Annotated in this window: 54 protein-coding genes, 3 tRNA genes, 1 rRNA gene and 1 pseudogene (1 of these 59 running past the window's edge); 13 read left to right on the forward strand and 46 right to left on the reverse strand. The window is 54.4% G+C overall.

All coding sequences use genetic code 11. The features are described 5' to 3' along the window. A 16S ribosomal RNA gene (locus CJ260_RS08355) occupies window positions 1-96 on the reverse strand; the annotation flags it as partial. A gap of 501 nt (window positions 97-597) precedes the next feature. Between CJ260_RS08355 and CJ260_RS08360 the strand changes: the two genes are divergently transcribed. Genes CJ260_RS08360 through CJ260_RS08370 form a run of 3 tightly spaced genes read left to right on the forward strand, consistent with a single transcriptional unit; the run spans window position 598 to window position 2,829 of the window. After that, the gene (locus CJ260_RS08360) at window positions 598-1,383 is read left to right on the forward strand and encodes a basic amino acid ABC transporter substrate-binding protein (protein ID WP_095629874.1); all 786 of its coding nucleotides are present in this window, start codon (window positions 598-600) and stop codon (window positions 1,381-1,383) included. A 5-nt stretch (window positions 1,384-1,388) separates the two neighbouring features. Next, complete coding sequence (locus CJ260_RS08365) at window positions 1,389-2,024, forward strand: HAD family hydrolase (protein WP_087478247.1); 636 nt, start codon at window positions 1,389-1,391, stop codon at window positions 2,022-2,024. Between the two features lie 25 nt (window positions 2,025-2,049). Beyond that, window positions 2,050-2,829, forward strand: coding sequence for a basic amino acid ABC transporter substrate-binding protein (locus tag CJ260_RS08370; protein WP_087478246.1), 780 nt, complete (start codon window positions 2,050-2,052; stop codon window positions 2,827-2,829). A gap of 67 nt (window positions 2,830-2,896) precedes the next feature. On the opposite strand, the gene CJ260_RS08375 is transcribed toward CJ260_RS08370, so the two are convergent. From CJ260_RS08375 to CJ260_RS08505, 29 genes are all read right to left on the reverse strand, one after another. Next, window positions 2,897-4,030, reverse strand: coding sequence for a hypothetical protein (locus tag CJ260_RS08375; protein ID WP_095629875.1), 1,134 nt, complete (start codon window positions 4,028-4,030; stop codon window positions 2,897-2,899). A gap of 8 nt (window positions 4,031-4,038) precedes the next feature. Continuing rightward, window positions 4,039-4,956, reverse strand: coding sequence for a DNA-binding protein WhiA (gene whiA / locus CJ260_RS08380; RefSeq protein ID WP_087478244.1), 918 nt, complete (start codon window positions 4,954-4,956; stop codon window positions 4,039-4,041). A 14-nt stretch (window positions 4,957-4,970) separates the two neighbouring features. Further along, window positions 4,971-6,329, reverse strand: coding sequence for a YvcK family protein (gene yvcK, locus CJ260_RS08385; RefSeq protein WP_095629876.1), 1,359 nt, complete (start codon window positions 6,327-6,329; stop codon window positions 4,971-4,973). Window positions 6,330-6,344: 15 nt separating this feature from the next. Further along, window positions 6,345-7,247, reverse strand: coding sequence for an RNase adapter RapZ (gene rapZ / locus CJ260_RS08390; RefSeq protein ID WP_087478242.1), 903 nt, complete (start codon window positions 7,245-7,247; stop codon window positions 6,345-6,347). A 14-nt stretch (window positions 7,248-7,261) separates the two neighbouring features. Continuing rightward, window positions 7,262-8,074 (reverse strand): Cof-type HAD-IIB family hydrolase, encoded by an 813-nt coding sequence (locus CJ260_RS08395; protein ID WP_095629877.1) that lies wholly within the window; start codon window positions 8,072-8,074, stop codon window positions 7,262-7,264. Then, window positions 8,071-8,463, reverse strand: a complete 393-nt coding sequence (locus CJ260_RS08400) for a hypothetical protein (protein ID WP_095629878.1) — start codon at window positions 8,461-8,463, stop codon at window positions 8,071-8,073. Before CJ260_RS08400 ends, CJ260_RS08395 begins: the two co-directional genes overlap by 4 nt. Window positions 8,464-8,547: 84 nt before the next feature. Further along, window positions 8,548-9,066, reverse strand: a complete 519-nt coding sequence (locus CJ260_RS08405) for a DivIVA domain-containing protein (RefSeq protein WP_198947432.1) — start codon at window positions 9,064-9,066, stop codon at window positions 8,548-8,550. A gap of 45 nt (window positions 9,067-9,111) precedes the next feature. Next, window positions 9,112-9,897, reverse strand: a complete 786-nt coding sequence (locus CJ260_RS08410) for an RNA-binding protein (protein WP_087478238.1) — start codon at window positions 9,895-9,897, stop codon at window positions 9,112-9,114. A 19-nt stretch (window positions 9,898-9,916) separates the two neighbouring features. Next, window positions 9,917-10,402, reverse strand: a complete 486-nt coding sequence (locus CJ260_RS08415) for a cell division protein SepF (protein ID WP_095629879.1) — start codon at window positions 10,400-10,402, stop codon at window positions 9,917-9,919. Between the two features lie 12 nt (window positions 10,403-10,414). Beyond that, window positions 10,415-11,098: a YggS family pyridoxal phosphate-dependent enzyme gene (locus CJ260_RS08420; RefSeq protein ID WP_087478236.1), complete on the reverse strand. Its 684-nt coding sequence runs from the start codon at window positions 11,096-11,098 to the stop codon at window positions 10,415-10,417. Window positions 11,099-11,261: 163 nt separating this feature from the next. Further along, on the reverse strand, window positions 11,262-12,065 hold the full coding sequence (locus CJ260_RS08425) for a polyphenol oxidase family protein (RefSeq protein WP_095629880.1): 804 nt from the start codon (window positions 12,063-12,065) through the stop codon (window positions 11,262-11,264). Beyond that, the gene (locus CJ260_RS08430) at window positions 12,046-13,794 is read right to left on the reverse strand and encodes a radical SAM protein (RefSeq protein WP_095629881.1); all 1,749 of its coding nucleotides are present in this window, start codon (window positions 13,792-13,794) and stop codon (window positions 12,046-12,048) included. Before CJ260_RS08430 ends, CJ260_RS08425 begins: the two co-directional genes overlap by 20 nt. A 25-nt stretch (window positions 13,795-13,819) precedes the next feature. Then, window positions 13,820-15,430, reverse strand: coding sequence for an FAD-binding protein (locus CJ260_RS08435; protein WP_095629882.1), 1,611 nt, complete (start codon window positions 15,428-15,430; stop codon window positions 13,820-13,822). 8 nt (window positions 15,431-15,438) lie between these two features. Beyond that, window positions 15,439-16,122, reverse strand: a complete 684-nt coding sequence (locus CJ260_RS08440) for a 2Fe-2S iron-sulfur cluster-binding protein (RefSeq protein WP_233127932.1) — start codon at window positions 16,120-16,122, stop codon at window positions 15,439-15,441. After that, window positions 16,119-16,247 (reverse strand): hypothetical protein, encoded by a 129-nt coding sequence (locus CJ260_RS13330; RefSeq protein WP_255378483.1) that lies wholly within the window; start codon window positions 16,245-16,247, stop codon window positions 16,119-16,121. The genes CJ260_RS08440 and CJ260_RS13330 overlap by 4 nt, the downstream gene beginning before the upstream one ends. Before the next feature lie 96 nt (window positions 16,248-16,343). Continuing rightward, window positions 16,344-19,778 (reverse strand): pyruvate carboxylase, encoded by a 3,435-nt coding sequence (locus CJ260_RS08445; RefSeq protein ID WP_095629883.1) that lies wholly within the window; start codon window positions 19,776-19,778, stop codon window positions 16,344-16,346. 237 nt (window positions 19,779-20,015) lie between these two features. Beyond that, entirely contained in the window at window positions 20,016-20,798 is a 783-nt protein-coding gene (phnX, locus tag CJ260_RS08450) for a phosphonoacetaldehyde hydrolase (RefSeq protein ID WP_095629884.1), read from the reverse strand. A gap of 4 nt (window positions 20,799-20,802) precedes the next feature. Further along, complete coding sequence (phnW, locus tag CJ260_RS08455) at window positions 20,803-21,903, reverse strand: 2-aminoethylphosphonate--pyruvate transaminase (protein WP_095629885.1); 1,101 nt, start codon at window positions 21,901-21,903, stop codon at window positions 20,803-20,805. A gap of 25 nt (window positions 21,904-21,928) precedes the next feature. Next, window positions 21,929-22,924 carry an extracellular solute-binding protein gene (locus CJ260_RS12985; RefSeq protein ID WP_087478229.1) on the reverse strand — a complete coding sequence of 332 codons (996 nt, stop codon included), beginning with the start codon at window positions 22,922-22,924 and terminating at the stop codon, window positions 21,929-21,931. Window positions 22,925-22,966: 42 nt separating this feature from the next. Continuing rightward, the gene (locus CJ260_RS12990) at window positions 22,967-24,679 is read right to left on the reverse strand and encodes an ABC transporter permease subunit (protein WP_198947433.1); all 1,713 of its coding nucleotides are present in this window, start codon (window positions 24,677-24,679) and stop codon (window positions 22,967-22,969) included. A gap of 11 nt (window positions 24,680-24,690) precedes the next feature. Further along, entirely contained in the window at window positions 24,691-25,464 is a 774-nt protein-coding gene (locus tag CJ260_RS08465; RefSeq protein WP_095629886.1) for an ABC transporter ATP-binding protein, read from the reverse strand. A 243-nt stretch (window positions 25,465-25,707) separates the two neighbouring features. After that, entirely contained in the window at window positions 25,708-26,499 is a 792-nt protein-coding gene (gene tatC, locus CJ260_RS08470; RefSeq protein WP_095629887.1) for a twin-arginine translocase subunit TatC, read from the reverse strand. Next, window positions 26,480-26,725, reverse strand: coding sequence for a twin-arginine translocase TatA/TatE family subunit (gene tatA, locus CJ260_RS08475; protein ID WP_095629888.1), 246 nt, complete (start codon window positions 26,723-26,725; stop codon window positions 26,480-26,482). The genes tatC and tatA overlap by 20 nt, the downstream gene beginning before the upstream one ends. A 74-nt stretch (window positions 26,726-26,799) precedes the next feature. Continuing rightward, window positions 26,800-27,303 (reverse strand): nitroreductase family protein, encoded by a 504-nt coding sequence (locus CJ260_RS08480; protein WP_087478224.1) that lies wholly within the window; start codon window positions 27,301-27,303, stop codon window positions 26,800-26,802. A gap of 513 nt (window positions 27,304-27,816) precedes the next feature. Then, window positions 27,817-28,713, reverse strand: a complete 897-nt coding sequence (locus CJ260_RS08485; RefSeq protein WP_233127933.1) for a DNA/RNA non-specific endonuclease — start codon at window positions 28,711-28,713, stop codon at window positions 27,817-27,819. 14 nt (window positions 28,714-28,727) lie between these two features. Continuing rightward, a complete protein-coding gene (locus tag CJ260_RS08490; RefSeq protein WP_095629890.1) occupies window positions 28,728-29,138 on the reverse strand; it encodes a ribonuclease Z in 411 nt (136 codons plus the stop codon). An 89-nt stretch (window positions 29,139-29,227) separates the two neighbouring features. After that, a tRNA-Leu gene (locus tag CJ260_RS08495) sits at window positions 29,228-29,313 on the reverse strand. 12 nt (window positions 29,314-29,325) lie between these two features. Further along, window positions 29,326-29,401, reverse strand: a tRNA-Phe gene (locus CJ260_RS08500). Between the two features lie 8 nt (window positions 29,402-29,409). Continuing rightward, window positions 29,410-29,486, reverse strand: a tRNA-Asp gene (locus CJ260_RS08505). 353 nt (window positions 29,487-29,839) lie between these two features. Here CJ260_RS08505 and CJ260_RS08510 point away from each other — a divergent pair. Beyond that, a complete protein-coding gene (locus CJ260_RS08510; RefSeq protein WP_095629891.1) occupies window positions 29,840-31,699 on the forward strand; it encodes a phosphoethanolamine transferase in 1,860 nt (619 codons plus the stop codon). A 73-nt stretch (window positions 31,700-31,772) separates the two neighbouring features. Here CJ260_RS08510 and CJ260_RS08515 read toward each other — a convergent pair whose 3' ends face one another. The 5 genes from CJ260_RS08515 to CJ260_RS08535 form a co-directional block, all read right to left on the reverse strand. After that, entirely contained in the window at window positions 31,773-32,471 is a 699-nt protein-coding gene (locus tag CJ260_RS08515) for a response regulator transcription factor (RefSeq protein ID WP_095629892.1), read from the reverse strand. 36 nt (window positions 32,472-32,507) lie between these two features. Further along, on the reverse strand, window positions 32,508-33,356 hold the full coding sequence (locus tag CJ260_RS08520; protein ID WP_233127934.1) for a D-alanyl-D-alanine carboxypeptidase family protein: 849 nt from the start codon (window positions 33,354-33,356) through the stop codon (window positions 32,508-32,510). A gap of 177 nt (window positions 33,357-33,533) precedes the next feature. Further along, entirely contained in the window at window positions 33,534-34,346 is an 813-nt protein-coding gene (locus CJ260_RS08525) for a CpXC domain-containing protein (protein WP_095629893.1), read from the reverse strand. Window positions 34,347-34,384: 38 nt separating this feature from the next. Then, on the reverse strand, window positions 34,385-35,173 hold the full coding sequence (locus tag CJ260_RS08530; protein ID WP_095629894.1) for a macro domain-containing protein: 789 nt from the start codon (window positions 35,171-35,173) through the stop codon (window positions 34,385-34,387). An 82-nt stretch (window positions 35,174-35,255) separates the two neighbouring features. After that, window positions 35,256-36,170, reverse strand: coding sequence for a metal-sensing transcriptional repressor (locus CJ260_RS08535; RefSeq protein WP_095629895.1), 915 nt, complete (start codon window positions 36,168-36,170; stop codon window positions 35,256-35,258). Window positions 36,171-36,336: 166 nt separating this feature from the next. Here CJ260_RS08535 and CJ260_RS08540 point away from each other — a divergent pair, with 166 nt between their 5' ends. The 3 genes from CJ260_RS08540 to CJ260_RS08550 all read left to right on the forward strand — a co-directional run bounded on the left by CJ260_RS08540 (window position 36,337) and on the right by CJ260_RS08550 (window position 39,637). Beyond that, entirely contained in the window at window positions 36,337-37,674 is a 1,338-nt protein-coding gene (locus CJ260_RS08540; protein WP_095629896.1) for an MFS transporter, read from the forward strand. Window positions 37,675-37,749: 75 nt separating this feature from the next. Next, on the forward strand, window positions 37,750-38,178 hold the full coding sequence (locus CJ260_RS08545; protein ID WP_095629897.1) for a hypothetical protein: 429 nt from the start codon (window positions 37,750-37,752) through the stop codon (window positions 38,176-38,178). Window positions 38,179-38,236: 58 nt separating this feature from the next. Continuing rightward, window positions 38,237-39,637 (forward strand): FAD-binding oxidoreductase, encoded by a 1,401-nt coding sequence (locus tag CJ260_RS08550; protein WP_095629898.1) that lies wholly within the window; start codon window positions 38,237-38,239, stop codon window positions 39,635-39,637. Window positions 39,638-39,754: 117 nt separating this feature from the next. Here the strand turns inward: CJ260_RS08550 and CJ260_RS08555 are convergent, their stop codons facing one another. After that, complete coding sequence (locus CJ260_RS08555; RefSeq protein ID WP_095629899.1) at window positions 39,755-40,708, reverse strand: L-lactate dehydrogenase; 954 nt, start codon at window positions 40,706-40,708, stop codon at window positions 39,755-39,757. Between the two features lie 124 nt (window positions 40,709-40,832). Further along, window positions 40,833-41,432, reverse strand: a complete 600-nt coding sequence (locus CJ260_RS08560) for a 5-formyltetrahydrofolate cyclo-ligase (RefSeq protein WP_095629900.1) — start codon at window positions 41,430-41,432, stop codon at window positions 40,833-40,835. Window positions 41,433-41,638: 206 nt separating this feature from the next. Between CJ260_RS08560 and CJ260_RS08565 the strand changes: the two genes are divergently transcribed. Then, window positions 41,639-41,965 (forward strand): cupin domain-containing protein, encoded by a 327-nt coding sequence (locus CJ260_RS08565; protein WP_087478211.1) that lies wholly within the window; start codon window positions 41,639-41,641, stop codon window positions 41,963-41,965. A gap of 284 nt (window positions 41,966-42,249) precedes the next feature. Here CJ260_RS08565 and trpA read toward each other — a convergent pair whose 3' ends face one another. The 8 genes and pseudogenes from trpA to CJ260_RS08605 form a co-directional block, all read right to left on the reverse strand. Beyond that, window positions 42,250-43,029 (reverse strand): tryptophan synthase subunit alpha, encoded by a 780-nt coding sequence (trpA, locus tag CJ260_RS08570; protein ID WP_095629901.1) that lies wholly within the window; start codon window positions 43,027-43,029, stop codon window positions 42,250-42,252. Further along, a pseudogene (trpB, locus tag CJ260_RS08575) lies at window positions 43,022-44,205 on the reverse strand (tryptophan synthase subunit beta). Before trpB ends, trpA begins: the two are co-directional and overlap by 8 nt. Window positions 44,206-44,215: 10 nt before the next feature. Further along, on the reverse strand, window positions 44,216-44,815 hold the full coding sequence (locus CJ260_RS08580; RefSeq protein WP_095629902.1) for a phosphoribosylanthranilate isomerase: 600 nt from the start codon (window positions 44,813-44,815) through the stop codon (window positions 44,216-44,218). Next, the gene (trpC, locus tag CJ260_RS08585) at window positions 44,808-45,596 is read right to left on the reverse strand and encodes an indole-3-glycerol phosphate synthase TrpC (protein ID WP_095629903.1); all 789 of its coding nucleotides are present in this window, start codon (window positions 45,594-45,596) and stop codon (window positions 44,808-44,810) included. The genes CJ260_RS08580 and trpC overlap by 8 nt, the downstream gene beginning before the upstream one ends. 9 nt (window positions 45,597-45,605) lie before the next feature. Next, entirely contained in the window at window positions 45,606-46,616 is a 1,011-nt protein-coding gene (gene trpD, locus CJ260_RS08590; protein WP_095629904.1) for an anthranilate phosphoribosyltransferase, read from the reverse strand. Window positions 46,617-46,643: 27 nt separating this feature from the next. After that, window positions 46,644-47,216: an aminodeoxychorismate/anthranilate synthase component II gene (locus CJ260_RS08595; RefSeq protein ID WP_095629905.1), complete on the reverse strand. Its 573-nt coding sequence runs from the start codon at window positions 47,214-47,216 to the stop codon at window positions 46,644-46,646. Next, entirely contained in the window at window positions 47,200-48,675 is a 1,476-nt protein-coding gene (trpE, locus tag CJ260_RS08600) for an anthranilate synthase component I (RefSeq protein ID WP_095629906.1), read from the reverse strand. The genes CJ260_RS08595 and trpE overlap by 17 nt, the downstream gene beginning before the upstream one ends. 488 nt (window positions 48,676-49,163) lie before the next feature. Further along, a complete protein-coding gene (locus CJ260_RS08605) occupies window positions 49,164-50,459 on the reverse strand; it encodes an amino acid permease (protein ID WP_233127935.1) in 1,296 nt (431 codons plus the stop codon). Between the two features lie 733 nt (window positions 50,460-51,192). On the opposite strand from CJ260_RS08605, the gene CJ260_RS08610 reads away from it, so the two are divergent. Then, window positions 51,193-52,116: a LysR family transcriptional regulator gene (locus CJ260_RS08610; protein ID WP_087478203.1), complete on the forward strand. Its 924-nt coding sequence runs from the start codon at window positions 51,193-51,195 to the stop codon at window positions 52,114-52,116. Window positions 52,117-52,194: 78 nt separating this feature from the next. Here CJ260_RS08610 and CJ260_RS08615 read toward each other — a convergent pair whose 3' ends face one another. Continuing rightward, window positions 52,195-53,592: a DUF389 domain-containing protein gene (locus CJ260_RS08615; RefSeq protein WP_233127936.1), complete on the reverse strand. Its 1,398-nt coding sequence runs from the start codon at window positions 53,590-53,592 to the stop codon at window positions 52,195-52,197. A 205-nt stretch (window positions 53,593-53,797) separates the two neighbouring features. Between CJ260_RS08615 and CJ260_RS08620 the strand changes: the two genes are divergently transcribed. From CJ260_RS08620 to CJ260_RS08635, 4 genes are all read left to right on the forward strand, one after another. Then, a complete protein-coding gene (locus CJ260_RS08620; RefSeq protein WP_095629908.1) occupies window positions 53,798-55,384 on the forward strand; it encodes a BCCT family transporter in 1,587 nt (528 codons plus the stop codon). A gap of 139 nt (window positions 55,385-55,523) precedes the next feature. Then, window positions 55,524-56,105: a TetR/AcrR family transcriptional regulator gene (locus CJ260_RS08625; protein WP_095629909.1), complete on the forward strand. Its 582-nt coding sequence runs from the start codon at window positions 55,524-55,526 to the stop codon at window positions 56,103-56,105. An 11-nt stretch (window positions 56,106-56,116) separates the two neighbouring features. After that, on the forward strand, window positions 56,117-57,085 hold the full coding sequence (locus CJ260_RS08630) for an epoxyqueuosine reductase (protein WP_095629910.1): 969 nt from the start codon (window positions 56,117-56,119) through the stop codon (window positions 57,083-57,085). Further along, a protein-coding gene (locus CJ260_RS08635; RefSeq protein WP_095629911.1) for a flavodoxin family protein crosses the window boundary here: on the forward strand, window positions 57,082-57,671 show its 5' portion. The gene runs 118 nt beyond the window's last position; the window shows 590 of its 708 coding nt (coding positions 1-590); its start codon is at window positions 57,082-57,084; its stop codon lies off the right edge, out of view. Before CJ260_RS08630 ends, CJ260_RS08635 begins: the two co-directional genes overlap by 4 nt.

Genomic DNA, 57,671 nt, shown 5'->3' on the forward strand with positions numbered 1-57,671 from the left:
CATAGGAAGCAAGCTTCCCATGTCCTCCCGTTCGACTTGCATGTGTTAAGCACGCCGCCAGCGTTCGTCCTGAGCCAGGATCAAACTCTCCATGATATGTGAAAAGCTGATTGCTCGTTCTTACTTATTATTGGTATTACCTGTTTTGAAATCTTATTGCTAAGACCTCGCACTCTGGCGTATTGTTTCGTATCACACTGTTCAGTTTTCAAAGGCCATGCCGTCTCGCGACGACTTGTATATCTTACCAGACTCGCCCGGGCTTGTCAAGTACTTTTTTTTTGAAGTTCTTTTGACAATTCCCAAACAATTACGTTTTGTAATTTCTGGCTTGCCTCAACGGCTTTTATATTATAAGCTTTATCTCTTTACTTTGTCAAGAGAAATTTACAAAGAGATATGCATCACCCGTACCGTCCCCCGTTTCGTTCCGCAGCCATTGCATTAACTTTCGGATATATAAAGGGTATTATGCAGCGCGCAACTTAATTTCACAACTTTTCTTCTTCATTCTGGTAAATTCATGCATTATATAGTATAATTTATAAAAGCAATATATGATATAGACATACAGTCGCATCAATAGGAGATGGTAACATGATGAAGAAACAGCTTATGTTGGCTGCCGCGGCATTGACGGCTACGGCATGTATCGCCGGCTGCGGTTCGTCGGACAACGCCGGCGCCGCGAAGGAAAACGCCACGTTTATCGTCGGCATGGAACCGACCTTCCCGCCTTTTGAATTTACGGAAAACGACAAATACGTCGGCTTCGATCTGGATTTAGCTCAGGCCCTCTGCGATAAGATGGGCGTAAAGATGGAAGTCAAGAGCATGGGCTTCGACGCCTTGATCCCGGCCCTGAAGAGCGGCCAAATCGACATGATCGCTTCCGGCATGGACGCGACACCCGAACGGGCCAAACAGGTCGCCTTCACTACGCCCTATTTCTTTGACGGCTATTCCGTCGTCGTCCGCAAAGACAACACGACGATCAACGGCTTCGACGACTTGAAAGGCAAGGTCGTCGGTGCTCAGGTCGGCACGAAGCCCGTCGATATTGCCCAGGAACACGGCGCGGCAACGGTTAAGCAGTACGACGCCAACAGCCAGGGCTGGATGGAATTGAACAGCGGCACCTGCGACGCCGTCGTCATCAATACCTCCGTCGCGTTGTTCTACCTAAAACAAGGCGGCGACAAGGACTTGAAAGTCGTCGGCGAATCGGAAGTTCTCAACGACGGCCTGGCGATGGCCATCAGCAAAGAAAAGCCGGAACAGCTTGAAAAGGTCAACAAGGCCCTTGCCGATATCAAGGCCGACGGCACCTATGCTCAAATTTATAAAAAATGGTTTGGCGTAGAACCGCCTGCAGATAAATAATTTCTATGTACACGACGTATATTTTTGATTTTGATTATACGCTGGCAAATTCGGAGCAGGGCATCGTCATGTGCTTTGAAATGCTGTTTGCCGACGAGGGGTACGGCCCCGTTCCGCGCGAAGACATTTGCCGGACTATCGGCATGACGATGTACGACGCCATGGCCCGGCTGACGGGCGAAACGAATCCGGAGCGAATCGAAGAGCTCATCTACCTGTATAAAGTCCGCTATTCCGACTATTACATGGTAGATAATACGCATTTGTACCCGCAGACAGTGCCTATGCTGCGCCGCTTGAAGGCCAAGGGGGCGCGCTGCTGCATCGTGTCGTCCAAGACCCGGTCGCGCATCAATCAGACCATTGAAAAGGAACATCTGGAATCGCTCGTCGACTGCGTCATCGGCATGGAAGATGTCAGCGAGGCCAAGCCGTCTCCCGAAGGGATTCAGCAGATTCAGCGGCGCTTCAATCTCGCGCCGTCCGACATCTTATACGTCGGTGACAGCCTTATCGACGCCGAAACGGCCCTTCGCGCCGGCGTCGATTTCGCCGCCGTGACGACGGGCACGACCGGCGCTTCCGCCTTTGCCAGTCTGCCTCACGTTCAAATCATGCAGGATTTAAGCGAACTTGCGTAATTTTACTTTGTAAGGGGTGTTCAACATGAACAAAAAATATCTTTCCATACTCGCCGCCTCTGTCGCCGCGGTGTCTCTCTTCACCGGCTGCGGCAGCGATTCGGCGGACAATAAAGGCGCCGCCAGCCAAGAAAAAGTGCTCATCGTCGGCACGGAACCGACCTTCCCGCCTTTTGAATTTACCGAAGACGGCAAGGACGTAGGCTTCGACATCGACCTCCTCCAGGCTATCAGCGATAAAATCGGCTACAAGATGGAAGTCAAAAATCTCGGCTTCGACGCCTTGATCCCGGCCTTGAAGAGCGGCCAGATCGACCTCATCGCCGCCGGCATGGACGCAACGGAGGAACGGAAGAAGCAAGTTGATTTTACCGACGTATACTTCAGCGGCGGCTATACCGTCGTCGTCCGCAAGGACAACACGGATATTACGGGCTACGAAAGCTTGGCCGGCAAGACCGTCGGCGCCCAGGTCGGCTCTCGGGCGGCCTTCTACGCCAAGGAACACGGCGCAACGGTCAAAGAATTCGACACGAACAGCCAGGGCTGGATGGAACTGGAAGCCGGCACGTGCGACGCCGTATCGATCGACAGCGCTGTCGCCATGTATTACTTAAAACAGGGCGGCGACAAGAGCCTGAAGCTCGTCGGCGATTTGATCAAGGACCGCAACGTCGCCATGGCCGTCAGCAAAGAAAAACCCGAATTGCGTGAAAAGGTAAACAACGCATTGAAGGAATTGAAAGCCGACGGCACGTACGCCAAATTATACAAAAAATGGTTCGGCACAGAACCTGCGCTTTAATAGAAACGGCCGCAAGGCAACAAAAAACTCCCTTTCGGGAGTTTTTTTTGTTATCTGCACCGCATTGCTATGCATCTGTTTTTGCTTCTCCGGCAATAGACCGCAAATCCTCATCAGGAACTATGATGAAGCGCACCGGCAAGTTTGCCGCCCCCGGCGGCATAAACCGAATGTTCATATCCGTTCCGGCCTTAAAGGTATCGACGTACTGCATGCTGTACACGTCCTCCTTGCCAATGCTGAGGGCATGGGGAGGAAGCTCGACGATTTTCCGTACCTCGTCCTTTTTTCCCTGATTATACGTGACTTCCATTACGCCGGCATATTCACCGCCCTGGGGATTAAAGTACAAATGCAGGTCTCCCTTCCCCTTCGTGCGCAGTCCGATACGATATTCAACGCCGTAATTTCCCACGTTGACAGACAGGCGGTTGTCCATGACGTCCCGCCCCACTAAATACCGGTCGTCTTCGCCGCCGACCTTGATATAGGCCGGACCGTCTTTCGGGGCGTAGGAAAACAAGGCATCCCACTCCCGATCCTTGCCAGTAAACGTACCGCGCAGCTTAACGGAATCGCTGGGCAGGTATATCTGCTTCTGCACGAACGCAATGGGGTCTTCTTCCGACGGCACCATGATTGTCGACACATACATGGGCGACGGAAGCTCTACGTCGACAATGCCGGAAAAGAGCTGACCCCGCCAAATGACGACGTGGTCCAGCCGTTCGCCCAGCAGCGCATACCCATGGGCCGGGACGCTCACCGTATGGATCGTCTCGTCGCCTTCATAATACATCATCGACAATGTCTTCCCGACGCTGTAAATAGACGAGCTGGGCCGGGCGTACTGGCATCCTTTGACGACGGCGTCGACAGGCTCGTCCGCCGGGTTATAGGCCATGACGACGACATTGCACGTCTCCCAGCTCTGGTTCATGTGATAAAAATAGACCCGGCAATCGCCGCTTACCTTGTCGCCGTATAAAATCCCCGGCCGCTCCGGATATTCCGGGCTGTCGGAAAAAATCAGCGTCCCCGTGTCGACGGGGTCTTTCATTGCAATATGCTTCATGGGAAAGCGCACGACTTTCCCCATCACCGCCGGATCGGCCGGGTCGGCCGCGCCTGCAGAACCCCACAAGGCACCGGCCATCAGCAGTCCCGCCGCGACGGCTCGATATAGTTTCTTTACATTCATCCTATCTCTCATTCCTCAATTTGCTTTGCCATATCGGAAATCTTTCGAAACCGGTGGGCAAGGCCTGATTTCGTCAAGCCCGACAACGTCGCCAGCTCACTCATGGACGCTTCGGGATGACTCATGCGCAGCTCCGCCGCTTCCTGCAGCTTAGGCGTCAGGCGCAGGTACAAGCCCGAAGCCTGAAGCTTTTCGATATCTCTGCGCTGGCGTATGGCCGCATCGACGGTTTTCTGCAAATTTGCCGTTTCGCAGTTGACGACGCGGTTGACGTTGTTGCGCATTTCCTTGACGATACGGACGCTTTCAAATTTCATATAGGCCTGGTCAGCCCCAATGAGCTGCAAAAAGGCTGACACGCCGTTTCCCTCTTTTATATACACGAGATAATCGCCCTTGCGGTCGGTCATCTTGGCCGGCAGGTGAAACCGGCACATAATTTTAAGCAGCTTCTGGGCAAAGGATTCGTTTCCTGTCAAAAGCTCCAGATGGTAATCTCCCTTAGGCTGGTTGACGGAGCCTCCTCCCATGAAAGCGCCCCGCAGAAAGGCCCGCTGGCAGGCTGGATTTTTCAAATCAATAGCTGAAAATTCCTTGTCTTTCGGGAACAGCGACAGCTGCTGCAGCGTTTTCGTGCTGGCAAAGGACGGCGGAACGCGCAGTATATAATAATTTTTCTTGCGCAGCCGAAGGCCCTGGCGCACGCGCACTTCCGGACGAACGGCAAAGGATTCCATCCACATCTTCAGGGCCTTTCGGGCTACGGCGTTGTTCGACGTGCTGAATTCGATGCCCACATGCCCGCGGGAGCCAAGCATCAGGGACCCGCCCATGCACAGCAGAGCCGCCAATTCGGCATAGCGGCAGGCGGCGTTTTCCGGCTTGCAGTGAGCAATCTCATTTTTAACCTGTTCAGCAAAGGACATAGGGTATGCCTCCTCTAGCGGCGTCTTAAATTGCGCTTCAACTCATACCGCTTCAAATAATAGTGGAGCAGCTCCGGCGACAGGTCGGTCCGCAAGGCGTTGATCAAATCGAAGAGAACATTCGCCAGTTTTTTCGGATCGTGGGTTCCGCCTTTTTCAGCGTTTACCAAATCGGCGGACAGCAACGTCGCGCCCAAGTCTCCGACGCGCCGCTTGTCTATGACGACGGGCTGGGAGCCTGCGTCGGCATACCGCTGCAGCACAGCCGTGTCAATATCGCCGCTGTTGGCGATGACGAAATCGACGATTTCCTGGCCGGCATGCTGGTTAATGGCCTTGACGTGATCCGACACGGTGTAGCCGTCCGTTTCCCCGGGCTGGGTCATGACGTTGCAGATATAAATCTTCTTGGCTTTGCTGTCCCGCACGGCCGCCGCTATATCGGGCACGCACAGATTCGGCATAATGCTGGTATACAGGCTTCCCGGCCCCAGCACGATGACGTCGGCTTCCTGAATCGCCTCGATGGCAGACTGAATCGCCTTAGGCTGTTCAGGCGTCGTAAACACCCGTTTGATTTTGCCGTGGGCGTGGGGAATCTGCGATTCGCCGCAAATGACCCGGCCGTCGGTCATCTCCGCGTTCAGCTGTATTTTTTCCGCCGACGCAGGAATGACCTTGCCGCGGACCTTCAAAACCTTGCTCGTCGCGTCCATAGCCTCCTCTACGTCGCCGAGAACTTCGATCAAGGCGGCGATAAATAAATTACCGAAGCTGTGACCCGTCAAATTGCCGGAGCCGCCGAAGCGATGGGCAAAGAGCTTTTCCATCAGCCCTTCCTTATCGGCCAGGGCGACCAGGCAGTTCCGCAAATCGCCGGGAGCGATGATATCCAAATCCTGCCGTATGCGGCCCGTAGAGCCGCCGTCGTCGGCTACAGTAACGACGGCCGTCAGATTATACGTCTTGGTCTTCAGCCCTCGCAGCATGACCGACAGCCCCGTGCCGCCGCCGATGACGACGACCTTCGGCCCCTTGGCCAGCTGCAGATTAGCCAAGATTAAATCGCTGATGTTTTCCGACTCATTGGGCATGACGACGCCCAGCATCGTCCGGATGAGCCGGCGCGTCGCCCATCCCATGAGGAAAAGGCCCGACACGATGACGAGGATGCCGATCGTCGCCAGCACCGTATAGTTGTAATGGCCGGTCATTTCGTACAGCAGGCGGAACATCCACTCTTCAACCTGCCCCAGCCATTGGTAGTTAAAGGTCAGGACCAGGCCGAAGCTGGTCGCCATCATTCCCAAGCCGAAAAGAAACAGCCATCGCTTGATATGCAGTCCCGGATGCAGCCATTTAAAAAAGCGCATACTCCGACACCTCCATTACATTCCTTCGTAGCCCGGCGCGTCTTCTTCTACGTCGTTTTTATACAGATCCCGATGCTCGATGGATACGTCTACGCCCGTTTCTTTCAAGTGCTTGTACAAGGCCTCGGCCATGCAGACGCTGCGGTGCATGCCGCCGGTGCAGCCGACGGCGATGACCAGCTGGCTCTTTCCCTCCCGTTCGTAGTTGGGCAGCAGGAAATCGATCATGTCAAACCATTTTTCCTTGAAGGTCGCCGATATGGGAAAGCTTTCTACGTACTCGCGAACGGCAGGAACGCGGCCTGATTTATTCCGATATTCTTCGATGTAAAAGGGATTAGGCAAAAAACGGACGTCTTCGACAATGTCGGCATCGATGGGCATGCCGTGCTTAAATCCGAAGGATACGACCGTAACGTTCATGCCCTTCCGTCCCTCGCTGATGGCGTATTTCTTCACCAGCAGTTCTTTAAGCTGCTTCGGCTTCAAATTCGTCGTATCGATGATGAAATCAGCGTGCTTCCGCAGCGATTCCAGACGCTTCCGTTCTTCTGCAATCCCCTGGCTCAGCCGGCTGTGCGGCGCCAGCGGGTGCAGGCGGCGCGTTTCCTTGTAGCGGCGTACGAGGGTCTGGTCCGATGCTTCGATAAATACGATTTCATACGAAACGCCCTGAGCTTTCAATTCTTTCAGCGACTGGCTCATGGCGTCGAAAAACTCTCCGCCCCGTATATCGGCGATGAGGGCCACGTGACGGACTCGTTCGCCGCCCTTCATGCATAGTTCGGCAAACTTGGGAATGAGGACGGGAGGAATATTATCAATGCAGAAATAGCCCATATCTTCCAATGCCTGTACGGCCTGGCTTTTTCCGGCGCCAGACATGCCGGTTACGATGATCAGATGGAATTGGTCCATAAGAGCCTCCTTGTCTACAAAACGAACTTCTCAATCACCTTGGCGACGCCGTCATCGTCGTTGCCGGCCGTGACGTAGTCCACGACGTCCTTTACGGCCGGCGAGGCGTTGTCCATGGCGACGGCAAAGCCCGCCTCTTTCAGCATATCGACGTCGTTCGGCGAATCGCCGACGGCCATAATCTGTTCGACAGGCACCTGGAACAGCTCGCCCAGGCGATGCAGGCCGATGCCCTTATTCACGCCCTTCGGCATGATTTCCAAAAACGTCGGGTCGGAGAACAAAATAGTAAACCGGCCCGGCATGGCCTCTTCGATGATATCCCTGCGCCGTACCAGCTCTTCGTGCTCGCCGCGGCTCAGCAGCTTATTGGGCGCTCCCTGGGGCGTATAAAAATTGTCGCCGCAGACGACGGACCGGCAATGGGTAATGCGCTCGTAGTCCTGAATCCATTCGTCATATTCGGCTACGCGCAGCACGTCGTCGATGTAGGTCTGCATCTGCCAGCCCATCCGTTTTGTCAGGGCCAGCAGTTCCGCCGCGTCCTGCACGTCAATGGCCTGTTCAAACAGCTTCCGTTTCGATTCGACCGTCTGGATCAGCCCGCCGGCATAGAGCACCATCGGAATATCTCCCAGGCCCAGCAGCTTGCCGTAGGGACTGGCCGTCGCATACATGCGGCCCGTGGCGATGGCCACGACGACGCCGCGCGAGCAAGCTTCCTGAATCGCGCTGAGAGTCCGCGGCGATACGGAAGAATCGCTGCGCAGCAGCGTGCCGTCCAAATCGAGGGCAATCATTCGTATCTCTGATTTCGGCGTATTCATTGTACGTCTCCTTTCTTCCACTCGAAGGGCTGTCCGCCCGTCGACGGCGCCAGCTGGGACGGATATACGCCGGCCAGAGCCAAATCATCGGCAAAGGCCTCGGCCAGCCGGTCTATTTTCTTCTGCTGTTCTTCCGTCGCCTGATTCCGGTTGCGCAGGGCCGCTTCTACCATGGGCACCATTTCAAACCGGGTCAGGGGATAGGACGGCGAAAATTTCGACAGGTCGGCATCGGTCAGGCCGTCCTTCGTCAAATCATATACGTACTGATATTCCCAGGAGTTTCGTTCCATCGCGTCAAAGGGATTGGGCGCGTAGGGATTATAGGCTCCCGCGCCGCCGGTCAGCAGCACGGCGGCGGCTATGAACAGCAAGGCAATTCGCTTCATTCTTCCATACCTCCATAAAATAAATATACTCCCTGCCGGGTCTAACTGCGTCGTCATACCTGAAAGAGAGCATATTTGTTCCTATTATTCTTCTGCTTTTGCGTCTTCCGCAGGCGGTTCTTCCACCGGCTTAACCGCTGCGTCGTCATCTTTTTTGCTGTCTAAGGCCATATCGTCCAGCAGCCGCAGCTGGCTGGTCAAAATAGCCCGGCACTTTTCACGGAACGCCCGGGTCTGGGCGACTACCTTGTCTAATTCCTGCTGCGAAGACTGCAGGCTCATCGTCGTTTCGTTCAGCATCTGCTTTTTCTTATTCGACGCTTCCTGCAGGATGAGTTCTGCTTCCTTGCGGGCCGTAACTTTGACGTTTTCCGCCGTCTGCTGGGCGAGCATCAGAGTGCTGTTCATCGTCGATTCCATCTTTTCATACTGCGTCAGCTTGTCCTGCAGCTTGTCACACCGTTCTTTCAGCTCGCAATATTCGCGATAGACCTTTTCATAGTCGGCGGCAATGCTTTCCATAAAAGCGTCTACATCTTCTTCACTATATCCGCGGAATCCCCGTTTGAATTCTTTATTATGAATATCCATTGGTGTCAGCATGACGAAATTCCTCCTTGAATCAGATCTACTACAACCCAATACGCCTTACATATAGCGCTTCAGCAGCACGCCGATGCGCCCCTTGCGGGACGTCCCCGTAATCTGCGCCAGTTCCATACGGCCCTTACCGCGCAGGGAGATGACGTCGCCTTCCTGCACGTCCTGAGACGGCCCCTTTGCCGGCTGCCAGTTTACCTGCACGCGGTCGCCCTTAATCGCTTCAGCCGCCTTCGTACGGGAAATGCCGAATCCCGACGACGCGACGGCATCCAGCCGCAGGGACGCTACAGTCGTCTTGATTTCCTTTACCTTTTCCTGCCGCGGCGCAATATCGCTCAGCGGCATTTCTTCGACCGTTACAGACACCATGGCCACCTTGGTGAAGTTCTGCTTCAAATACTGCAGCAGCGCCGTATCGGCCAGAATGACCGCGCCGTCGTCCTGCATGATGATGTCGCCGAAGCGTTCGCGGCCAATGCCCAGTCCCATAAGGGAGCCCAGCACGTCGCGATGGCTGAGAAGGCGGTAGCGGGAATCCCATTTGACGCGGCAGGCCGTCAGGTTAAAATCCACCGGGCCGTCGTAATCGGCGCTGACAAAGGCCAGCTTTACCCGTTCCGCCCCTTGATAGCCGCCGAAGGTACGCAGTACCAGCGCCGGCGCATGAGCCTGAATCGTTTCGCCGATCTGCACCGCGCCGGGCGAAACGAATTCGCTGACGGCATAGGGACGGCCCTTGGCGGCGCTGTCGGCCAAATCGATCAGCCGGGCCGCCAGTTCCCCGTTATCCGTGCCTTGGTAATACCGAATAATTCTATCTCTGTTTTTCACAAAAATCCCTCGTTATGTCTTACTTCTGCGGCGTGTCATCGCCGTTATTCCAGGCCAGCTGCGCCGCGCTGAAATCGCCGTAGTCGTGCTTGCTTCTGTCGACGGTCACATTGCTCGGGACGCACAGGAAAATATCCTTGCCGACCTTCTGGATGTTGCCGTCGAGAGCGTACGTCGCGCCGCTGATGAAGTCTACGACGCGCTTCGACACGTCGGGAGCCGTCGATTCGAAGTTGATGACCACGGGCTTGCGTTCCCGCAGGAAATCGGCGATGCTCTGCGAATCGTCAAAGGTTTCCGGTTCGACGATCATCATTTTCAGGGGCTGCGCCGGCTGTGCGCCGTATCCTAAGGCAGGACGATGGGGCGCAGCGACAGAGCGGCGGTTCTGCCGTTCTTCCACAACGTCTTCTTCGTCTTCGAATTCATCCGTTTCGAAATCGTCTTCGTCGTTTACTCCGCTAATAGAATTCGTAACCTTATTCCAAACATCTTTCAATCCCATGTCATATCCTCCTTAGTAATTACGCGCGCCGAAGATAGCCGTGCCTACGCGGACTACGTTCGCGCCTTCTTCAATTGCTATTTCAAAATCATGGGTCATGCCCATAGACAGATACTGAACCTGGCCTTCAGGGAATTTGAGCTTCATGTCGTCGTACAGCGCACGAGCGATACGGAAGATAGGACGGACGTCCTCTACCTGCTCAAAATTCGGCGCGATGCACATCAGCCCCCGCACGCGGACGTTAGGGAGCTCGCCGGCCAATCGGCACAGGGCGGGAAACTCTTCCACTTCCATGCCGAACTTCGTTTCTTCCCGGGCCACGTTGACCTGCAGCAAAATATCCTGAACCTTGCCGATCTTTCCGGCTTCCTTGTCGACAGCCCGCAGCAAATGCTCCGAGTCGACGGAATGAATCAAATCAAAGTGTTCGACAGCGTGCTTGGCCTTATTGGTCTGCAAGTGACCGATCAGATGCCACGTCAATCCATTATCGGGAAATTCCTTCTGTTTCTGCAGAGCTTCCTGCACACGGTTTTCACCTACGTCGGTAATACCGGCTGCGGCCGCTTCTTTCATGAATTCGACCGGGTGGTTCTTCGTCACGGCGACCAGCGTAATCGCATCGGTTCTCCCGACGCGGGCGGCTGCTGCGGAAATCCGCTGCCGTACGGCCTCAATATTATCCTTAATCAAGCGTAATCCCTCCGTAGCGCCCATAGTTTCAGTAGGGTACATGACTTACTTCATAAAACATTACACTGTTTCTATTATATATATTTAACGCTGCAAATGCTAGTAATTTTTATAAAAAATTCTCACTCCGTCCATTCGTCTTCGTCAGCCGTCCCCGCTTCCCTTACAGAACGGCGAAGGCCGCCATGCGGCCCGTACAGCCGAAGTCCCGCCGGTAGGAAAAAAATCGTTCCTCCTCCTCGTATACGCACGAAGGAGAAATATCTATATGGCCCGGCAAAAGTCCCGCATCTGTCAGCAGCTGCCGCGCGGTCTGCTTCAAATCGATCGTCCGCCGGGCTCCGCGGCCGATGCAGCAGGCATAGGCAGGCCCCATGCGTTCTACGGCCTGGGCGAAGCCTTCGCTGATTTCGACATGGTCCGCGCTGGCGCAGGGGCCGACGTAGGCGTACAGGTCGGCGGGAATAGAACCGTATACCAGCTCCATGGCCAGGACCATTTTCGCAGGCAGCCTCGTCGTCGTTTCCCGCAGGCCGGCCCGTCCGACAGCGCAGGCATGATGGGCCGGATCGAACAGGATGACAGGAGCGCTGTCTGCAGTAAAAACGGCCAGGGGCAGGCCGGCGCAGTTTGTCATCAAGGCGTCTGTATGAGCCAGCTCCGTATGGACGCTGCCGGCGCCGCAGCCGGCTTCGGCAGGGCCGACAGCGACGATGTGGCCTTCGCCGGTCTGGCTGCACGTCGTCAGCTTCGTCAAATCCATGCCGACGGCCTGACACAAGCGGCGGCGGTTTTCCAGCACATGCAGCGCGGCGTCCCCAGTCTGAAACGACAGGTTCAGCGATTCATAGGCCCCCTGGCTCACGCCGCCGCAGCGGCCCGTCGCGCCGTGACGCAGGCCGGCCTGCCGCAGCAGACGGCTCTGTTCCCAACCGAGGCCATCGCGGCTAATCCATTCCGTCGCCATCGCCGCCTCCGCATACGTGACACCGCCGGCAGCCGTCGAAGCACGGTATGGTAAACGCGCCCTTGCGAGCCAGCTCCAGCTCTCTCACCAGGTAGTTCGCATCTAAACCCATATCCAGCACGCTCCACGGCAATACGGCGTCTACAGGCCGCTCCGTATACAGGAAATCCTGTACATCGAAGCGGAGCTCTTTCACGGCCCGCTTCCAGCCCTTTACGCCGCCGTATTGATGGGCCAGGGCCAGCAATTGGCCGACTCTCCGGTCGCCGCGGGCCAGCACGCCCTGAATATAGCATTGCCGCAGCGGCTCGGCCAATATTTCGATTTGCTTATCCTTGTCCAAGGTCTTCTTTATATAAGCCAGCCGTTTTTCGACGGTCTTCTGGTCAGTCATGGCCATCCACTGGAAGGGCGTACATGGCTTAGGAATAAAGGGATTGATGCTCAGAGTAATCTTTCCCTTATTGCCGATAGAAGCCATATGAGCCTGCACGCGCCTGGTCATCGTCACGATGCCTTCGATATCCTCGTCTGTTTCCATTGGAAGGCCGATCATGATGTACATGCGGACGTGGCGGATGCCGGCAGCCGTCGCCAAGTCGATGGAATGGAGCAGGTGCTCTTCCGTAATCCCTTTATTGATGATGTCGCGCATGTGGGTGCTGCCCGCTTCCGGCGCCAGGGTAATCGTCTTTTGGCCGCTTTCGGCCAGCCCCTTAACGATGGCCGGCGTAATCGAATCGGCCCGCAGGGAGGCGCAGGAAAACGCCAGCCCCTGGCTGCGGATAAATTCGACGAGCTCGTCGATATAGGGATAGTCCGATATGGCTGCGCCCATGAGGCCGATTTTCTTGCCCAGACGCTTGCCCCTCAGCACGGCTTCCTTCACGTACTCCAAAGGCCGTACGCGGGGCCGCCGGTAGCAGTAGCCGGCCATGCAGAACCGGCAGTGCCGGCCGCAGCCGCGGGCGATTTCAATGAGGTACATCGCTCCGAATTCCGTATGGGGCGTCGCCACGACCGTTTCTCCCGGCCCGGTAAGCTCCCGCCACTGCCGCCGTACCGACGCCGGCGCGCCGTCTTCCGGGACGATGGCCCGCAAACGGCCGTCCCCGTCGTATTCGTGACGATACAGGGACGGCACGTATACGCCGGGCACCTTCGCCAGCCGCCGCAGCAGCGCCTGCCGGCTTTCCCCAGCCTCGCGGCCCGCCGTGTAGGCGTCTAAAAAAGAATGGATCAGCCCTTCGCCTTCTCCGATCAGACAGACGTCGACAAAAGGAGACAAGGGTTCGGGATTAAAAAACGCTACGGGGCCGCCCATGACGACGAGAGGGTCCATTTCCTCCCGATCCGCAGCCAGCACGGGCACGCGGCCCTGCTCCAGTATAACTGGAATATTAAAATAATCCATTTCAAAGCTGACGGATAAGCCGATGATTTCAAAATCACAGAGAGGCCGGCCGTTTTCCAGGGTCAGCAAAGGAGATCGCTCTTTGGCGTACAAGGCGGCCAATTCTTTATCGGGAAGGAAGGCCCGTTCGCACAGCCAGTCGGCCCGTTCGTTCACTTCGCGATAAATGATCTGCATTCCCAGGTTGCTCATGGCGACTTCATACGTGTTGGGGTAGCAAAGGGCCATAGCCCGCCGCGTGCCGAAGGGATACTTGTAATATCCCGTCTCGTCAGCCAGGCGCTCGGCTAATTTCCGTTCAATCTGCCAGCTCATGACATGCTCCTTTCTCTCATCGCCGTCATCCTCTCGTACCGCGGTTATGGGTATAGTTCGGCAGCAGCTTCGGCGACGGCGTCCCGTTTTTCACGTGGGCCGCCTCCCGCTCTTCTTCAAAGCGCTGCACGTGCGCTACCGTCAGCGCCCCCAGAGACGCCGTCCGGCTGTAGGCCGCCGCTTCCCTGCCGGCAATGCGCCCGAAGACGATGATGTCGAGGAGGCTGTTGCCCATCAGCCGGTTCGTCCCGTGAATGCCGCCGACGTCTTCCCCTGCTGCATACAGGCCGGGAATCTTCGTCGCGCTGCGCTCGTCGATGCAGATGCCGCCGTTTTGATAATGAAGGGTAGGATATACTAAAATAGGCTGCTTGCGGATATCGATGCCGAACCGCTCGTACATATGAATCATCGCCGGCAGCCGCCGCTCCATCGTCCCTTCGCCGTGAATCATATCTACCATTGGCGTATCGAGCCACAGCGCAGGCCCGTGAAGGGCATGGACGCCTTTATGGCGGGCCAGGCATTCGCGGATAATCGACGCCGCTACGACGTCGCGCGTCTCCAGCGGATGCAGGAAGGCTTCGCCGTCCTTGTTGACCAGCATCGCGCCGAGGGAACGGACCTTTTCCGTCACCAGGGCGCCGTAAATCTGCGGCGGATAAGCGGCTCCCGTCGGATGATACTGTATCGCGTCGGCGTATACCAGAGGCACGCCGGCCCGATAGGCCAGCACCAGCCCGTCTGCCGTCGAGCCGTAGTGATTGGACGTAGGAAATCCCTGATAGTGCAGCCGCCCGGCGCCGCCCGTGGCGATGATGACGCTTTTCGCCCGGACGACATGGTATTCCTGCGTATCGAAATCATACAATACGGCTCCGGCCGCTTTGCCTTCTTCATCTAAGATGAGCTCTACAGCCGGCGAATATTCCAGAACTTCTACGCCTTCGTCGCGCACCTCGTCGCGGAGGACCCGCATGATTTCGGCTCCCGTATAGTCGCCGCAGGCATGCATCCGCTTGCGCGACGTGCCGCCGCCGTGAGTCGTGACCATCGTGCCGTCGTCGTATTTATCAAACATGACGCCCAGGCCGCCTAGCCATTGGATCGCCGCAGGCCCCTGCATGACGAGGCATTTCAGCAGTTCCGGCACATTTTTGAAATGCCCGCCGCCCAGAGCGTCTAAATAGTGGATAGCCGGCGAATCGTTTTCCTTATCGGCCGCCTGAATGCCGCCTTCAGCCATGCCCGTGTTGGCGTCGCCGAGACGCAGCTTCGTCGCCAGCAGGACGGACGCGCCGTGCTGGCGCGCTTCAATAGCCGCCGCGGCCCCGGCGCCCCCGCCTCCGATGATGAGGACGTCCGTATCGTGCTCGATATGGCTCAAGTCAAAGTCCGCGCCGAGAAGGCGGCTCTTTCCCTCCAGAACCGCCGCCAGCTCGCTGGGCACCTTATCGCCTGTATTGGGGCCGACCATCAAAATAGAAAAATCCTTATGGCTGTAATCGGGATGATAATTCCGCAGCAGCTCCTGCTTTTCCTGAGCCGTATACCGGCGCAGCTCCGCATACAGGCGCTCGTTCCGCGTAGCGTCTACGCAGGCCTGCGACGCCAGCATTTCTTCTGTATATTTCATGGTGCCGCCTACCTTTCCATGTCCCGTGCTTCATACAGCCGGTGAATTTCTTTATCGGACAAATGCATAAAACGTTCCAGTTCCTCATCGTACAGCCCAGCCTCAATATCCTGAACCCGCTTATCCAGGTGGGCGCTTTTTTTCGCGATATACCGGCCCGTCAGGCGGCGAACCATGAGGCTGACTGCGCTGTGGCTGATCTTTACCGGGCAGCGGGAGGCGCAGATATCGCAGGCGACGCAGCAGAAGGATTCTTCGGCGCAGCCTTCGTAATCGCCGCGCTGGGCCAAGGCGATGTACTTCATGACGTTGATGCCCTGGGGGCAGCTCTTCGTACAGGCGTTGCAATGAATGCAGTTGTAGATTTCCGGGTAAAACTGCCCTACGACGTTGCCGGCCAGGGGCAGATTGTTGATATCGTAATCCTTTTTATTGATGGGAAAGGATTCCAGGCGTCCAACGCACATCCCCTCTTCTACCTTCGTCTGACAGGCTAGGGCGGAATACAGCTTCGTCTCGCCCTGAATGCGGTACACGACGGCGCAGGCTCCGCAGAACCCGCTGCGGCATCCGCAGCCCCGCACGAGGCGGAAGCCGGCGTACTCCATGGCCCGCATGATCGTTAAATCATCAGGCACAGTGCATCGTTTTCCCAATATATACAGGGTAACCATATGATGTTTCGTAGTCATATATGCTCCTTTTCTTTTAATGCAACCAGCTCTGCCGCTTCCTGCGGCATGAGGTGTGTTTCATTATACCATACTTCGGCCGCCTGCAACAAAATCGATTTTCCCCTGCCTGCCGCAGCTTTCATGCCGCAACCATAGAGGCACTCCGTCTAAAGGAAACGCCAAGCACGGAATGCATGCTTGGCGTTTTTTTCCTGCCTGTTCAGCAGGTACATATTCTATTAGGCTAATACTTCCAGGAGGCAGTCGCCGCTGATGATGGCCTGTCCCTTGGTGACGTAGATTTCGCCGATAGTGCCGTCGATAGGAGACGTAATGGTCGTTTCCATCTTCATGGCTTCCGTTACGACGAGGTCGTCGCCTTTCTTGACCTTCTGGCCCGGCGATACGAGGACGTTGACGACGGAGCCGGACAAGGTCGCGCCGATATCGCCTACCTTAGACGGGTCGGCTTTGCGTCTCGTCACGGTCTTCATGTCGACGCTCTTATCCTGTACCTGGATTTCACGTTCGACGCCGTTGAACATGAACGTAATGGTACGCATGCCGCTTTCGTCGGGGTCGCTGATGTTGATCATCGTGATGACCAAATCCTTGCCCTTTTCGATTTCAACGTGGATTTCTTCATTTTTCTTCATGCCGAAGAAGAAGGTCGGCGTATCCAATACGCTTACGTCGCCGTACAGCTTGATATTTTCATTGTAATCCTTAAATACCTTTTCGTACTGGCAGTATGCGTTGATATCTTCGTCTTCGTGCTTGTAGCCTGCGCCGGCCAGTTTCTTGCGGACGGCTTCGAAGTCGACGGGAGCCAGGCTCTTGCCCGGACGTTCCGTCAACGGCTTGCGGCCCTTCAAGATGATGGACTGCAGTTTTTCCGGGAAGCCCTGATAGGGGATGCCCAGACGGCCTTCGAAGAATTCTACGACGGACTGGGGGAAGTTGAGGATATCGCCTTTTTCGTAGATATCCTTTTCCGTCAGGCCGTTCTGTACCATGAACAGCGTCATGTCGCCGACGACTTTAGACGACGGCGTTACCTTGACGATATCGCCGAACATCATGTTAACGTCGTGGTACATCTTCTTGATGTCGTTCCATTTTTCGCCGAGGCCGACGGCTTTCGCCTGCTGACGGAGGTTGGAGAACTGTCCGCCAGGCATTTCATGCTGGTATACTTCCGTGTTGGGGAACGGTTCGGCCTTGTCTACGCCCTTGTAATACGGACGTACCGTCGCCCAGTAACGGGACATTTCTTCCATGGCGTCGATGTCCAGATTGGGCTGGCGGTCGGTGCCGCTCAACGCATAGTACAGCGTGTTCATGCTCGGCTGGCTCGTGCCGCCGGCAAAGGACGAGTAGGCTGCGTCTACGATATCGACGTTGGCAGCCACGGCGCGGCTCAAGGTCGCAATGCCGTTGCCCGAGCCGTCGTGCGTATGGAGGTGGATCGGCAGGTCGACCGTTTCTTTCAGAGCCGAAACGAGGCGGTATGCCGCTTCCGGCTTGAGCAGGCCGGCCATATCCTTGATGGCGATGATGTTGGCGCCGGCGTTCTGCAGTTCCTTCGCCATGTTGACGTAGTACGCCAGGTCGTATTTCGTGCGGGAGCTGTCGAGGATATCGCCGGTGTAGCATAAGGCGACTTCGGCGATCTTGCCCGTTTCGCGGACGGCCTGAATCGTGCCGTACATGTTGTCCAGGCTGTTGAGGCTATCGAAAATACGGAATACGTCGATACCATTCTTAGCCGACAATTCGACGAAGTTTTTGACGACGTTATCCGGATAGCTTGTATAGCCTACGGCGTTTGCACCGCGAATAAGCATCTGAAGCAAAATGTTCGGCGCTTTTTCACGCATCTGGCGGAGGCGTTCCCACGGATCTTCATAGAGGAAGCGATAGGCAACGTCGAAGGTCGCGCCGCCCCAGCATTCGTAGGAGAAGAACTGCGGCAGCTTCTTGGATGCCGTTTCGAGGACGCGGAGCATATCGATGGTGCGGACGCGGGTAGCCATCAGGGACTGATGGGCGTCACGCATCGTCGTATCCGTAACCAAAACTTTTTTCTGGTCGAGAATCCACTTGGAGAATTTTTCCGGCCCCATGGAATCGAAAATCTGCTTCGTGCCGGCCGGATACTCACCTGCTGCAGCTGTCGGCATTTCCAATCGTTCGAATTCCGGTTTTTCCTGGCGGCCCGTGCCGGCGTAGCCGTTGATCGTCGTGTCGCCGATGTATTTCAGCAGCTTCGTGCCGCGGTCCTGTACGACGGGCAGGTTAAACAGTTCCGGATGGTTGTCAATGAAGTTGACATTGTACGAACCGTCTACGAATTCCGGCGATTTCAGCACGTTGATGAGGAAGCCGATGTTCGTCTTAACGCCGCGGATACGGAATTCTTTCAGCGTACGCAGCATTTTCTGCACAGCCCCTTCATGGGTCAGCGCATATGTCGTAGCCTTAACGAGAAGGGAATCATAGTACGGCGTAATAATCGCGCCGGTATACGCATTGCCGCTGTCGAGACGGACGCCGAAGCCGCCGCCGCTGCGGTATACCATAATTTTGCCCGAATCCGGCATAAAGTTGTTCATCGGGTCTTCTGTCGTAATACGGCACTGGATGGCGTTGCCCTGGCAATGAATCGATTCCTGCGACGGAATGGCAATTTCCTTGCTGTCCAGCGCATAGCCTTCGGCCACTTTTATCTGGGTCTGTACAATATCGATACCCGTGATCATTTCCGTGACAGTATGTTCTACCTGTACGCGGGGGTTAACTTCGATAAAGTAGAATTTTTCATCAGGTGTAACAAGGAATTCGACCGTGCCGGCATTGACATAGTTGACGTTCTTCATGAGCTTGATCGCCGCGTCGCAAATGTCCTTGCGGAGCTTTTCCGACAGGGAAAAGGCCGGGGCGATTTCGACAACCTTCTGATGACGGCGCTGAATAGAGCAGTCCCGTTCGAATAAATGGATGACGTTGCCGTGTTCGTCGCCCATAATCTGAACTTCGATGTGCTTCGGGTTAACGATGCATTTTTCCAAATAAATTTCGTCGTTGCCGAATGCCAATTTAGCTTCTGACCTTGCCCGGTCATAGGCTTCGCGCAAATCAACCATGCGGTTGACCATGCGCATGCCGCGGCCGCCGCCGCCGTTGACGGCTTTGAGCATGATGGGGAAGCCTTCTTCGCGGGCGAATTTTTCGACTTCTTCATAATTCATAACCGGGCCGTCGCTGCCGGGAATATACTGGATGCCCGCTTTTTTAGCCTGAATACGGGCATTGATTTTATCGCCGAACATGATGAGATGTTCGACCTTAGGCCCAATGAAAATAATGCCTTCTTCTTCGCAGCGCTTTGCCAAATCGGCATTTTCGGACAAGAAGCCGTACCCCGGATGGATAGCGTCTACGTCGTGTTCATGGGCAATGCGGATAATATCTTCAATATCTAAATATGCATCTACCGGTTTCTTACCTTCCCCAACCAGATAGGATTCGTCTGCACGGAAACGGTGCAGCGACAGCGAATCTTCTTTGGAGTAAATAGCTACGGTGCGGATTCCCAGCTCGTTGCAGGCACGGAATACGCGGATAGCGATTTCCCCACGGTTGGCCACTAAAACCGAACGAATTTTTCTCATGAAAATACCCTCCTGAGTAATGATTTACAGTACATAACAATGAATGATAGGTATATTACCTTTTCTTTTCACTGTAGTTTTAATTATAACAAAATAGGAAAACATTACAAGAGAAGGAATCGTTATATACGGAATAAATACTGTATACAAAATAAGAACTGCCGAGTTATCCCCGAATCCTTCCGAAAATGATAAAAAGCCCGCCGCACATTGCTGCGCGGCAGGCAGGGAGAGGCGTTACCGATGCTGAATCGCTTCGACGACAGCTGGTAATTCTGTAATATCCTGAATCACGTAGTCTGCGCCGGCTCCTTCAAATACGGCCCGCACGTCCTGACGCTTCTGCGTTTTTTCTTCTTCGCTCAAGGCGTTGAACTGGTCTTCGTTCAGTCCCATGACGGAACTGCCGTCGATAATGCCGACGGACCAGACGCCGGCGGCCTTGCCCTCTTTAATATCCGACACGGTATCGCCGACCTTGACGACGCAGCGCACGTCCGACAAACCCAGCTTCATCATGTTTTTAAAGATCATATAGGGATACGGGCGTCCCTTGCCGTCCGTCGAATCAGGGGAAAACCAGCAGTCCGGCTCATAGCCCTGGTCCGCCGCGGCTTTGACGACGATGTCCATCATGACGTCCGTATATCCCGTCGTCGAGCCGATGGCCAGCCCCATAGCCCGAAGCTTGGCTACCGTCTCGATGACGCCGGGCTTTACCTTCGAATAATTGGCGAGCGTCGACAACAGCTCCGGTTCAAAATGGCTGTAAACTTTTTCTACGTCTTCTTCCGCCCAAGCGCTGCCGTTTGCGTCTTTCCAGGCTTCGCCGATGCGGTACATGGACAGCATCGTGCGGATGTGGTCGCGCTTGAGCATCCCCATGGGCTTTCTCGTTTCTTCTTCCGTAACGGTTACGCCGTTGGCGGCAAAGCTGTCCATAAAGGCCCGGACAGGAGCCATGCAGCCGAAGTCGACTGTCGTGCCTGCCCAGTCAAAGATAATTCCTTCTATTTTCATCGTCTTACTTCAATCCCTTCATATAATCTGTGAAAATCTGCAGAATTTTCTGTACGTCTTCGTCGTAAATTTCGCCGATATTGCCGAGGCGGAACGTATCCTGGGCCGTCAGCTTGCCCGGATAGATGACGTATCCCCGTTCTTTCAGGAAGGCGTACATATCCTGGAAGTCGAAGGACATGGTTTCCGGGTACAGGAAGGTCGTAATGATCGGCCCCTGCACGTCCTTGTCGATATACGCCGTAAAGCCCAGGGCTTCCATCCCTTCGCGAAGGGCGGCGTTCGTGCGGGCGTACCGTTCGTGACGGGCCGCAATCCCTCCTTCGGCGCGCAGTTCTTCCAGCGCCTTGCGGAAAGCCGCGACGACGTGTGTCGGCGACGTGAAGCGCCATTTGCCGCCGTCCTTTTCCATCGTTTCCCACTGGGCGTATACGTCGAGGGACAGGCTGCGGGCCGTGCCCTTCGTTTCCTTCAAATCAGCTTCCTTGGCAATGATGAAGGAGAAGCCCGGCACGCCCTGGATGCACTTGTTGGCACTGCTGATGAGGTACGTAATCCCCAGAGCCGGCACGTCGATATCGACACCGCCGAAGCTGCTCATAGCGTCGACGATGAATTTCTTGCCGTACTTCTTCGCCACTTCGCCGACGGCGGCAATATCGTTGAGAATGCCCGTCGTCGTCTCGCTGTGGACCATGGAAATATGGGTAATGGCCGGGTCGGCTTTTAAGGCTTCTTCAATAGCGTCCGCCTGGGGAATCGTATCGTACGCCGTTTCAACGACAGCGTAGGGAAGGCGGTGATAGCGGCAGATTTCCGCCATGCGCTTGCTGTACGCGCCGTTTACGGCGATGAGAATCTTGTCCGTATCCTTGACGATGCTGGACAAGACGGCTTCTACGCCGAAGGTGCCGCTGCCCTGCATGAGCACCGTCGTATAGCCCGATTCCGCATGGGCCAGGCGGAGGAGCTCCGCCCGGATTTCCTGGGTCATGTTCTTATAGTCGTTGTCCCAGGTGCACAAGTCGACGAGCATTTCTTCTTTTACCGTTTCCGTCGTCGTAAGCGGCCCCGGAGTGAGCAATTTATATTTGTTTTTATCCATAATTCGTTACCTGCTTTCTCTTCGATTATCCTTTAATGAGCTGCTGATGCTTTTTCAAGAGGTCTACAGTCAGCGCTTCCTTATACTGCTTCGGATAGGCCGGTTCGAAGGTCTTGTCTACGGTTTCGCCTTCATACAGGGCCATGGGGTAGAATTTGAGCAGTTCCTGGCGGCTGTTCTTGACGATGCATTCGGCCATCTTCATAGCCAGCTCTTTCTTCTTGCTGTCGGCCTTATTGATAACGGCTACGCCTTCGGTGAGGAAGAAGTTGCCTTCCGTCGGGTCGACGACTTTAATGGGCAAGCCTTTCTGTTCTTCCATCAGGCCCTGATGACGGAGGCCGAAGCCGACGGCCACTTCGCCGGCCTTAACTTTTTTGAGGGGGCCGGAACCGGATTTTTCCATGTGCGGGCCGGCGTTGGCTTCGAGCTGTTTCAAGATAGCTGCGCCTTCCTGTTCGCCGTAAGCGTCGAACACGGCCTGGGCCAGCAGCCAGGATGTAGACGAGCCCATGATATCAGGCAGGGAAATCTTATCTTTATATACGGGGTTGGTCAAGTCTTTAATGGATTTCGGCATGGGGAGATTTTCCTTCTGCAATACTTCCGTATTGACGAAGATGGCGCCGAACTGGCCTGTCGTCGGCTTGTAATACGACGGCGTTTCCTGCAAGGTCTTGGCGTCGAAGGTCAAGTCGGCAAACATCTTGTTTTCCTTCTGGGCCGAATCGATATAATAGGTGCTCATAGTAATCAAGTCGGCTTCGATATTCGTGCCTTCGGCCATGAGCTTACCGCCTAATTCAGACGTGCCGAAGGCCTGCATGACATATTTTCCTTCAAAGCCGTTGCTGTCCAAGGCATGCTTGAAGGCGTCCTGCGCTTCCGGGTCGGCGTTGGTATAGATGACGACTTGTTCGTCTGCCGACGCGCTGTCTCCGCTGCTGCCGCAGCCGGCAAATCCGGCGGCCATAGTCACGGCCAAACATCCGGCGATTAAATACTTGTACCATTTTTTCATGATGCAAATCCTCCTCGTAGTAGCTTATACATATTGTGATTTTTATATGCGTTCCGGCAAATCTTCCAGGCCGGCGTTCTGCCGTTTGGCCTCTTTGCCGAAAATGCTTTGGAATTTCTGCTTGACATGGAGCACGATATCGTCATGGCTCGACAGATAATCGAAGATAACCTTGACGATAATATTCGTCAGGAAAATGAGCAGGGACAACACAAATACTTCGTCGTATTTTTCAAAATACTGGGCTTGGGTGATCTTCGTCGTCATGACCATCGTGCGGGCGCCGGTGACGAAGATAATGGCGCTGATCGTGACCATAGCCTGAATGAAGATATAGCTGAGCATCTGGAACACCGTCGACATCGTGTTGGGAATGATGACCCGGAAAATCGTCTTCAGCCACGAATCGCCCATCAGGGCCCCCGTCGTTTCCCAAGACATGTTGATCTTAGACAGGGAGGCCTGAATCATGAGGTACGGCGTCGTAAATTCGCGGACCGAATTCAGCAGGATAATGATGATGAAGGTGTTCTGAATCGGCGAGCCCGTAAAGGCAAACAAGAAAGCCACGCCGAGGACCATGCCGGGAACGGTATTCGTCACCATGGCGCAGGCGTCCATGAGCATCTTGCAGACGCCGGGAAGCTGGGAACGGGCGTTGACCAGGGCGGCCATGTAGGCCAGGACCGTGCCGATGACGGCCGTGGCGGCGGCTACCATGACGGAGTTCGTATACACCGTTTCAATGGACCGGTCGCTCAAAATGCGCTGCAGCGTTTCCGTCGTAAAGACGACCTGATAGGGCCAGCTCTTGATAAAGGGCACGATGAACATGATGGCGAAAATAGCGAAGATCGCGGCGATCACGACGACATACACGGCGGCGAAGAAGCCGTCGCGCACTTTATCGTCGGCCAGCTCAAAGGTACTGATCTTGTTGTAGCGGAAGTTGAAGCGTTCTGTAAACCGCAGGAGCCACACGGCAACGATGGACGGAATCAGCATGATGACGGCAATAGCCGAACCGGACTGGAAATCGGGCACGGCGCCCATCATGACCATGTACAGCTGCGTTGCCACGACAGTGTACTGCCCGCCGATGGACGCGGGAATACCAAAGTCCGTAAAGGACAAGAAGAAAGACAAAATAAAGGCCGCAGCAATCGTCCCAATCATAGGACGCACGCTCGTAATATAGAACGTGCGCAGCGGGCTGTCGCCCATAATCTGCGATACGATGATGAAATGTTTGTCTACGTACTTAAAGGCGTTGTACAGCAAAACAAAGGCTGGCGGCAGCGTGTAGATAACGTAGGAAATGAGCAATCCCCAAAATCCATAAATGGAAAAGAGCTGGTGCCCGATAATCTGAGTAATTAACCCCTGTTTGCCCAAGGAATAAATGACGGCAAACCCATAGGTTAAGGTCGGCAGAAACATGGGAAGGATGATGAGAATCTGTACGACAGATTTAAATTTCTCAGGAAGCTTCGTATAATGAAGGCCATAAGCCAATACAAAGGCCAGCACGACTGTGATGAAGGCTTCCAGTCCCGATACAGCAAAGCTGTTGCGCAGGGACAGTAAAAATTCCTCATTGTTCAGCACGGCCAGATAATTTTCCAATCCGACGCCGCCGGAAGCCTGCAAGAAGGACTTGCTGAGCAAGATAGCCAGGGGACAGCAAACGGCGCCTAAAAAGACGACGCATATAAGCCCGAATATAAACTTTAACTCTATTCGTTCTTTTTCCATGACCTTCTCCTTTACTGCGCCTGCCGCGCCGCAGGCATCGCGCCGGGCTCGAACAGCTTGTAAATGTTGTCGCGCTTGATTTGCAGCTGCGACAAGATAAACTTTTTGATGAAATCGTCCTTCGGCGCATGGATGATGTTGTCCGGCGTGTCGAACTGGGCAATTTTGCCGCCGTTTAAAATGAGCACCCGATGAGACAAGGTAAGGGCCTCTTCCGGATCGTGGGTGACGATAATCGTCGTCAGATGATATTGTCTGGCAATGGTGCGGATGCGTTCTTTAATGGATTCTTTAATGACGCCGTCCAGCGCGCTGAGCGGTTCGTCAAGCAGGAGAATCTTCGGCTTCATCACCAGTGTCCGGGCTAACGCGACGCGCTGCTTCTGGCCGCCTGAAAGCTGGCCGATGCGCTTATTGACGTGGTCCTGCAAATCGAGGAGCCGAATGAGATCTGCCACTTCTTCTTTCGTAGCGATGCCCGGCTTGTTGCGCAGGCCGTATACGATGTTCTGATAAGCCGTCAGGTTGGGGAACAATGCATAATCCTGAAATACAATGTTGAAGCCCCGCTTCTGCATGGGAACGCGGCTTAAATCTTCGCCGTTATACAAGAGCTGACCGCCGCTGATCGGCGTAATTCCTAAAATGACGTTCAGCAGCGTCGTCTTGCCGCCGCCGGAAGGCCCTAAGATAGAAATAATTTCGCCGTCTTCCACGGTCAGGGAAATATCGTCAAGAATCACTTTTTCATCATACTTTTTAACAATATGCCTTAACTCCAGCATAGGGATGTCCTCCTTTTTCAACACTCTTGTTGCAGTGTACGTCCCCTTTGCAAAGATTATATTTATATATCGTAATTTTTAGGTAAAATATGGAAAATAAAAGCAAATAACATTAACTTATTGCTTTATAACGATAGCCTATAAAATGCAGAAAAAAGACCATCCAGTCTTTATAGCGCACTGAATGGTCTTCCTCAACATATTTCTATTTACTTCATGTTGCAATATTCTGCAAATATTATATTATTTCCTCAAAATAAACCGCACCAGCAGGATGCTCGCTTCGTACAGTACGATCATCGGCACGGCGATCATGACCTGTGTGAATATGTCCGTCGTCGGCGACACGACGGCAGCGAAGATAAAGGCGACGACGATGAGGACGCGCCGCTTAGATTTCAAAAAGGCCGATGTAATCAGTCCCATCTTCGCCAGGAAAAACAAGACGAGGGGCAGCTCGAAGACGACGCCGAAGGGCAGCATAAAGGCAATAAAAAAGGACAGGTACGAGCTGAGCGAAAACATAGGCTGCAGCGACGCCGTAGCAAAGCCCATAAAAAACAATACGGCCGCCGGAAATACGGCGTAATACGAAAAGGCCAGGCCGGCGTAAAACAGCAGCACCGCCGTGGGAATAAGCCAGAACACGGCGGCCCGCTCCGAAGGCATCAGGGCCGGACGAACGAAGCCCCATAGTTCATAGCAAATAATCGGCAGCGTCACCAATATGCCCGTACACACAGCTACCTGAATATACGAAAAAAAGACTTCTGCTGGATTGAGAAAATACAGCTTGCCTGCCGGAGCCGATATAATGTCAATGATTTCCTCTACAAAATTATAGGAAACGCCGCTGGCAACGGCTACTGCCGCCAGGCAGATGATCAGGCGGCTGCGAAATTCCTGCAAATGTCCGCTCAGCGGCATTTCTCCATCCTGACACTCCTTCTTAACGGGAGAGCTATCGCCGTCAGCCGTCGCTGCGCTCCGCACTGCCGCGATTTCCTCTTCCGCCTTATCGGGCTTTGTCTCCATAGCTTCCTCCTATGTTCTTCACGTCGTTTATATCCTTTTGAATAGATTCTTTGACTTCCTGTATATCCCCGGCATGGATATCGTCGGCGACATCATGCATAGCCTTTCGAAATTCCCGCAGGCCCTTCCCAAAGGCTCTCGCGACTTCCGGAAGTTTTCCCGGACCGAAGACGAACAGCGCGACGACGGCTACGACGATCATCTCGCCCATTCCGATATTAAACATAGCTCCAATCCTCTCTTTTTACGAAAACAGGCGCCTGATTTGCTCAAGCACCTGTCGAATCCGTACCTATATAATTAGAGATAATGAACCCGGGACGGGTCGTAGCGGTCTTCTTTCAGCCGTTCATTACCGCTGTCTTTCGGATAGCCGAAAGATACGATAGCAAAGGGCGTAAACCCTTCAGGAACGCCTACGGCGCGGCGAACAATGACTTCTCTCGATTTATACGGCGAGACACCGATCCATACAGCTCCCAATTCCAAATGAACTGCTTCCAACAGAATATTTTCTACGCAAGCACTCAAATCAAGGTTGACAAATGCCGGGAACCGCTGGTTTGTATCGCGGCTGCAAACGACGATAGCTGCAGGCGCGTTTGCCGCGCAGCCGGCGTAGGGGCTGCAGCGGGATAAATCCTGAATCACCCGTTTATCACGAACGACGTAAAATTCCCAAGGCTGTTGGTTTCCCATGGAAGGGGCGGCCATGCCGGCGCGCAGCAAGAGTTCTATCTTTTCATCTTCAACCATAGTCGGCAAAAATTTTCGAACGCTGCGTCTGGTAAAGATTTCATTCATACTAATCTACTCCCTCCTGAGTACTAAAATAAAAGTACTATATTGGTTTATTATACCATACATAGTAAAAAAGAAGAATAGAAAATAAGCTGTAAAAAATTCTTACGCGCCCCGTAAAAAGGACGTAAAATAGAAAGGGCGCCGTCCGAAAGCCCAGCGGCGCGCCGTATATCCTTACGTATATCGTTAAACCTATATTCCATCATTACTAACAGCCAAGCATTCCTCCTTCTGGCTGGAAATACAAAAAAGGCTGCCGCACGAAGAGGAATGCGAATCCATAACACCACTATTCCACAACATCAAATCGAGGCAATAGTCCGCTGTCTTTTACCTAACATTCTGACCTTCTGCGAGAACGAGGAAGGCCAGTGAGAATTTACAGAGCGGGGTGCATTCGGCAGTTGACGAAAGAAACTGCAAAAGGCCAAGCAGTCAAAAGAGTATAGCACTTATATAAAAAAATGAAAGCCCACTGCCGACAGAGGCTTTCATTGCACAATATAAAAATATCTAAGGCTTGCAGCTGCCGCAGGGTGAATATCCCTGGGCCAATAAGTCGCCGCGCGAGCCGGTATAGGTTTCCTTATTCTGGCTCTTTATGGTCTTAGCGCCGGAACAAGAAGGCTTGTGAAATTTTTTAGAATTCGTATTTAATATGTACGTATCAGTTTGGTCTGCGCCGGCAGGTGCTGTCCCGTCATGAGCCGGCACGGTTCCGCCGCCTTCTGCATGGCTTTGGCCCGTCCCATAGTCGATGACGATGCCTGGCTGGACATTATAGCAATAGACGTTAAAGCAAATGCCGGCGCCCTTGTCCTCTACCGATTCCGCTTCGATCTGCACGCCCCGGGCGACGAGCTCCTTTCCCTGAAAGACCGGCGTAACCCGGTACAGCACGTGGTTTCCCGTTTCCTTCACATAGTCGGCTACCATGTTTTCAAAGGGAAGCATTCCCTGTACGTTCATATACCGTGTGCCCGTAATGAGGTTTTGCTTATTTGCATTTTCCGCCGACAGCTGATAGCCGATGAGATGGCAGCGGTTATACAAATATTTGCCGTCGACGCTGTCGTATTTCGCCACTTGCCAGCCTGAAGGCTTCACCTGACCGATAGCGCCCCTCTTTTCTGTCGGCATAATGTCCCTGCCAATATTGGCGAAGGCAGCGCCGCAGCGTCCCAGCGAATCTAAAGGGCTATACCGCTCAAAGGACGACTCCGAAAAGTCGCTTTCCGAAAAATCCGGCTTATTGTCATGAAGAACGACGTAGGGCTGGCCGGAAAAGGCTGGTATGTCGGCCAACGACGCGGCAGCCGATACAGAGCTGGCCTGTACCGGACGCGAAGTCTCCGTACTACTGCATCCCGACAAAATCAGACACAACGCCGCAACCAACGTCAATAACAAAGATATACATTTTTTCATTTTTTATAAATCTCCTCCGTAATGCATGCATGGGAATTTCCCGAAAAATCCGTTTTTTCCGCAAGCTTCCATCCCTGCTCCAGGGAAATAGGAAAAAATACGTCTCCCGGATAGGCCCGATTCCAGCGATACAGCCATATTTCTTCAATCTCGTCCGCCCAGGACGCAAAGGCCGCCGTTTCTACGAAGCAAATATCGCCCCTGCCGGCCTGCTGCAGAAAATCCTCGGCAGCGCGTACGCTGCCCGCCTCCTGCGCTTCAAACAGCACGGCGCTGTCCGGATGTATCCACACGGTCCGGCCCGCCGCGCGCTGCAGCAGACGCCGTATCAGGAGCACATCCCGGCTTTGCCGGCGATGATTGAAGGCCATCTCCATAGCGTCGTCAACGCAAGCTGCAATAATCATTCTGCTGTCACCTGCCCTTTCGCATGAGTATTATGTATAATGAATATTACGAAAAAAAGAGCTGTCAATTTCTCGACAACTCTTTTTCCTGGTGCGGTTGATGGGACTTGAACCCATACGAGCTTTCGCTCACTACCCCCTCAAAGTAGCGCGTCTGCCATTCCGCCACAACCGCATGTGTAATTGTTGGTGCTCAGGGACGGAATTGAACCGCCGACACGGGGATTTTCAGTCCCCTGCTCTACCGACTGAGCTACCTGAGCAAAAAATATGGCGACCCCGATCGGATTTGAACCGACGATCTTCGCCGTGACAGGGCGACATGTTAAACCGCTACACCACGGGGCCGTTTCATACTTTTCAGAACGTCTCGCGTTCCGACAAAAAGTATTCTATCATGTTCCGGCTCTTTTGGCAAGTACTTTTTTTATAATTTTTGCAGAACACGCCTCTTTTTTTCAAATCCCCCTGCCGCCTCAGGACATTCGGCGTCTTACGCTGTTGGGAAGGCCTTGCTAAGGAGATAAAAGCGTGATCTCTTTTCTCAGTGAGACCCGTCGCGGCTTCACGTCGCCTTAAATCTGAAAAAATCTCGATTTCCCTGGCTGTCGCTACTATGTAAACCCTGTATTTTGATGTATAATAAGGTCGATACATGCATTTACATAGTATTTACATTATTTACAGAAAGGTGACATTCCATGGTAAAACCCGCCAACAAACCGCAGCGGTTGTCCTTGTCTTCGTTGAAAGCGGATTTTTCTTCTGCCGTTTCAAGACGCAGGCTCGTTTACTTGCTATGTACGTTTTTCGTCATCTACGCCTTGTGCTATCAATGGCAGTTTCTCGTGTCCCTCGGCCTGGGGCCTGATAATATACATCATATGACGGTCGGGCTGATTCCAGCCGTAGGAGCAGTCGTCCTGTCCCTGGCCCTGTATTGGCGTCATCTATGCATCGCTTCCGTCGTGCCGACGGCCCTCATCGCCGTCAGCTGGATCGTGACGGGGCCTTATCTGAGCTATATCACGCTGATACAGCAGAATACAGTGTATTTAAATAATATGTATGATATTTACGTCGGCCTGTATCTCTTCGCCATTCTCTTTTGTCTGAACATGGCGGCCCGGCAGTTTTTAAACCGCAAAATCAGCGCAGCCATCATGACGGCCGTTCAGTTCGCGGCCTTCTTCGTCATCGCCCTGCAGTGGGTATACTTCGCCCTGTACCACTCGTGCATTACCACGTCGGGGGCGCTGCTCATCTTCCAAACGGGGCCGGCGGAAACGCTGGAATACTTCCATTCCCTCGGCATCGGCCGCATCGTCTTTATCGCATTGTTCGTAGCGCTTTTAATCGGCGGCCTTCTCTTCGCCAACTACACGCAGAAGACCTTGCCCCGCACGCCGGTGTACCGAAAGATTCTCCCCTTGCTGTCGCTGCTGATTATTTTCCCATCTGTCGGCGCACTGGGCGAAGAAATTTTCCCGCAGGCCTTCCCGATCCGCACCTTTATCGATACGCACGATTACATGGAACGCTCCGCCTTGTATACGGAAAACCATGACGGCAAATTCGCCGCCCTGCAGGCGGTCCAGCTGAATCCGGCCGAGTACCCTAATACAGTCGTCGTTGTCATCGGCGAGTCGGAAACGCGGACCCTCATGCACGCCTTCAACCCGAATCACGTAGAAAATACGCCATGGCTGACAGCTATGAAGGAAGACCCGGACTTTACGCTGTTTTCCAACGCCTACAGCTGCGTCTGGTACACCGTCCCCGTTTTGGAACGGGCCTTGACGGAAGCCAATTTCTACAATAACAAGGAATTCAACTCTTCTATTTCCATTTTGGATATGGCGAAAAAGGCCGGCTATAAGACGTACTGGTTCAGCAACCAGGGCTCTATCGGCGTCGCCGACACGCCCATCACGCTCGTCGCCAAGACCGCTGACGTATCCGAATGGGTAGACCAGGAATTGAAGCAGTCGACGATGGACGGCGCGCTCCTGCAGTTCCTGCAGCGCGTCGACCCGAATGAAAAGAACTTCGTCGTCCTTCACCTCATGGGCAGCCACATTGAATACCGCAACCGCTATCCCAAGGAATTCCAGGTATTTAACGACGGCACGGTAAATCAGCAGGCCGATTTCGACAACACCGTCCTGTATACGGACTGGGTATTGTCGCAGATTTTCGAATACGCCAAGGAAAATCTCAACTTAGACGCCATGATTTACTTCTCCGATCACGGCAGCGATCCCGACAAAGGCCGCCAGCCCGACGACATCTCCTTCAAGGTGCTGCGCATTCCCATGTTCTGCTACTTATCGGAAGGCTATCAGGCCCGCAATCCCGAAGTCGTCGAAGCCGTCAAACAAAATAAAGATAAGTTCTTTACCAATGATTTAGCCTATGAATTTGTCTGCGGCATCCTCAACATGCAGTCGCCCAACTACGACCCGACGTACAGCATCGCGTCGTTGCAGTGGAAAATGGAACGAAAGGATCTCGTAACCCGCTTCGGCAAGGTCAGCTTGCTGGAGGATACGGAATTCTAACGGGTTCCCATTCTTTTATACGATACGAAAGACCCTGTCTGAACCGGTTCAGACAGGGTCTTTTTCGTATTGCTTATGCAGTTTGAAAGCGGTAGCCGTTCCCCCATACGGTTTCAATGGCCGTAAACGCCGGCGATACTTGATTCAGCTTTTCCCGCAGCCGGTTGATGTGGACCGTTACAGTCGCCAAATCTCCGCTGGCGTCGAGATGCCAGACCTGCTTAAACAGCTCCTGCTTGGAAAACACCTGATCGGGATGGCCGGCTAAAAATGCCAGCAAGTCGAATTCCTTAACGGTCAGCGGGATTTCCGTCCGGCCGCGGAAGGCCTGGCGGCGGCGAATAAAAATCGTTAAGTCGCCGACGCAGATATCCGCGTCTTCGCCGACGGTCCGCCGTTCTTCCAGCAGCCGGCGGCGCATGGACAAGCACGCTTCGATGCGCGCCGCCATGACGGCCGGCGAAACGGGAGCCGTAATATAATCGTCTGCCCCGGCTTCCAATGCCTTGATTTGTTCTTCGTCGCAGCCCCTTTCTGCGACGAGAAACACCGGGACGTTCTGGGCCGCGCGAATCTGACAGCACAGGCCTATGCTGTCCCCATCCGGCAAGGGCGAATGAATCAGGATTACGTCGATCCCTCCCTGCTTCGCCGCCGCCAGCCCGTCTTTTCCGCCGGCCGCGGCGGCAACGTCGAATCCCTTCTTTTCAAAAAAGCCTTTTTCCCAGGCACTTGACGTGCCCGTTCCCCCAATAATCAACATGTGCGCCATTGAAATTCCCCCTCTGCGCCAGATGAATAGAAAGACTTATTTGCCTGTCTGAAGACGCCGGAACCCGTAATCGAGGATAGCCGGCGCATCTTCCCAGCGGTTGTCGTCGTTGAACAGGACGACGAGGAGCGTGCGGCCGTTCCGCGTCGCCGATGCGACCAGGCAGTCGCCGGCCGCATTGGTAAAGCCCGTCTTGATGCCGTCGGCGCCCTTATACCCGCTGGTCAAAAAGCGGTTCGTCGTCGTGACGTGCTTCGGCGTCCGGCCGTCCAGATACTGCACGTCGTACGACGTAAGGCTTACGATACGGCGGAATTCCGGGAATTTCTTCATGCCGTAGGCCGCCATCTTTGCCATATCGACGGCCGTCGTGTAGTGCTTCGCCGCCGTCAGGCCGTGAGGATTGACGAAATGCGTGTGCTTTGCCCCCATTTTCACAGCTTCCGCATTCATCATGTCGGCGTACCCGGCTACGGACCCGCCCAGCGTTTCCGCTACGGCGACGGCAGCGTCGTTCCCCGATACGACCATCATGCCGCGCAGCGCTTCCCGCACGCTCAGCTTATCCCCCGGCGCAATGCCCAGTGAAGAGGGCTCCGTATTCGCCGCGTAGCTGGAAATTTTCAGCGGCTGGTCCAGCTCGTCTTCTTTCTGGTCCAACGCCGTGATGAGCGTCACGATTTTCGTAGTGCTTGCCGGGTGCATCCACTTTGTCGGATTGACCTGATACAATATTTTTCCCGTATCGGCATCGATCATGCAGGCCGCTTCCGCGCCTGTCGACGGTACCGCTGCCTGAGCCGCGCTCCCGCTTACGCCGGAGCAGACTGCTAAAAACAAGGCGCACAGGCCGACTGCCATGATGCGCCGCCATTTACAAAACATGCTGCATCCACTTCCTTATCTAAATACATATTCTGCTGCCTGCTGGCAGTTTCTAAATATAATGCTTATTATATTTTTTATTAAATCATATGTCAATTTTCCGGGCCGAAAATAAAAAACACGTGCCTCCGGCAGGGTTTCCGCCGAAAACACGTGTCTCTTATGCGAATCGTATCCTTATTCAGCCGGCCGTATCTCCGCATGGAACAGCTCCTTGCCGAGGGTCTGCACCCAAAATCCGAGGAGCTGGCTATACGCCTCCTGTCCCGACGACGCGGCTTTTAAAACCTGGGCCATAAATTGCTGGGCCCAGGAGTAGCTGAAGCGGTCGAAGCGCCCCATTTCGTTCATAGCGGGAATCCGCTCCAATAAGGGCAGGAAAATATCCGCCGTCACTTCTTTCGCCTTCGGCGTAATATCGTATACGTATCCCATGCCCTTGCGGTCCTTTTCCAGGAACACGAGGGACACGTCCGCCCTGCCGCCGCCTTCAGTCAAATCGATATGATACGCCTCCAGAGGCAGCTTTTCCCGGTCTGCTTCCTTGACGAGCTGGTACGCGCCGTATTTGATGATTTCATACAGCCTGTCGTCATATCCGCTCTCTATTTCGATGATTTTTTCCCGCCATTCGCCCCAGGTCAGCGCCGCCCGGCAGCGGTAGTCCGCGAACGAATCGCCGCCTAAAAAGGAGCGCACCTCTTCCGACGTAACGGGCGTTTTCGGATCCGGTATATGCCATACCATAAATTTCTTGTGCTTGTCGACATACAAGCAGGGGCTTTCTACATGTATCTGGCTATGGCAATGGGGGCATTGATAAAAAAATAATCCTTCATCGTGAAGCACGCGCCGGCGCAGCTCGGCGTTTTCCCCGCCGTCGATGCAGTCCCATGTGGAAAACGCGCCGACGCCTCCGCAGGCCGGGCACGTAAGCTGCAGCTCGGCGCGGTGCGTCCTGTCTTTCTGCTGATGTTCTTCAACTGCCATGATGTATCCTCTCTTATCCTATAGTGTTTCCGCGCCGCTCAATAATACGACTGCAGCAGCGATTCCAGGCCGGAGCTGCTCTTGATTTCCGGCTGCTCCTGGTACGACTGCATCACCGTATCGGCGGCCTTTTCAATATCGACGATGCCGCGGGGCTGGCTCATATCCAGGAAGGGGCGCAGCACCCGCTTCATAGACCTCACCTGCTCAGCGAAGGCGATGGGGTCGGGCTTATCCGTTTCCACCTGCAGCATGACCAGGGAAATCATCGCTTCTTCTATCATGTCGGCCAATTCGTCCTTATGAGCATCGTTGAGGTGGCGCAGCCAAAAGAGGACGGCCGCTCGCGTATACACAGCCTGCATCTCCGCATCGGCGCAGACCAAATCGATGCGCTCCATTCTTCCGCCCTCTTCCATGAGCAGCGGCACGACGGCAGAGGCGGCGCGCTGTCGGGGATAGCGCTTATCTTCCGTGCTGACCGAAGTAAAGGCCAAATGGCGAACTCCCTTCTCTTCGGCCAGGCTCAGGCTCTTCCGGTAGCAGGACAGCAGCTCTTCTTCTTCGCCGCGCTTGCCGCCGACCCAGATAGGCCCTACGGCATGAATCACATATTTCGCAGGCAGCTTGTAGCCGAAGGTTATCTTAGCGTCGCCTGTGCGGCAGCCTTTCAGGGACCGGCACGCCGCTGTCAGCGAAATGCCGCCGGCCTTATGGACGGCCCTGTCGACGGCGCCGCTCAAGCCCAGCAGGCTGGAGCTGGCCGAATTGACGATGGCGTCGGCCGGCCATTTCGTTATATCTCCCACTAACACGCGAAATTGCATGGTATCACATCCTTTACGATATACGCTCGTACATATAAATTCATTATACCATACAGGAAACGGCGGCGCATAGCAAAGGGCCCTATTTCACAAAAATACTGATGGCCTTCTTGAGCTTTTCCACAGATTCCAAATCGTTTCCCCGCACGGCGTCGGCCAGGCAGTGGTCGATGTGGTCCTTTAAGATGACCTTGCTGACGCTGACGACGGCCGAGTCGACGGCGGCCAGCTGGACCAGCACGTCGCTGCAGTCGCGCTCGTCTTCTACCATCCGCTTGATCGCCTCCAAGTGGCCTTCGACCCGGGCCAGGCGGTTGACGACGGCCTTCTTCTGCGTATGGCTGCGGTGCGAACTGCCTGCCGGAGCCGAGGCACCGCCGCGGCCGTAGGGATCGTAAGACAATTCGTCGGCCTTCGTCACGCTGACAAAATACAGATCGTCCCAGTCGACGGCAGCCGAAAGAGTAAATCCCCCGCCGACAAGATCTGCCGCCAGCATGTCCGCAGGCGGCAGCAGCCGGCGGTCTGCCCGGTCATCGTGAATGCGGTTTACCTGCTGCCGTCCCATATCGTGCATGACGATCAGGGAGCCTCCGTCCTTTAAGGACCGCCGCATCTTTTTGACAAAGTCCCGGCTGCGGCTGCTGATATGAGGATAAAAATTCAGGCAGACGACGGCGTCGTAGGCCTGCTCCGGCAGGTCGTATTTCAGCACGTCGCCCTCTACCAGCGAGAGACCCGGCAAATCGGAAAATTTTTTCCTCGCCTTATCCAGCATTTGCCGGGAATAATCGAGGCCCGTCACCGTTCCCCCTTTGCCGACGGCCCGACTTATATAGGGCAGCAGCACGCCGGTGCCGCAGCCTGCGTCCAGCACCGACGCGCCGGCCCGTATCTTTGCCAGCTTCAGCAGAAACTGCAGCTTTGCCGGATTTTCCTTGCGGTCCCGGTCCCACGTATCGGCATAATTTTCAAAATATATATGTTCTTTATCCATCGCACCTGGTCGTTTCCTTTCATCCTTTTCTATCATTGTAACGGCTGGCCGCAAATTTTACAAACATGAAGTCCGCTCTATGGCGCCCTGAAACAAACGACTGCTCCCGTCGGGGCTTTTTTGCTATAATACAGATAAGGGAAACACATTCGCGAGGTGAGCCTCTATGACTATGGAAAAACATATCTTTTACTCCGTCTGCATCATCAGCTTTGCCGGCTCGTTTTTATCGACAGCCGTTAACATCGCTATTCCCGTCATGTCCCATGAATTCGGCCTGACGCCGGATAAGCTGAGCTGGGTCGTCACGGCCTTCCTAATTCCCACGGCGGCCTGCCTGCTGCCGATGGGAAAGGTATCCGATATCTACGGCCGCAGAAAAACATATGCCGCGGCGCTCTTGGCCTTCGCCTTTACGACGGCTGCCGCTGCTCTGGCAGCGACGCTGCCGGTTCTCGTCGCAATACGGGCCTTGCAGGGCATCGCCTTGTCAGCCGTATACGTATCCTATATGCCCCTGCTGCTGGCAACTACAGACGAGGATTGCCAGGGCCGCATTCTCGGAATCTGCGTCGGCCTGACCTACCTGGGCCTGTCCCTGGGACCGGTCGCAGGCGGCCTGCTGACGGAATACGCAGGCTGGCGCTCTATATTTCTCCTGTCAGCCGCCATGGCTTCCGCAGCCTATCTGTTCATCCGCCCGGTGCGTCAGGAATGGTACGCCAGCGGCGCTCCCTTCGTCAACGCCGTGAGCTCGGCCTTATCCATTGCCGGCATCGTGCTCTTTCTCTGGGGAATATCGTCCTATGCCGAAACGAACCTCCCCTTATGGGCCGGCTTGTTCCTGCTGCTGGCCTTTATCCTTCACGAAAGCCGTTCTTATCATCCCCTGCTGCCGCTGTATATTTTCCGCAGCGTCTCCTTTTCCATGTCCAATCTGGCAGCCTTCATTCAATACAGCGCGACGTACGCCATGTCCTTTCTGCTGTCTCTCTACCTTCAGGTGCTGACCGGCTTATCGCCGGCCGTCTCGGGCCTGATACTCCTCGTCCAGCCCATCATCATGGCCCTGCTGTCGCCGAAAGCCGGCGCCTTGTCCGACGCCTACGGCCCCATGCCGATCGCGACGGCCGGCCTGGCCCTGACGACGCTGGGACTGGCCTGCTTCGCCGTCTGTCCCGACGCATCCGTCGCCGCGGTCGCCGCCTTTCTCGTCCTCATCGGGACGGGGTCTGCCTTATTCGGCGCGCCGAACAACAGCGCCATCATGAGCTCCGTCAAGCCGGCCTATCACGGCGTAGCGTCCAGCATGCTGGCCCTGGCCAGAAATCTCGGACAGGCATCCAGCATGGCCGTCGTCACGCTGATTCTGTCGCAGTACACGGCGGCGACGGCCATATACGCCGACGCCGTGCGCGCCGCCCTGCGCCAGTCCTACACGCTGTTCGCCGTCCTCTGCCTGTTTTCAGTCTTCGCCTCCCTGGCCCGCGGAAAAAAGAAATAGCCGAACAGGCCGTCTTCGCGTATAATAGACATATTAAATCTATCATATAACATACCTGCAAGGAGGTTTTGCCTTATGAAAAAACAAGTAATCGCCGCCATGCTCACCGTATCGCTGCTGGCCGCCGGCGGCACGGCCGTCACCCAGGCCTTCAGCCTCGGCTCGATTTTGAAGGTCGGCGGCGTGACGGTCCTCGTCGATAAATTCGGCGGCCAAATCAACGATTTCCTCAACAAGCTGCTCATGAAAAACGGCGTCGGCACCGACTACGCGACGAAGGTCGTCCCCGTCCTCAGCATCGGCACGGGCAAATACATCGGAGCCGTCCAGGTCGTCGGCCCGACGGCACAGGTCGATAAGGTCAAGGCCGTCGGCCAGCTTGAAGGCAGCTTCAACGATATTGCCCGGGCCAAGGCTCTCATCCCTCTCGAATCCGTCGATATTACCCACCTCAGCCGCGTTCAGGGCATCGGCGTATCGGCCATCATCGACTTGAAATTCTAGTTTTCTAATCCCCCTCGTCGTGGTAGAATAATAACAGCGACATAAAGGGGGAATTTTTTTGAAAACATATCAACCGATAACATCTGAAATCATTGATAAACTCAAGGCCATTACGGGCCCGTCATACGTCAAGACCGACCGGGACATTCTCCTGCAGTATCAGACGGATTATGAAACGAATCCGGCCATGTTCCGCGTCCCTGAAGCAGCAGTCCTTCCGGCAAATGCCGAAGAAATCTCTCAGATCGTAAAGCTGGCCAACGAATACGACTTCCCGATTACCGTCCGCGGCGGCGGCACCAGCCTGGCAGCCGGAGCCATCCCGGTCTGCGGCGGCCTCGTCCTGTCTATGGAACGGCTTAATAAAATCATCGAGCTGAACGAAGAAGGCATGTACATGACCGTCGAAGCCGGCGTCCGCACGATTGACATGCAGAATGAAGCTAAAAAAGTCGGCCTGCTCTACGCCGGCGACCCGTCAAGCGCCGAAAGCTGCCTCATCGGCGGCAACCTGGCCACCAACGCCGGCGGCCTCCGCGCCGTCCGCTACGGCGTCACGCGCGACCAGGTCTACTCCCTGGAAATCGTCACGCCGACAGGGGACATCGTCGAATGCGGCCGCATCCTGAAAAAATGCTCTACCGGCTACGACCTGGAACAGCTCATCATCGGCAGCGAAGGCACCCTGGGCATCATCACCAAGGTCACGGTCAAGCTCATTCCCTTGCCGCCGTACCGCATCGACGTCCTGGCCATCTACACAGATCCGAAAAAGGCCCTGTACATGGTGCCGAAGCTGCTGAAAGCCGGCGTCGACCCGACGAGCGTCGAATACATGGACAACTCCTACGTCCGCGATACGGCCGACTACTGCCAGTATTCCGACATGCCCCATTACGAAGACGGCATCTACGTCATCATTACCGTCGAAACGTTCCGTGAAGACGAATTAGACGCCAAGATGGATACGGTCTGCACGATTTGCGAAGAATCGGGAGCCGTAGAAGTACTGGAAGCCGACGACCGCATCTGGAACATGCGCCGCAACGTCCAGACGTCGTGCGAAATGATCAGCAAGGTCTTCCTCACCGACGACGTCGTCGTTCCCGTCCATAAGATCGCTTCGACCATCGAAAAGATCATGGAAATCGGCGAAAATTATCCCTTCCAGGTTAAGATCAACGCCCACATCGGCGACGGCAACCTGCACATCGTTCTCTGCAAGATGGACATGAGCGACGAAGAATGGAATAAAAACGTCGAAGAATTCCATCAGCAGGTCTACGCCTACGCCTACAGCGTCGGCGGCAGATTGGCCGGCGAGCATGGCATCGGCGCGAAAAAGCTGAAATATATGGAACAATTTACGCCCCAGGGCGAGCTGAAGATCATGAAGACTATCAAGCGGGCCATGGACCCCAACCTTATCCTCAATCCGGGCAAGGTAATCGACGCGTAAGAACTGAAAACGCTGCGCCTCACGCGATGCAGCAATGTAAAAACGGGATGATCCCGGTACCATACCGGTTTCATCCCGTTTTTTATATGCCGTGCATCATCGATGCACAGGAGATTCTTATTTCAGCAAAGCTGCGGCTTTGGCGATGTTGTTGCGGATCGTCTGGCAGCAGCGCTTGAATTCCTGCAGTTCGTCTTCCGGCAGGTTGTATTCCATGACCTGTTCGACGCCATGGATGCCGATGACGGCAGGCACGCCGCAGAAAATGCCCGTTTCGCCGTATTCGCCGTCCAAGGGGACGCTGGCAGCCATGATTTTCTTTTCATCGTGGAGAATCGCCTTGACGATGGACGCAGCCGTCGAGCAGATGCCGTATTCCGTGCAGTGCTTGCCCTTATAGGTTACCCAGCCGCCGCCGATAGCCCGTTTTTTCATGTCTTCCCGGTCAAAGGCAAAGCGGGGATCGTCGCCATAGTCGGCCAGCGGTTTGCCGCGGAAGTTGACGATAGACCAGGGGACCATCTGGGCGTTGCCGTGTTCGCCCATCATGTAGGCCGTGAAGGAGTGGTGTTCCAGGCCCGTCTGCTGTACGATGGCGCTGATGAGGCGGGACGAATCCAATCCCGTGCCGGTGCCCAATACGCGGCCCTTCGGCAAGCCGCTCTTCTTGGCGATTAAGTCGGTAATGACGTCGCAGGGATTCGTAATGTTGACGAAAATGCCGTCAAAGCCGCCGGCCATGACCTTGGGGACGTAGTCGGCTACCTGGGCCACGGTAAATTCCATTTCGTCGTCGCGGTTGCCCGTAGCGCACAAGTTGATGTCGCCGACAGCGTTGACGATAACGTCGCAGTCCTTCAAATCAGCGTAATCCGCTATCGTATACGTGACGCGGTGCGGCATGAACATGACGGCGTCCATTAAATCCTGCCGTTCGCTTTCAGCCTTCTGGGCGTTGCAGTCGCAGATTTTTACTTCATCGGCAATGCCCATCACGCCCAAAACAAAGGCGACATGAGCGCCTACGTGGCCTAAGCCGACGACGCCGACAACTCGTTTCTTTAACTCCATATGTATCCCTCTTTCTGCATAAGTGCTGTAAATAATAATGTAATGGTTTTATGATAAAATATTTTTACGGCAAATACAATAGATGTTTTTAAATTCAACGGATTTGGTCAAATACTAAAACGTTTTAACGGAAAACTTCTTCAAACTTTTTACGGCTGCGGCAATGCACGGCCCCGTCTTCGGAAACGACGACGTCCATCGCGGCGTCGTAGGGCTCCATGGGAATCGGCGCAGTCATCATAGCGTTGCGGCACAGCAGTACCCGCAGGAAGGGCGCCTTCGCCAAGTAAGCGTCGTAAAATCCGCCGCCATAGCCCAGGCGCTGCCCTGCTTCGTTGCCGCTGACGCAGGGAATCAAGCCCAGGTCGATCTCATCGGGCTGCAGCAGCGGCGCATTCGGAGACGGCTCCAGTATGCCCCAGGTTCCGGCCTGCAGCTCGTCCAGCCCGCCGATTTCCCGCATCTCCATGACGCCTTTGCCGACGCACAAGGGGACGCCGACCCGTTTTCCGTCGGCCAGCATGCGTTTAATCAGGGGCTTCGTATCGATTTCATGGGCCATGCCGACATAGGCGCATACCGTACGGGCCGCCTGATAGGCCGGCAAGGATACTACATGGCGGTATATGGCCTCGTCAGCCTTCCGGCAGTATGCCGGCAGCAAGGTTTGCACCCGTTCCAGCAGCAGCCGTCTCAGCCGTTTCTTTTCTTCCCTCTTCGTCATCTGCTCCGCCTCCTGTATCAAAGTCTCATGGCTTCATTATAGCATACCCGCCGGCCCTTCCTGTACAGTCCCTATGAGCCGCCGTTAAGATATCTTATGTATTGATAAAAAAGTATAATAATTTTAACTTTTCCTCATGACAAATTAAAAATACCATGCTATAATATAGGTAAGAAATGCGGAAGCATTAGAAAGGGGTGAGTCCAGTGAACACAGAGATTATTGAACATGCGTCTGGAGGCAAAGGGCATCTTGTAAAAGAGCACCTATTGTCGGCGGAACAATTGCTGGGCAAGAATGACATGTTCGCGAGAGTCACTCTGGAACCTGGATGTTCCTTAGGCTATCATGTTCATCATGGCAACGCAGAGGCTTATTATATCCTTTCCGGTGAAGGCGAGTACGACGACAACGGCACAGTCCGAACCGTCAAAGCAGGAGATGTCACTTATACGTCGGACGGAATGGGTCACAGCATCGAAAACAAGGGCGGCGAAAACCTCGTTTTCATCGCGTTGATTATTAAAAACTAAATAATGTCCACTTATTTCGCTTGATGATTCGCCAATGTTCGTTAGTACTAACTTGTCGGATTTTAGTTCTTCGAGCTTTTCGAATACTTGCAGATTTGCAAATCAGGATAGTCCACAGTTTGAGACGAATGTATGTATTTAGCGAGGTTAAAGATACCAGAACCAAAAACCATATGAATATGAATCCTATACCATAAGGCCCGGTACGCATATGTCGCGTGTATACCGGGTCTTTATCATGGGTAAAGCAATCCCCTCGGCCAACAGGCTGAGGGGATTGTCCTTTATACGCTTCGGCTCGCCGCGGCCTTCATGGCCTTGACGTATTCGTAAATATGGGGGCCCGCTTCCGTTCCGTACTTGCCGATAATCTTGACGATGGCGCTGCCGACGATGACGCCGTCGGCGACGGCGGCGATCTGTTCGGCCTGCTCGGTCGTATTGATGCCGAAGCCGACTGCGCAGGGCACGTCGGTCACGCTTTTCGCCACGTCGACGATTTCCTTCAAGTCCGTAGTAATCTCGCTGCGCGTCCCCGTAACGCCCAGGGACGACACGATGTACAAAAAGCCCTGGCCGACGGCGGCGATTTCCTTGATCCGCTCCTTCGACGTCGGCGCGATCATGGCGATGATGTCGACGCCGTACCGCGCCGCCTCGCCGGCAAATTCGCCCCGTTCCTCAAATGGCACGTCGGGAACGATGACGCCGTCGACGCCCGTTTCAGCGCATTTTGCAAAGAATGCATCCTTTCCGTAATTGAAAATCGGATTGGCATAGGTCAAAAATACCAGCGGAACCTGAGACTGCTGCCGTACCATTTCGACGAGGCGGAACACGTCTTCCAGCCGCGTGTTAACCGACAGGGCCCGGATGTTGGCTTCCTGGATGACGACGCCTTCGGCGATGGGATCGGAAAAAGGAATGCCGATTTCCACCAAATCAGCGCCGGCCCGTTCCATCGTCAGGATATATTCACAGCTCTTTTCTATCGACGGGTCTCCTGCCGTCAAAAATCCAATAAAAGCCTTGCCGTCTTTAAATGCGTTTTTAATCTTACTCATGGATGTCCCTCCCTTTATATCTGGCAATCGCCGCTACGTCCTTATCGCCGCGGCCCGATAAGCAGACGATCATCACGTCGTCCTTGTTCATCTTCGGCGCCAGCTGCATCGCGTGGTACACGGCGTGGGCGCTTTCAATAGCGCAGATGATGCCTTCCGTTCGGGCCAAATATTCAAAGGCTTCGACGGCTTCGTCGTCCTTTACGGGAACGTACTGGGCCCGGCCGCTTTCGTACAGATGGGCGTGCTCCGGCCCGATACCCGGATAGTCGAGGCCGGCAGAAATGGAATATACTTCGTCGATCTGCCCCTGGTCATTCTGGCAGAAAATCGATTTCATGCCGTGGAAGATACCGACGCTGCCTTTGGAAATCGTCGCGGCGTGGAATTTCGTGTCGATGCCCTTGCCGGCAGCTTCGCAGCCGATGAGCCGTACCGATTCGTCGCCGATGAAATGGTAAAACATGCCCATGGCATTGCTGCCGCCGCCGACACAGGCCAGCACGGCCGCCGGGAGCTTTCCTTCCCGTTCCAAAATCTGCGCCCGCGCTTCCTGGCTGATGACGGACTGGAAGTCGCGGACCATCATCGGGAAGGGATGGGGCCCATGGTCGAACCGATGACGTAATGCGTGTCGTCTACGCGGCTGACCCATTCGCGCATCGCTTCGTTGACCGCATCCTTGAGGACTCTCGTTCCCGTGGTGACGGCGTGGACCTTCGCGCCCAGCAGCTCCATGCGGTATACGTTCAGGGCCTGCCGTATCGTGTCTTCTTCACCCATAAAGACTTCGCATTCCAAGCCCATAAAGGCCGCGGCCGTCGCCGTCGCCACGCCGTGCTGGCCGGCCCCCGTTTCGGCAATAACCCGCGTCTTGCCCATCTTTTTCGCCAGCAGGCACTGGCCCAGGGCGTTGTTGATCTTATGGGCTCCCGTATGATTCAGGTCTTCCCGTTTCAAATAAATTTTTGCGCCGCCCAAGTCTTCCGTCATCTTGCCGGCGTAGTACAGTAGCGACGGCCTGTTGGCGTAATTATCCAGCAGGTCCTTTAATTCCCGCTGAAACTCCTCGTCCTGCTTATAAAAGGCGTAGGCCTTTTCCAACCGATGAATCTCGTTCATCAGCGTTTCCGGTATGTACTGTCCTCCAAAGAGTCCGAATCTTCCATTGCTCATGATGTACCTCCTAAAAAGTATGTCTTATTCGCCTTACGAATTCTATCATCTTCTGTCTGTCTTTTACGCCTTCCGTTTCTATGCCGCTGCTCACGTCTACGGCATAGGGGCGAAGCTCAGCCGCCACGGCGGCGTTGCCCGGGTGCAGCCCGCCGGCCAGAAAATACGGCCGGTCCAGCGCCGCAGCCAGCGACCAGTCGAAGGCCTGTCCCGTGCCGCCGGCTCCATGGTCCAGCAGGATGAAATCTGCCGAACTCTTGCCTGCGTCCTGTATATCCTCAGGCGAGCGGACGGAAAAGGCTTGTATGACCGGAACCGATACGGCCCGGCGCAGCTCCCGGATAAAACCTTCGTCCTCTGTGCCGTGGAGCTGCACCATCTGGATGACACCCTGCCGTACCAGCGCCGCAACGTGGTCTATAGGCTCGTCGACGAATACGCCTACGGCCGGTATGTCCTCCCGCAGGATCTTCCGCAGCTGCGCCGCCTGCCCGTCCGTCACGCGGCGGCGGCTGCCAGCGAAGACAAAGCCGACGTAGTCCGGCAGCAGTTCATTAGCCCACTCGATATCGCAGCGCCGCGTCAGGCCGCATAGCTTAATCTTAACCATGACGTTCTCCCGTCAGCGCTGCCAGGGCCGCTTTTTTGTCGGCGCTGCGCATGAGCGTTTCGCCGATGAGAACGGCGTCGGCGCCGGCCTCGCGCAGGCGGTCTATGTCGGCGCGGCAGCGTATGCCGCTCTCTGCTACGAAGAGGACGTCCTTCGGAACGAGAGGCCGCAGGCGGCAGCTCGTATCCAGGGATACGGAAAAGTCCTTCAGGTTGCGGTTATTGACGCCGATGATGCGCGCGCCGACAGCGACGGCCCGCCGTACTTCATCTTCGTCGTGCGCTTCCACCAAGGCCGACAATCCCAGCGAGTCGGCCCGCCGAAACAGCCTATCCAGCTGTTCGTCATCCAGCAGGGCGCAGATGAGAAGTATAGCCGCGGCGCCGCTGCGCCGCGCTTCATCCACCTGGTATTCGTCGATGATGAAATCCTTGCGCAGCAGCGGTGTCTTTACGGCTGAGGAAATCTCCTGCAAATACCGGCAGCTGCCCTGAAAATAATCCCGCTCCGTCAGGACGGATATGGCCGCCGCGCCGGCTTGTTCGTATTCCCTGGCGATGTCCACGTAGGGAAACTCCTCTGCAATGACGCCTTTCGACGGCGATGCCCTCTTGACTTCGCAGATAGCCGACATGCCCGGCCTTTTGAGGGCCTGCTCGAAGGGAAAGCCCTCTGCTGCCGGCGTGGCCAGAGCCATCTGCCGCATCTCGTCCCGCGAAATTTGCCGTATATCTTCCGCCAGCCGTCTGGCGACGGCGGCAGCAATCGTATCTAATATCATGACGTCCTCCTAAGCGATGTGGCTCTGGGCAATAAAGGCATCCAAGGTCTGGATCGCTTTGCCGCTGTCGATGAGCTCTTCTGCCAGCCGAACGCCGCCTTCAAAGGTCGATGCCTTTCCGGCAACGTACAAGCCGGCTCCGGCATTGAGGACGACGGCCGTCCGCCGCGTGCCTTTTTCCCCGCTCAAGACGCTGCGGGTAATCGCGGCGTTTTCCGCCGGCGTGCCGCCGACGATATCCGACTTCGCGCCGCGCTGCAGCCCGAACTGTTCCGGCTCGATGACGTAGGTCTTAAAGGTATCGCCGTCGAATTCGCAGATTTTTGTCGGCGCCGACGCCGATATTTCATCCATCCGGTCCAGTCCGTACACGGCCATTCCCTTTTTGACGCCCAGACCGTGCAGGGCGTGAGCCAGGGGTTCTACCAGGCTTTCGTCGTACACGCCGAGGATTTGATGATCTGCATGGGCCGGATTCGTAAGGGGCCCCAGGATATTGAACACTGTCGGAACGCTCAGTTCTTTGCGGACCGGCCCGACGTACTTCATGGCCTTGTGATAGTGCTGGGCAAAGAGGAAGCAGAACCCTACGTTGCGGAGCAGCTCGGCGCACCGTTTCGGTTCCATGCTGATATTCGCTCCCAGTGCTTCCAGCACGTCGGCGGCGCCGCTCTTGGACGTAGCCGCCCGGTTGCCGTGCTTCGCCACCTTGCAGCCGCCGGCGGCGCAGACAAAACCCGACGTCGTAGAAATATTGAACGATCCCGACTTATCGCCGCCGGTTCCGACGATTTCCAATACGCCGTCGCAGCCGTCTACGGGCAGGGCATGGGCCCGCATCGCCTTGGCGCAGGCCGTGATCTCATCGATCGTCGTCCCCTTGGACTGCAGCGCCGTCAAGAAGGCCGCCGTCTGAACCGGCGTCGTTTCGCCGCTCATAATCTCGTTGATGACGGCCATCGTTTCTTCCATGGTCAAATCTATTTTCTGTATCAGTTTTACCGTTGCTTCTCGTATCATGATGACATCCCCCTCCGCATAGATCTTCTACGCCGATAGCTGTAAAAAATTCCGAATCATTATCGGGCCTTCCGGCGTCAAGATGGACTCCGGATGAAACTGCAGCCCGTATATAGGATACTTTCGATGGCCGACGGCCATGATTTCCCTTTCTTCCGTCTCAGCCAATATTTCCAATTCGTCCGGCAGCGTTCCCCTCTTCGCCGCCAGCGAATGGTAGCGGCCGACGTCGATAGCCGGCGGCACATCCCGGAACAATGGCGACGGGCTGCAGATATGCGCCACAGACTGCTTGCCGTGCATGAGCCGTTCGGCGTACGTAATCTCCCCGCCGAAGGCTTCGCAAATGGCTTGATGGCCTAAGCACACGCCTAAAATGGGAACCTTGCCGGCAAAATGCCGGATGGCTTCTTCACAGATGCCCGCCTCGGCCGGCCGCCCCGGCCCCGGTGAGATGACCAGGTGATCGGGATGCATGGCTTCGATGGCCTGGACCGTCGTCTCGTCGTTCCGCACGACGGTAATCCGGCGGTCGAACTGCCCCAGCAGCTGGTAGAGATTGTAGGAAAAGCTGTCGTAATTATCAATAAGCACAATCATCGTCTATCCCTCCGTCGGCCTGCCGGATCGCCATGACCACGGCCTGAATTTTATTGAGGCATTCCTGATATTCCCGTTCGGGCTCGCTGTCGGCGACGATGCCCGCCCCGGAACGGACGAACACGCGCCGCCCCTTCTTATAAGCCAGGCGGATGCCGATGCACATATCCATGTTTCCCGTGAAATCAATATACCCGATAGCGCCGCCGTATACGCCCCGCTTTTTTCCCTCCAGCTCGTCGATAATCTGACAAGCCCGGATCTTCGGAGCTCCCGACAGCGTCCCCGCCGGCAGGACCGCTCCTACGGCGTCGACGGCCGTCTTATCTTTGCAAATCGTCCCCTTTACCGTAGACCCCAGGTGCATGACGTGGGAAAACCGCAGGACGTCTAAGTACGACTCGACGTGGACGGAGCCGAATTCGCTGACGCGCCCCAAGTCGTTTCGCCCCAAATCGACGAGCATGTTATGCTCCGCCAATTCTTTTTCGTTGTGCAGGAGCTCCTGCTCCAGCGCCGCGTCTTCTTCGTCCGACGCACCTCTGGGGCGCGTCCCCGCCAGGGGGAAAGTAAAGAGCGATTCGTTATGAAGCTTTACCAGCGTTTCCGGAGAAGAGCCGGCAATTTCCAGATCCTTTCCTGACAAATAAAACATGTACGGCGACGGGTTCGTCGTCCGCAGGACGCGGTATACGTCGAAGAGACTGCCGTCGGCTTCCGCCTCCATCCGATTGGATAAGACGACCTGGAAGATATCGCCTTCGCGTATATAGTGCTTTCCCGCCTCTACCATGCGGCAGTATTCCTCGCGGGAAAACATGGGCTGGAAGGGGCTTTGCAGCCGCAGAGGAGCGATGTCGGCCCCTTTGCCGCGGCGGATGAGCCGCTCCATCTGCTCCAGCTCCAGCAGCGCCTTTTGATAATGCTCGTCCGCTCCGTCAAGCCGTACGTTGGCAATCAAGAAGATGGTCTGCTTCAAATGGTCGAAGACGATGACCTTATCGAACAGAAACAAGTCGAAATCCAGTATATCTTCATCGTCGTCAGCCTCCAGATGCAGCGACGGCTCGGCGTACTGGATATAATCGTAGGCGACGTATCCGACAAGGCCGCCGGTAAAGGGCGGAAGGCCGTCGATGCGGGGCGCCGCGTTGTCCGCCAGCACCTGCCGCAGGAAGGACGCCGGGTCTGCCGTTTGAACCTCTATATCCGTGCCGGCCCGGATGTGGACCGTCCCGTCCTTGCAGGCCAGCTCCATCTGGGGATCATATCCTAAAAACGTGTACCGCCCCCACCGCTTGGAGTCCTCCATGCTCTCCAGCAAGTAGCACTGGGAGCTCACGGTTTTCAAAATCCGCATCACCTCGACAGGCGTCCGGATATCAGCGTACATGCGCCGGCTGACCGGCACGGTTTTATACTGGGGGCCGTAGGCCTTTACTTCTTCTAATGACAGCATCGCTGGTTCCTCCTATAAAAAAATCCGCCCATGACAAAGTCTACAACTTGTCAAGGACGGATATAGTTTCTCCGCGGTGCCACCTTGCTTTAGGATATGACTCCTACTCTCGACGGAATGCCATCACATTCCCGGCAACTGACGTATGCCTCCACGTCGCAGAATACTCGGCTAATGCCTTTGACTGCGCCCTCAGCGGTCCATTTAACGAGCTGCGTTCGGCCGGCTTCTCAGCACCCCGGCTCTCTGTACGTGCACGACATCGTTTTTACTTCCGCCTCACTGGTTTTCATGGGCTATGTTCGTTTGTTGATTTGTATGATATATCAAAAAAACTAATCTGTCAAGAATTTATCTCTTTAGATTTTAAAACAATCGTTTTACGTAATTAAGATAATACATTATAGCGCAAAAAAACGCATCTCTCTTCGTTGGAGGGAATGCAAAGAGAGATGCGCTGAAAGCTATGTATGGCTTAGGTAATCCGATTAGAAGAAGGCCAGGAAAGGCGATACGACTAAGAGCACGCCGGCGAAGATGATAAGGGCCAGCGTAATGCCCTTATATTTGTGCAGGGAATTGACCTTGTACACCAGGTAGGCCGGAATCAGACAGCCAATCAAGCCGAAGATAGGTCCGAGAAGGGTTAACAGCTTGAGAACCGGCGCGTTGAGGACGATAGCGCCCCAGGCAACGGCTACGGCAAAGACGAGGATACCCGTTTTTACCATCGACTTGTTAATCCGTTCTTCCGGCATCACGCGGCGCAGGATGTTCAGGGCAATGCCGCCGCAGGCTTCGCGGAAGCCAAGGAATACGCTGAAGAAGGCCGTCATGACGGAGAAGATGTTCAAAATCAGGCTGAAAATCTTAACGGCGCTGCCGTCAAACCCTCTGGCTACGATAGCCAGAGCGGAAATATTCTGAGAGTAGGCTTCTACAGCCTGTTCATGGCCCATGGCCAGGTTGAAGGACATGGCGTAAGAGAAAATCGTAATGAACAGGACGCTGAAGGCAATCTTCATAGCCCGCATCGCTTTATACCGCGCTACGTAGATAGACTTGTGATGAGAACGGTAGGAAATAACCATCGGGCTGATGCTGGGCAGGAACAAAATCGACGTCAGCGTAACCGGCAGCATGGCGATGGTATTCTTAATCAGAAATCCCAAGTCGGGGAATACGCCGATGTTGGCGATATTCCAATGCTGAACCATGATGCCTCCGAGGCAAATGACGACGAGGAGCTTGGTCAAAACCATGAGCGTAGACATGCGGAACAGCAGCTGTTCGCCCCGCGACGCCAAGGCAACCATGACGCAGATGATAGCCAGGCCGTAGAAGGGGCTGTCCGACAGCAGCGTATCGGTCACGCCGAAGGAATACAGGAACGACGCGCTGTCATTCGTCAGAGCCGTCGAATACATAAACACGCAGATCAAAATGCTGAGGAAATAGAGAATACCGAGAAGGAAGCCCCAGTTTTTCCCCAAATATCCGCTGATGACGCTGGGATAATCTTCGCATCGCGGCGAATCGGCCAACGTGTTGATAAATAAGCGCTGCAAGAGATAAATAGCCGGATATGCGATAATCGCCGAAAACAGATACACCCAGATACCAACAAGACCGACCTGTACGGGAAGGAATACGATACCGGCGCCGATTGCCATGCCGATACTCATAATAACCCAGCCCCAGTCCGTGCTGTCAAACTTAACGGCCGCTTTCCATTCTACGTCCGTCATCCCTGCCTGCCGCGCAAGCGCTGCCGATGAGTTCATTGTGCATAACCTCCTAAATGAATACAGAAACCGCAGTAAAATGATAGCCGATCGCATTCTTTCGAGCTAACTGAAACATACTAGCCATCGTCCCCACACGATTAGCTGCTTCCCCCATCGTAACTCCTTACAGTACATTGTTATGCGTGTTGCAAGCATTTCTTCAAGCAAGTACCGCATATTTGTATATTTAAATTTCCGGCTGCGCTTTATATACGAAATTCCTATAAGCTATTCCGGCTCGTATATTGCCTGCCGTAAAATTTAAAGCTATAATAGTAGTATAATCTTCTACTCAAACGTTTTATTTGTTATCTAAAGTATAACATGGATTGCATAGGCTGTAAAATATATAGAATGCATTTCTAGGTCATAGTTTTATCTTATATCAAGCCGACAAATTTATCGGAAATAAAAGATATTTTCCATAAAACATTAAGCTCGGTCTTTATATGCATGATTTGCATTTATAGTATGCTATTTCATTATTCTATTGTCAGTTTTATGAAATTTAATCGGTAATTATTTTCAAATCAAGAAAACATTTAAAAAATAAATAAAAATTTATATATTTCTGATTTTTCTCCCAAATTTCAGCAAAAATTTTTTTAGAGCGTTAGCAGCAACATCGCCTTTCTGTCTTTTAACAGCCAAAAAAACCTGTTTTTTGCCGGCCCATATCTTCGTCACTGCCAATTCCATAGTTTCTCTATATAAAGCAAGGAGGTATAGTATGACATTACAGCAACTCAAATATGTAATCGAGTTATCTAAACACAATTCCATCTCGTCAGCGGCCCAATCCCTGTCTATTTCCCAGCCCAGCCTGAGCATGGCCGTCAAGGAACTAGAAGAAGAGTTCCATATTACCATCTTGAACCGCAATCACCGCGGCGTATCCTTCACTGCCCAGGGCCTCGATTTCCTGCGCTTCGCCCGCTCGATTATCGAACAGACCAGCCGCCTGCAGACCTACTTCGACCGCAGCGCCGGCAGGCAGGATAAGCCCCATCTGACCATTGCCGCCCACTACGATATCTTCGCCGCCGACTCCTTTACCAGCTATCTCCAGACGCTAAGCGGCGACGCCTACTCTCTGTCGATCTGCGAAGGCCGCACGGGAGAGGTCATCCGCCAGGTCGCAGAACAGCAAAGCCAGATAGGCGTCCTGCTCATGTCGCCGCGCACGACGGCCTATAATCACGCCGTGTTTACGAAGCGCAATTTAGACTTCACCAGCCTGAAAACGGTCTCCCCCTGCCTGTACGTCCGTTCCACCCATCCTCTGGCACAGTCCGCATCGGTATCCCTGAAGGACCTCGTCTCGTATCCCCACGTAAAGATGAAGAGGGAAAATACGAACAATTACCTGTCGGAAGAGCTGCTCCCCGATATACGGTCTGAAAAGGAAATTCAGGTAACCGACAGGAACACGATGTTTACGATCATAAAAAACACTGACGCCTACGCCTTAGGGTCCTGCCGTCTGCCCCAGGGAATCTGCTGCGACGGGATTTGCTCCATTCCGCTTCACACGGCCAATACCCTGACTGTCGGCTGGATTCATTTAAAAGGCATTTCCATCGCACCGGAATGCCGCCATTACCTCGAATGGCTCGAACACTGCCTGCAAGCGTCTCAGCCGGACCAGGACTGACAGCCTGTCCGACTCCGCTCCCATATACAGAAAAGCCCTGCCGTACCATCCCGATACGGCGGGGCTTTTTCGTCATGCCTATGATGGATTCCAGTCTATGCCGTTGCCGTAAAATTGGCTCGGCGTATCCTGTAATTGAATATTGACGACGACCGGCATGTCGGCCTGCGTCTGTATCCACTGCTGCAGCCGCCCGGCTTCGTCGGCCGTGAGCTGTCGGCTGACAACGATATAGGCCAGCCATTGACGGCCTTCCGTTTCTTCTTCTCCGTTGAAGGTGCTCAGCGTGCCGCCGCTGATCTGCCGTACTGCAGGGAATAAAACAGGGGCCTGCCGGTTCAGGCTGCGCAGGAGATTTTGATCCGCCGCGTCGCGCTTGTACGAGCCGTAATACTGATTAGCCAACTCCTTATAGGATTTGCCGCTGTCGTTTTTTAGCTCATTGGCCAGGCGGGCGTTGATGATTTCCTGCACCTGTTCCTGATTGAGCTGCGACGCCGGCCCCTGCACGACCTTCAGCGTCGTCTGCCGCAGTTGTCCATACTGATGCAGAGACGCTTGCAGCCGCTCTATTTCCTGATCATCTAAAGGAGCGCCGATGACGTCGACGGTCAGCACGCCGTGATCCAACTCATAAGCGACGACGCTCGACGCCTCGAGATCCATGTCCTGTGAAATAAACGATTTCACCTGTGAATCGCGGATATTTTCATTCGCCGTGACATAGGCCATGTACAGGCTGGGAACCGTCACGACCAAGCCGCAGATGATGAGAAACCACCGCTGATAGCGAAAATGCGCTTCCGACACGCCTCCGCACACGGGCACCCGCAGGATTTTAAAAATGAGGAAACTGGAAAAGGTAATGAAAAAGCAGTTAATAAAAAAGAGGTACAACGCGCCGCCAAAGAAATGAAAAGAATGGGCGGCAATCCCGTAGCCCGCCGTACACAACGGCGGCATGAGCGCCGTCGCAATCGCCACGCCGGGAATGATGTTGCTCTTCTCCTGCCGCGTATTGCCGATAGCCCCGGCAATCCCGCCGCACAGGGCAATGATGACGTCCCAGGCCGTCGGCGCCGTGCGGGCCAGCATTTCCGGCGACGGCGTCGTAATGGGCGTCAGCGAAAAGTACACGGCCGCGGTGAGCAAGGCGAAGACAACCTGAAAGCTCAATTTTACCAACGACTTTTTAATAAAATGCATGTCGTACGTCGCCATGCCATACCCCGTCGCCACGATGCCGCCCATGAGCGGCGAAATGAGCATGGCCCCGATGATAACGGCCACGCTGTTCATGTTGAGGCCTACGGAGGCGATAAAAATCGCCATGATTAAAATAACCAGATTCGCCCCCTTCACTGTAGAATCGGCGTCGATCCGCGCCGCAATCTCTTCCACCGGCGCGCTGTCCCGTTTAATATCAAACACATCCCGCCATTCGCCCATGTCCATCATCCCTTCGTCTATACGCATTTCATATGAAACCAGCACGGTTTTATTACTAACTATTATACAAAAAATATCAAAATTAAGGTAGATATATGCCCGTTTTCAATGCGAATTACCCTGCATTTGCATATATGTAATACATAAATGAACGTCTTGCCTTTGTTTTATTATTACTTTTGTAGTATACTTTATATATAATACTTTTTTTATCCACAAAAGGAGGTTTTATATGAAAGAACTAAAACAAGCATATTCCAGCATACGCCGCCGCTATACCCCGACAGGCGTATTTTTATCGGCTGCCGGTACGGTCGTTCTGATGGCATTGGCATCTGCCGCCCTGCCCGGGCCGCTGCAAACTCTGACCAATCACCTGAGCTACTCGATCATCAGTCATTTCGGCTGGTACTATTTGCTGTTAGTATCGGCCATCGTAGTACTCTGTCTATTTTTTATACTTACGCCTATGGGCCGCATCCGCTTAGGAAACCCCGGTTCTAAACCGGAATATTCGCGGCTGTCCTGGCTGGCCATGCTCTTTTCTGCCGGCATGGGCATTGGACTCGTCTTTTTCGGCGCGGCGGAGCCCTTGTCTCATTTCGCCGTTGCCACGCCTCAGGCCGAACCGGGAAGCCAGGAAGCGCTGGCCGATGCCCTGCGCTACACCTTCTTCCACTGGGGCATTCACGCCTGGGCGATTTATGCTGTCGTCGCTTTAGCGCTGGCCTATTTTAAATTCCGCAAAAAAGAACCCAGCCTCCTGTCGATGACCTTAAAGCCACTATTTGGCCGGACGATGGAACGATTTCCCGGCAAATTAGTAGATTACGTCTGTATTATCACTACAGCCTTAGGCGTCGCCACGACATTAGGCTTTGGAGCAGCACAAATCGGCAGCGGCCTAGAGTATCTCGTCCAGGTTCCCAACACGCTGCAGCTGCAGCTCGGTATCATCGCGGCCGCCACGATACTGTTTCTCCTTTCTGCCGTCTCCGGCGTAGACAAGGGCGTACGCATGTTGTCAAACATCAATATCGCCCTGGCCGTCTTTTTAGTCGCCGCAGCCTTGTTCTTAGGACCGACAGTACAGATTTTAAACACCTTAGTAGACACGTTAGGCTCGTATCTGCAAAATTTTGTCCGCATGAGCTTCCGCACCGGCGCCTTCAATGCCGTTCGGCAAGAATGGATTGAACAGTGGACTATTTTCTACTGGGCCTGGTGGCTTTCGTGGTCGCCCTTTGTCGGCATGTTCATCGCCCGCATTTCGAAAGGCCGGACAATCCGCGAATTCCTGACCTGCGTGCTGCTTATCCCGACGCTATTCAGCTTTCTCTGGTTTTCTGTATTCGGAATCCTTGCCAGCGAAACCTACTCAGTTTATCCGCAAATCGCCCAGATGCCGTCAGAGCAAGTATTATTCGGCATACTCCAGGCCTACCCGGCCAGTACGGCCCTCTCGGTGATAACCGTATTGCTGCTGTTTATCTTTTTCATCACGTCGGCTGATTCCGCCACCTTTGTGCTGTCCATGCTGTCGGAAAAAGGCAGCCTCGTGCCGCACGACAGCGTAAAAATCGTCTGGGGCCTCTTGGTGTCCCTCATCGCCGGGCTGCTCCTGACTATCGGCGGGCTGGCGGCACTGCAAAACGCCATGATCATCGCGGCCTTTCCCTTTTCCTTTATCGTCATTTTGATGATGATCGCCTTATATATCGAATTGTCCCACGAGCAGCGGGAAATGGGGCTGTATATCAAGCCGGAAACATATCCGCCGAAAAACGCGCCCTTCCGTTCCTATGAAGAGAATTCGTAAAAACAATATATAGCTGCCAAAGGCAAGAGGCTGCATAATCCAAAAGAAAGATTATGCAGCCCCTTTGTATGTCAGCATTGACAAAATAAACCAATCGGTCTATTCTGGTGTCAGATACATTACGAAGGAAGGTGAAGGAATGAAAAAAGGCGACCAGTCTAAACACCATTTAATCGAATGCGCGGCCCGCCTCTTTTGGCATGACGGCTACAACGCGACGGGAATCAATAAAATTCTTCAAGAGTCAGAGATGACAAAGGGTTCCTTTTATTTCTATTTCAAGACGAAAAAAGAGCTTGCCGCCGCAGTGATTTCCTATTACCAGCAAGTCATTTTCGAGTGGCTTCAGGAACTGTCCCAGGATACGCAGTGGGAGGAATTTGTCCGCCAGTTTTCCTCCCGCATGCTGAAGGACGCCGCCGACGGAAGGCATTACGGCTGTCCCTTCGCCGTCGTCGGCATGGAAATCGCCTTCGCTGAACCCGACATCTCGCCGCGCTACGCCGCTGCCTTAGAAAATGTCGCCGCCTTGTTTCGCCGCGTGCTGGAGCAGTCGGGAATCCCTTCATCCCATTCATCCACTCTGGCAGACCGCCTGTTTTCCATCTACGAGGGCGAACTGCTGCGATACCGCATCAGCAAAGATTCTATATACATAAACAATCTGGAAGCCCAGCTCATCGGCACGTACCAGGAATACCGCAAAATTCATTCTATATAAGAGGTGATATTATGAGCCGTTCTGCTCTTGCCCAAGCCATCTACGAAACAGCCCTGTCCTGCGGATTTGATAACTGCGGAATCATTCCCATATCGGCCCTGGACGGCTATAAGAAGCGCCTGCAGAAACGGGAAGAAGCCGTTCCCCAAAGCCGGCCCGTTTACCAGGATATAGAACATCTGGCGGCAGTCAGGAAGCTATATCCGTGGGCAAAATCGGTCGTCGTCTGCATCACGTGGTTAGGAGCGTACCGCTATCCCCTCTCGCTGCAGGGACTGTACGGCAAGGCCTTCCTCCTGTCTCCCGATACGGTGCCGGACTGCGAAGCCCACCGGCAGAAGCTGCGCTTTGAAGCTTGGCTGGCCGAGCAGGGCCTTCGCTTCGAAGGCGGAGAAACGAACGCTCCGGCCCGCATCATACCGCTACGCTACGCAGCCGTCGCTGCAGGCCTGGGAATTTTCAGAAAAAACAATTTATTCTACGGGGAAAAGGGCTCCTATTACGAACTGGAAGGCTATCTCATCGACCAGCCCTGCGAGTACACGCATGAATGCCGGCTGCGCCCCTGCGCCGACAGCTGTACGCTCTGCCAAAGAGCCTGCCGGACAAAGGCCTTGTCCGCGCCGTATACGATGAATCCCCTGTCCTGCACGTCCTTTTGGACGACCTTTGGGCAAGGCGCCGTTCCGCCGCACCTGACAGCCGACCAGTTTACGACCTGGCTATGCGGCTGCGACGCCTGTCAGGACGCCTTCCCTTATAACCGCCACGACTGGAGCCAGGGCAAAGAATTTCCCGGCTTGCAGGAACTCGAACCGCTGCTGCAGCCGGAAAACATCGTCGCTGCGTCAGATACGGTTCTGCGCCGATATGTAATTCCCAAAACAGATCTTCACGTTTCCCCAGACCAGGTACAGACCCTCAGAACGTCGGCATCGCGCGTACTGGAGTATTTAGCGAAAGGAGTAATGCAGCAATGAACATCCTCGTGTTAAACGGAAGCCCTAAGGCGCACAGCACGACCTTGGATATGACGAAGGCCTTTCTCAGCGGCCTGTGCCAGACAGAACTGGGACATATCCAATACATTTCATCGTACGACAAGCACGTCAAATACTGCCAGGGCGACCTGTCGTGCTGGTTTCGCCAAGACGGCCAGTGCATCATCCAGGATGACGACATGAACGATATATTGGCCGCCATGAAGGAAAGCGACGTCATCGTCTGGAGCTTCCCTCTCCACTGCCACGGCCTCCCCGCCTCCTTAAAGGCCATATGGGACAGAACCATCGCCTTTTTGAAAATCAACATGACCCAAGGCAAGACGTATGTAGAACACGAACGCACCTTCGACCTGACGGCGAAGAAGCACGTCGTCATCGTCGGCGGCGGATACCCTTATTATCCCGAGAATTTTGCCGCCGTAAAAACGCTGATGCAGATATACTTAAAGCATCCGGCCATGGCCTGCATCTGTGAAACGGCCCTGCTGGACGCATCAGCTCCGGAAATTGAGCCGCTGAAAAAGGCATTATTCGCCCGCCTTCACGAAGCCGGCATAGAATA

The sequence above is a fragment of the Megasphaera sp. ASD88 genome, from assembly GCF_002287425.1.
In the GTDB taxonomy this organism is placed as follows: Bacteria; Bacillota; Negativicutes; order Veillonellales; family Megasphaeraceae; genus Megasphaera; species Megasphaera stantonii.

Bases quoted from the DNA above. Each gene is read 5' to 3' on its own strand.
- CJ260_RS08360 (WP_095629874.1), top strand. From the start codon at position 598: ATGATGAAGAAACAGCTTATGTTGGCTGCCGCGGCATTGACGGCTACG.
- CJ260_RS08365 (WP_087478247.1), top strand. From the start codon at position 1,389: ATGTACACGACGTATATTTTTGATTTTGATTATACGCTGGCAAATTCG.
- CJ260_RS08370 (WP_087478246.1), top strand. From the start codon at position 2,050: ATGAACAAAAAATATCTTTCCATACTCGCCGCCTCTGTCGCCGCGGTG.
- CJ260_RS08375 (WP_095629875.1), bottom strand. From the start codon at position 4,030: ATGAATGTAAAGAAACTATATCGAGCCGTCGCGGCGGGACTGCTGATG.
- whiA (WP_087478244.1), bottom strand. From the start codon at position 4,956: ATGTCCTTTGCTGAACAGGTTAAAAATGAGATTGCTCACTGCAAGCCG.
- yvcK (WP_095629876.1), bottom strand. From the start codon at position 6,329: ATGCGCTTTTTTAAATGGCTGCATCCGGGACTGCATATCAAGCGATGG.
- rapZ (WP_087478242.1), bottom strand. From the start codon at position 7,247: ATGGACCAATTCCATCTGATCATCGTAACCGGCATGTCTGGCGCCGGA.
- CJ260_RS08395 (WP_095629877.1), bottom strand. From the start codon at position 8,074: ATGAATACGCCGAAATCAGAGATACGAATGATTGCCCTCGATTTGGAC.
- CJ260_RS08400 (WP_095629878.1), bottom strand. From the start codon at position 8,463: ATGAAGCGAATTGCCTTGCTGTTCATAGCCGCCGCCGTGCTGCTGACC.
- CJ260_RS08405 (WP_198947432.1), bottom strand. From the start codon at position 9,066: ATGCTGACACCAATGGATATTCATAATAAAGAATTCAAACGGGGATTC.
- CJ260_RS08415 (WP_095629879.1), bottom strand. From the start codon at position 10,402: ATGGGATTGAAAGATGTTTGGAATAAGGTTACGAATTCTATTAGCGGA.
- CJ260_RS08425 (WP_095629880.1), bottom strand. From the start codon at position 12,065: ATGGCGACGGAATGGATTAGCCGCGATGGCCTCGGTTGGGAACAGAGC.
- CJ260_RS08430 (WP_095629881.1), bottom strand. From the start codon at position 13,794: ATGAGCTGGCAGATTGAACGGAAATTAGCCGAGCGCCTGGCTGACGAG.
- CJ260_RS08435 (WP_095629882.1), bottom strand. From the start codon at position 15,430: ATGAAATATACAGAAGAAATGCTGGCGTCGCAGGCCTGCGTAGACGCT.
- CJ260_RS08440 (WP_233127932.1), bottom strand. From the start codon at position 16,122: ATGACTACGAAACATCATATGGTTACCCTGTATATATTGGGAAAACGA.
- CJ260_RS13330 (WP_255378483.1), bottom strand. From the start codon at position 16,247: ATGAAAGCTGCGGCAGGCAGGGGAAAATCGATTTTGTTGCAGGCGGCC.
- CJ260_RS08445 (WP_095629883.1), bottom strand. From the start codon at position 19,778: ATGAGAAAAATTCGTTCGGTTTTAGTGGCCAACCGTGGGGAAATCGCT.
- phnX (WP_095629884.1), bottom strand. From the start codon at position 20,798: ATGAAAATAGAAGGAATTATCTTTGACTGGGCAGGCACGACAGTCGAC.
- phnW (WP_095629885.1), bottom strand. From the start codon at position 21,903: ATGGATAAAAACAAATATAAATTGCTCACTCCGGGGCCGCTTACGACG.
- CJ260_RS12985 (WP_087478229.1), bottom strand. From the start codon at position 22,924: ATGAAAAAATGGTACAAGTATTTAATCGCCGGATGTTTGGCCGTGACT.
- CJ260_RS12990 (WP_198947433.1), bottom strand. From the start codon at position 24,679: ATGGAAAAAGAACGAATAGAGTTAAAGTTTATATTCGGGCTTATATGC.
- CJ260_RS08465 (WP_095629886.1), bottom strand. From the start codon at position 25,464: ATGCTGGAGTTAAGGCATATTGTTAAAAAGTATGATGAAAAAGTGATT.
- tatC (WP_095629887.1), bottom strand. From the start codon at position 26,499: ATGGAGACAAAGCCCGATAAGGCGGAAGAGGAAATCGCGGCAGTGCGG.
- tatA (WP_095629888.1), bottom strand. From the start codon at position 26,725: ATGTTTAATATCGGAATGGGCGAGATGATCGTCGTAGCCGTCGTCGCG.
- CJ260_RS08480 (WP_087478224.1), bottom strand. From the start codon at position 27,303: ATGAATGAAATCTTTACCAGACGCAGCGTTCGAAAATTTTTGCCGACT.
- CJ260_RS08490 (WP_095629890.1), bottom strand. From the start codon at position 29,138: ATGATTATTGCAGCTTGCGTTGACGACGCTATGGAGATGGCCTTCAAT.
- CJ260_RS08510 (WP_095629891.1), top strand. From the start codon at position 29,840: ATGGTAAAACCCGCCAACAAACCGCAGCGGTTGTCCTTGTCTTCGTTG.
- CJ260_RS08515 (WP_095629892.1), bottom strand. From the start codon at position 32,471: ATGGCGCACATGTTGATTATTGGGGGAACGGGCACGTCAAGTGCCTGG.
- CJ260_RS08520 (WP_233127934.1), bottom strand. From the start codon at position 33,356: ATGTTTTGTAAATGGCGGCGCATCATGGCAGTCGGCCTGTGCGCCTTG.
- CJ260_RS08525 (WP_095629893.1), bottom strand. From the start codon at position 34,346: ATGGCAGTTGAAGAACATCAGCAGAAAGACAGGACGCACCGCGCCGAG.
- CJ260_RS08530 (WP_095629894.1), bottom strand. From the start codon at position 35,173: ATGCAATTTCGCGTGTTAGTGGGAGATATAACGAAATGGCCGGCCGAC.
- CJ260_RS08535 (WP_095629895.1), bottom strand. From the start codon at position 36,170: ATGGATAAAGAACATATATATTTTGAAAATTATGCCGATACGTGGGAC.
- CJ260_RS08540 (WP_095629896.1), top strand. From the start codon at position 36,337: ATGACTATGGAAAAACATATCTTTTACTCCGTCTGCATCATCAGCTTT.
- CJ260_RS08545 (WP_095629897.1), top strand. From the start codon at position 37,750: ATGAAAAAACAAGTAATCGCCGCCATGCTCACCGTATCGCTGCTGGCC.
- CJ260_RS08555 (WP_095629899.1), bottom strand. From the start codon at position 40,708: ATGGAGTTAAAGAAACGAGTTGTCGGCGTCGTCGGCTTAGGCCACGTA.
- CJ260_RS08560 (WP_095629900.1), bottom strand. From the start codon at position 41,432: ATGACGAAGAGGGAAGAAAAGAAACGGCTGAGACGGCTGCTGCTGGAA.
- trpA (WP_095629901.1), bottom strand. From the start codon at position 43,029: ATGAGTAAGATTAAAAACGCATTTAAAGACGGCAAGGCTTTTATTGGA.
- CJ260_RS08580 (WP_095629902.1), bottom strand. From the start codon at position 44,815: ATGGTTAAGATTAAGCTATGCGGCCTGACGCGGCGCTGCGATATCGAG.
- trpC (WP_095629903.1), bottom strand. From the start codon at position 45,596: ATGATATTAGATACGATTGCTGCCGCCGTCGCCAGACGGCTGGCGGAA.
- trpD (WP_095629904.1), bottom strand. From the start codon at position 46,616: ATGATACGAGAAGCAACGGTAAAACTGATACAGAAAATAGATTTGACC.
- CJ260_RS08595 (WP_095629905.1), bottom strand. From the start codon at position 47,216: ATGATTGTGCTTATTGATAATTACGACAGCTTTTCCTACAATCTCTAC.
- trpE (WP_095629906.1), bottom strand. From the start codon at position 48,675: ATGCTGTCATTAGAAGAAGTAAAGGCCTACGGCCCCCAGTATAAAACC.
- CJ260_RS08605 (WP_233127935.1), bottom strand. From the start codon at position 50,459: ATGAACTCATCGGCAGCGCTTGCGCGGCAGGCAGGGATGACGGACGTA.
- CJ260_RS08610 (WP_087478203.1), top strand. From the start codon at position 51,193: ATGACATTACAGCAACTCAAATATGTAATCGAGTTATCTAAACACAAT.
- CJ260_RS08615 (WP_233127936.1), bottom strand. From the start codon at position 53,592: ATGCGTATAGACGAAGGGATGATGGACATGGGCGAATGGCGGGATGTG.
- CJ260_RS08620 (WP_095629908.1), top strand. From the start codon at position 53,798: ATGAAAGAACTAAAACAAGCATATTCCAGCATACGCCGCCGCTATACC.
- CJ260_RS08625 (WP_095629909.1), top strand. From the start codon at position 55,524: ATGAAAAAAGGCGACCAGTCTAAACACCATTTAATCGAATGCGCGGCC.
- CJ260_RS08630 (WP_095629910.1), top strand. From the start codon at position 56,117: ATGAGCCGTTCTGCTCTTGCCCAAGCCATCTACGAAACAGCCCTGTCC.